A 55,774-nucleotide genomic window follows, 5' to 3' on the forward strand; every position below is an offset into this window, starting at 1 on the left:
GGGGCGACTGGGCCGGCAGGGAGGGAGAGCTCGCCGTCTTCGAGACCGGCGCCTGGCGCTTCTTCGCGCCCTTTGCCGGCCTGACCGTCTGGGTGGAGGACGAGGCCGCGCTCCTCGTCTGGCGGGGCGGCGGCTGGAGCGATGTGGCGCCCCGGCTCGACGAAGAGACGCTGCAGAACCTGCCGCTCCTCGGCGTCGGCGCCGAGGCCGACGCCACCAACCGGCTCGCCGTGCGGAGCGCGGCCGTGCTCTTCACCCATGCCGAGGCGGGCGGCGTCCAGGTGAAGCTCAACAAGGAAGCGGCGGGCGACACCGCCTCCTTCCTCTTCCAGACCGGCTATGGCGGGCGCGCCGAGATCGGCCTCGTCGGCGGCGACGACTTCTCCTTCAAGGTGAGCCCGGACGGGGCGAGCTTTTACGAGGGGATCACGATTACGGCGGCGGACGGGCAGGTGAGCTTCACCCGGGCGCCGAAATTCGCCGCCACCATCAATTACGACCAGTACTGCCCGGCCGATGCCTGGACGGTGATCGGCATGAACGAGGCCGAGCACAACGACCAGCTCGCCTTCGACGCGGCGACGAACCGCTTCACGGCCCCGGCGGCCGGCTTCTACCTCATCGGCGGCAAATACCTCTTCAAGGCGAACGGGACGGAGCCGGGCTCGATTGCCATCGGCTTCGGCCGGAACGGCGCAGACCCCGCCGGCGGGAGCGAAATCTGCCAGGCGCATGGGCCGATCGCGAGCCTCGTCTCCTCGGTCCAGCACCAGCATCTCTTCCGCCTTTCGGCCGGCGAGACGATCGACCTCAGGGCCCGCATGAGCGGCCATGACGGCTACGCGCAGAGCGGCGCCGCCTCGTTCTGGGGCTTTCGCGTCGCCTGACGCTGCCGGCTTTTTTCAAAGAACTTGCAGGAAGGAGCGCGGCCATGATCGCGGCCGAAGATTTGCGGGCGATCGCCGGCCGGAAGGCGCGCGCCGAGATCGTTGCGGGCCTTGCCGCCGGGCTTGCCGAATACGGGGCGGATTTCGGGCTGCAGCGGCCCGAGATTCTGGCGCAGTTCCTCGCCCAGATCGGCCACGAGAGCGGGCGATTTCGGTTTCTGGAGGAGGTCTGGGGACCGACGATGGCGCAGGCGCGTTACGACGCCCGCACCGATCTCGGCAACACGCCCGCCGCGGACGGCGACGGCTATCTTTATCGCGGCCGCGGGCTGATCCAGCTGACGGGCGCGGCCAATGTCGGCGCCTTTTCGGTCTGGGCGCGGGCGCGCTTTGCCGATGCGCCGGACTTTGCGGCCGAGCCGGAAAGGCTCGCCGAATTTCCCTGGGCGCTGCTTTCCGCGCTGTTCTTCTGGCAGGAGAGGCGGCTCGGCAGCCTTGCCGCGAAGGGCGAGCTGACGGCCATCACGCGCGCCGTCAACGGCGGGCTGAACGGGCTTTCCGAGCGGACGAACCTTTATGTGCGCACCGCGCTGACGCTGCTCGGCCAGCCCCTGAAGCGGGGCGCTCTGAAGCGCTTTCAGGAAGAGCACGGCCTCGCCGCCGACGACGTCGCCGGGCCGAAGACGCTCGCCGAACTGCACCGCGCCTTGAAGGCGCTGCCGGATCTTTCGCCGGGCACCGCGGGCGCGGCGGGACCCGTCGGCTTCGGCTGGGATCTCGCCATCCTTGCCGCTCTCACCCTGGCCGCACTTGCCGCGGCCGTCTTCATCTCAGGAGGAGAATTGAAATGACCACCGTCAGCCAGCCTTCCGCCCTGCCGACCAACAAGCTCTCGGCGGCGACGCTTGCCGCCGCGCTCGCCTCGCTCGCCGAGATGATCGTGACGCGGCAGTTCCCGCAGCTTGCCGACCCGACGATCTGGGCGCCGGTGGCGCCGCTGATGGCGTTCATCGTGGGGTATTTTGTGAAGGACCGGCCGAATGTGTGAGGGGGAAGGCTTGCATCCTGGGCGTGGCGGCGCGGCTCGCTCAACTCGCTTTCTGCGTATGAGCGCGGTCTATTGGCGCAATCCTGGATTGCAGGGAGCCGTGGCGCTTGCGGTGTTTCAAGCCCATATGCAACATGCAGGCGAATGGCACAGGCAAAAGTGCCGTTCGCAAGGCGAGGCAAACTCGATGTCGGCGACGACGAAGTTCAGCCAGAAGGATTTTCGACGCGGCGTCGACGACATGTTGACGTTGGGGCCAATCCGCGAGGCGGTCCGCCAGCTCGTTCGCGCAAAGCGCAGGCCGAACGACGCTGGATCGAGCGGCAAGACCGCCTCCCGTCGCAGTGTCGGCCTCTATGGCGAACCGACTTCCCGAAAAACCGGATAGCGCCGACCAGGGCGACGACGAGGCCCGGTCGCGGGACGGCGACCGTTATCTCGCCATCGGAACGCTGCATCTTCACGGCAATGATCTTGCCGAATTGCGCAAGATCGCCAGCGAAAACCCCGCGCTCGCCGAACGGATCATCGAGCAGCGCGATCACGAGGATGCCAGAGCGAATGCGAGCTATCGCTTCGGGGTGGTGTCCTCGCTCATCCTCCTTGCGATGGCCCTTGCGTCCTTCACTTTCATCCTCGTCTGGGCAGGGCTGCTCGCAACGATCGGGCTTGCGCTGGCGACCCTCGCGATCGCTGTGCTGATCCGGGTGGTGCTGACCGGGGAATGGTCCGATACGAGCTGGTTCGGCAAGGTAGTGAAGGCCCTGGCGCGGCTTCTCGGCTCGGCCGATGTCTGAAGAGGGCTCGTGGCCGAGAAACCGTCCCGACCCCTGCCCACCGCCGCCCGCCATCCCGGCCCGCCTTGCCTCCCTTCAAAACTCCTGCCATTCAGCCGGCATTCAGCCCGCGCGCTCTAGAACGGCACCCATGAACCGCTTCGCCCGCATTCCTGCGCTCGCTCTCGCCCTCCTGCCGCTCCTTGCGGCGGGTGCGCAGGCGGCGTGCCTCGGCTCGGGCGAGGCGCGGCAGGTGGTCTCCTCCGGCCAGGCGATGCCGCTCTCGGCGGCGCTGTCGCGGGCGGGCGTTTCCGGCGAGGTCGTCAACGTCCAGCTCTGCGAGGAGGGCGGGCGCTACGTCTACCACGCCTCCGTGCTCGGCTCGGACGGGCGCGTCAGCCAGGTGAGCGTGCCGGCGAACTGAGGAACGGGAAAACCCGAGACGGAAAGGACATCCGCGATGCGGGTTCTGGTGGTGGAGGACGACGAGAATCTGAACCGGCAGATGGTGGCGGCCCTCACCGAGCAGGGCTACGCCGTCGATGCCGCGCTCGACGGCGAGGAGGGCCACTTCCTCGGCGAGAGCGAGCCCTATGATGCCATCATCCTCGATCTCGGCCTGCCGCAGATGGACGGCCTTTCGGTGCTGGAGGCCTGGCGGCGGGAAGGAAAGACGACGCCCGTCCTCATCCTGACGGCGCGCGACCGCTGGTCCGACAAGGTGCAGGGGATCGATGCCGGCGCCGACGACTACGTTGCCAAGCCCTTCCACATGGAGGAGGTGCTGGCGCGCATCCGCGCCCTCGTGCGCCGCGCCGCCGGACACGCCTCCAATGATCTCGTCGCCGGTCCCGTGCGCCTCGACCTGAAGGGCAGCCGCGTCACCGTGGAAGGCAATCCGGTGAAGCTCACCTCGCACGAATACAAGGTGCTGGAATACCTGATGCACCATCGCGGCAAGACGATCTCGCGCACGGAGCTGACGGAGCATCTCTACGACCAGGATTTCGACCGCGATTCCAACACCATAGAGGTCTTCGTCGGGCGGCTGAGGAAGAAGCTGGGCGTCGATCTCATCGAGACGGTGCGCGGCCTCGGCTACCGCATCGATCCGCCGCCAGACGGCCAGGAATGAGGCGGCGAGGATGCTGAAGAAGAGCCCGCCGGAGGCCCGCACGGCCAGACGCAGCGGCTCGCTCAGCCTGCGCCTGGCGATTGTCGCCGCGGCCGGCAGCGCCATCGCGCTGCTTTTGGCCGGCATCCTCTTCGTCTCGCTCTTCCGCGATTCGGTGCAGCGCAACTTCGATTTCCGCCTCATCGCCATCCACAAGGCGCTGGTGGGCGCTGTCGTCGCTTCCGGCGACACGCCGGCCGAGACCGAGATCGCCCTGGGCGAACCGCGCTTTTCGCTGCCGCAATCGGGCTGGTACTGGCAGATCCGCGACATGGAAACGGGCGAGATCGTCACCGCCTCGCCCTCGCTCTTCGGCGACCGGCTCGCCGTCACGGACTTGCCGGCGGCGACGGGGCGCCCGCGCAGGCTCACCTTCACCGGCCCCGCCGGGCGCGGCCTGCGCGCCGTCGAGCGCCAGATCACCCGCGCCGACGGCAAGCGCCTCGCCGTGCTCGTGGCGGGCGACGCAAGGGGGGTCAGCCGCGACATCTCCCGCTTCACCACCATCGTCGTCGTCACGCTGTCGATCTTCGGCGTGCTCCTGGCCGTCGGCGCCGCCTGGATGGTGCGCTTTGGCCTCCGCCCGCTGCGCGACATGCGCGCCGCGCTGCAGGAGGTCCGCAGCGGCGAGCGCACCAGCCTTGCCGGCGAATGGCCGGACGAGATCGCCCCCCTGGCGGAGGATCTCGACGCGCTGATCGCTTCCAACCGCGAGATCGTCGAGCGCGGCCGGCGCCATGTCGGCAACCTCGCCCATGCGCTGAAGACGCCGCTCGCCGTCCTGCAGAACGAGGCGGGCGCCGCCGAAGGTCCGCTGGCCGACAACCCGCTGGCGGACAAGGTGAGAAGCCAGGTCTCGCTGATGCAGGGGCAGATCAACCACCATCTCGACCGCGCCCGCATCGCCGCGCAGACCAACGTCATCGGCGCCCTGACGCAGGTGCAGCCCGTGGTGGAGGCGCTGGCGCGGGTGATGCAGAAGGTGCATGGCGGCGCGCGCGACCTTCAGATCGACGCGCATTGCCCGCCCGGCCTTGTCTTCCGCGGCGAGCGGCAGGATCTGGAAGAGATGATCGGCAACCTCCTCGACAACGCCTGCAAATGGGCGAAGGGCCGGGTGAGCGTGACGGCGCTTCCCGCGCCCGGCGGGGAGGCGCGGCGCGCAAGGCTCGTCATCGCCGACGACGGGCCGGGCCTGTCGCAGGACGAGCGCCGGAAAGTGCTCGCCCGCGGCGCGCGGCTCGACGAGACCAAGCCGGGATCGGGTCTCGGCCTGTCGATCGTGGAGGAGCTGGCGCGCATCTATGGCGGGGCGCTGACGCTGGAGCGCTCGCAGATGGGCGGGCTCGCCGCCATCCTCGATCTGCCGGTCGCCGAGCGCGCGGGATCGTGAACGCGCCGCTTACCCAAATTTCGCCATCCTGCTCTGGAAGGCATTCCTGCAACGTGTCATTGGGGGCTTGCTCCGCCAGCGGAGCATTCTTTGGAAGGAAAGTTTACATGAGATTTGCAGCGACCGGCGCCGTCATCGGCGCCCTCGTTCTGGCCGGCTGCCAGTCTGAGCCCGGGGGTATGGGGCAGCGCGAGGGTCTTGGAACCCTCGGCGGCGCCGTCGTCGGCGGCATCGTCGGCAACCAGTTCGGTTCCGGCTCGGGCCGCGTGGCGGCGACCGCGATCGGCGCGCTCGCCGGCGGCCTCATCGGCAACCGCATCGGCGCGAGCATGGACGACCAGGCCCGCCAGGAGGCGCTCGCGGCCGAGTACCGCGCGCTGGAATACGGCCAGCCGGGACGTCCGGTCGAATGGCGCGCCACCTCGGGCAACTATTATGGCGAGATCGTTCCGGGCCAGACCTACCAGGTCAACTCGGTCGACTGCCGCGACTACGCGCACACGATCTATATCGACGGCACGCCTCAGGTGGCGCGCGGCACCGCGTGCCGCCAGCCGGACGGAACCTGGCGGCCCGTCAGCTGATCTGAGGGCTCCGCCGCCTCTCGCGGCGGGGCCGGTGACGCCGCGGCGCGCCGCCCACCTGGGGTGGGGGGCGCGTCCTTTCAACGCGGCAGGCCGGTATGTGCATTGCCGCCAGGCACTGGGGTGAATACATCTCGCCTGGGATAAGGGCCTGAAGTCACATGCTTCTCTGGTTGGCGATAGCGTTGTTCACCGCCGTGGCGATACTGGCGGTTCTCTTGCCTCTGTCGGCGGGCGCGAAGGACGTCGCCTCCGGCGCCGAAGAGGACGCCGCCGTCTACCGCCGCCAGCTTTCCGAACTCGAACGCGACCGCAAATGGGGCCGCATCGGCGAGACCGAGGCCGAGGCCGCCCGCGCCGAGATCGCGCGCCGGCTGCTCGCCATCGACCGCGAGAAGACGGTCGAGCCCGACCGCAAGGGCGATCTGTGGCGACGCCGGGCGACGGCCGTCCTGGCGCTGGCCGGCATCCCCGTCTTCGCGGTCCTCCTCTACATGCTGCAGGGCTCTCCCGGCATGCCGGACCAGCCGCTCATGGCCCGTCTCGGCGGTCAGCCCGACACCAAGAACATCTCCATGCTCGTGGCGCGGGTGGAGGACCATCTCGCCCGCAACCCGAATGACGGCAAGGGCTGGGAAGTGCTCGCCCCGGTCTATATGCGCCTCGGCCGCGAAGCCGACGCGGCGCGCGCCTATGAGAGCGTCATCCGCATCATGGGCTCCAACACGGCGCGCCAGACCGCCCTCGGCGAGGCTCTGGTGATGGCCGCCGGCGGCGTCGTCACCGACCGCGCCCGCGAGGCCTTCCAGAGCGCGGCGCGGGATGCGGGCGAGGGCGACGAAGGGGCGCCGAAGGCGCGCTTCTATCTCGCGCTCGCCGCCGAGCAGGAAGGCGACACGGCTGGCGCCACGAAACAGCTGCGCGACCTCCTGGAGGGCGCGCCGGCCGATGCCTCCTGGCGCCCGGCGATCCAGGAAACGCTGGCGCGGATGGAAAAGGCCGAGAGCGACACGGCGAGCGCGCTCTTCCAGCCGGCCGAGCCGCAGCTCGGACCGGTCGCCCGCAATTCCCCCGAGACGCCGCCCGCCAATGCTCCGTTTGCCGGAGGCGGGGCGCCTCTCGCCGGAGGCGGGGCCCCGTTTGCCGGAGGGCCGTCGCAGGACCAGATGAACGCCGCCGCCGAGATGGCCCCCGAGGATCGCATGGCGATGATCGAGGGAATGGTGGAAAATCTCGCGAGCCGGTTGCAAGATAAGCCCGACGACGCGGAGGGCTGGCTGAAGCTGGTGCGCTCCTACGCCGTTCTGGGACGAAAGCAGGACGCCGCGGATGCCGCGCGCACCGCCCTGACATCCGTCTCCGACAAGGAAGGGCGGCGCCAGATCGCCCAGCTTGCCGCCGATCTACGCCTGCCGGGCTTGGAGGAGGTCCCGCAATGACCCGCAAACAGCGCCGCCTGACCCTTATCGCCGGAGCCGGCCTCGTCCTGTCGTTCGCCGTTGGCCTCGTCGCCTATGCGATGAACGACCAGATCGTCTTCTTCTACGCGCCGAGCGAAGTCGCCCAGAAGGGCGTCGCGCCCGGTTCGCGCATCCGCCTCGGCGGCCTCGTCGAGGAAGGCTCCGTCAAGCGCGAGAAGGACGGCGAGGTCTTCTTCTCCATCACCGACACCGCGGAAGCCGTCCCGGTGCACTACAAGGGCATCCTTCCCGATCTCTTCCGCGAGGGTCAGGGCGTCGTCGCCGAGGGCCATTTCGATACCTCGGGCGCCTTCGCCGCCGACAGCGTGCTTGCCAAGCACGATGAGAACTACATGCCTCCGCAGGTCGCCGATGCCCTGAAGAAGCAGGGCATGTGGCAGCATATGGGCGATGGGACCCAGACGCAGTGAACGGCTTCTTCTCGCTCGCCGAGCTCGGCCATTACTCGCTCGTCCTCGCCCTTGCCCTGTCGCTGGTTCAAGCGACGGTGCCGCTCTGGGGCGCGGCCAAGCGCGATTCGCGCCTGATCCGGGTCGCCACGGCCACCAGCCTCGCCGGCTTCTTCTACATCGTCTTCGCCTTCGGCGCCCTCGTGGTCGCCTACGTCGTCTCCGACTTCTCCGTCGCCAATGTCTGGGAGAACTCGCATTCGGCCAAGCCCATGCTCTACAAGGTGACGGGCGTGTGGGGGAACCACGAAGGCTCCATGATGCTGTGGGTGCTGATCCTCTCGCTCTTCGGCGCCCTCGTTGCGATCTTCGGCGGCAACCTTCCCGAGACGCTGAAGGCGCGCGTTCTCGCCGTTCAGGCCTGGATCGGTTCCGCCTTCCTGCTCTTCATCCTTCTCACCTCGAACCCGTTCATCCGGCTCGATCCGGCGCCGGCCGAGGGTCAGGACCTCAACCCGATCCTGCAGGATATCGGCCTGGCGGTGCATCCGCCCTTCCTCTATCTCGGCTATGTCGGCTTCTCGATCGCCTTCTCCTTCGCCGCCGCGGCGCTGATCGAGGGCCGCGTCGACGCGGCCTGGGCCCGCTGGGTGCGGCCCTGGACGCTGACGGCCTGGCTCTTCCTGACGCTCGGCATCGCCATGGGCTCCTACTGGGCCTATTACGAGCTCGGCTGGGGCGGCTGGTGGTTCTGGGATCCGGTGGAGAACGCCTCCTTCATGCCCTGGCTGGCGGGCACGGCGCTGCTGCATTCCGCCGTCGTCATGGAAAAGCGCGGCGCCCTGAAGATCTGGACGATCCTCCTCGCCATCCTGACCTTCTCCCTGTCGCTGCTCGGCACCTTCCTGGTGCGCTCGGGCGTGCTCACCTCGGTCCACGCCTTCGCCACCGATCCGACGCGCGGCGTCTTCATCCTGGGCATCCTCGTCCTCTTCATCGGCGGCTCGCTGGCGCTGTTCGCCTGGCGCGCGCCGTCCCTGCGGCAGGGCGGGCTCTTCGCCCCGGTCAGCCGCGAGGGGGCGCTCCTCTACAACAACCTCTTCCTCGTTGCCGCCACGGCGACGGTCTTCGCCGGCACGCTCTATCCGCTGGCGCTGGAGGCGGTGAACGGCGAGAAGATCTCGGTCGGCGCCCCGTTCTACAACCTCACCTTCGCCCCGCTGATGGTGCCGATCCTGATGGCGGTGCCTTTCGGGCCGATGCTCGCCTGGAAGCGCGGCGATCTTCTCGGCGCCGCGCAGAGGCTCGCTTTCGCCATGGTCGCGGCGATCGTCGCCGTGGCGGTGACGCTCGTCCTCACCGGCGCCGAGGGCGCGCTGGCGCCTTTCGGCATCGGCCTCGGCGTCTGGCTGATCGCGGGCGCCCTCAACGAGCTTCTCGACCGCTCCGGCATCACCCGCGGCAACTTCAAGCATGCTCTGCCGCGCTTCTTCGGCCTGCCGCGCGCCGCCTTCGCCACGGCGATCGCCCATGCCGGCCTCGGCGTGACGGTGATCGGCATCATCGCCACCACCGCCTACCAGACGGAGACGATCCGCTCGCTGAAGCCGGGCGAATCGCTGGAGGCCGCCGCCTACACGCTCACCTATCAGGACGTGGTGCCGCGCACCGGGCCGAACTACCGCGAGGAGGTCTTCCGCATCGTCGTGACCCGTGACGGCAAGGCCGTGACGGCCGTCGCCCCGACCAAGCGCTTTTATGCGGCGCGCCAGATGGCGACGACGGAATCGGCGATCAAGACCTTCTGGTTCTCGCAGCTCTACGTGTCGATCGGCGACCTGCACGACGACGGCTCCGTCACCGTCCGCGCCTATTACAAGCCGCTGGTGACGCTGATCTGGCTCGGCACGCTGGTCATGGCCATCGGCGGCGTCGTCTCGCTTTCCGATCGCCGCTTCCGCATCGGCGCGGCAAAGCCGGCGCGCTCCGCCCGCAAGGGCCGCGCGGCGGAGGCCGGCGCATGAGGCGCCTCGCGTTCGCAGCGCTGGCCGCGCTCCTCTTTCTCGCCCTTTCCCCGGCGCTGAAGCCGACGGGGATCGCCGGCACGGCCTTCGCCGTCGAGCCGAGCGAGATGCTGCAGGACCCGAACCTGGAGGCGCGGGCGCGCAAGCTTTCGGAGGGCCTGCGCTGCCTCGTCTGCCAGAACCAGTCGATCGACGATTCCAACGCCGACCTGGCGCGCGACCTGCGCGTGCTGGTGCGCGAGCGCATCAAGGCGGGCGACAGCGACGAGCAGGTGAAGGACTATCTCGTCGACCGCTACGGCGAGTTCGTGCTGCTGCGCCCGGTCTTCGACTGGACGAACCTTCTGCTTTGGGGAACGCCGCTCATCGTCCTCGTCATCGGCGGCATCGTCATGGCGATGCGCTTCCGCCGCACGGCCGCCAGCGCCGAGCCGAAGCTTTCGGCCGAGGAGGAGGCGCGCCTCGCCGACCTTCTGGAGAAGGACGCGGCGAGCTGAGCTTTTCGCGGCGTTTCTGCCCGGATCCGGCAAGCTTACGAACTTTTAATTCCAACGCCACTGCGCGGTAATCCGCCTGCTCCTATTTCTGATGGTGCAGCAGGTGACCCCCCGTTGCCCCCTATGCCCTGCTGCGACCTCCAGTCCGCTCCGCTTCCCCCGGCGGAGCGGACTCCCATGAATTCCCGGGAGAAAGACCAACATGACGAACAATCCGAGCCGTGTTTCCAAGAGCCGAAAGCTCCGGAATGCGCTCCTGGCCAGCGTCCTGACGATGGGCGTGGCCGGTGCGGCCGCTTCCGGCGCCATTCTCACCGACACCAAGCCGGTGCTCGCCGAGCAGGTGCAGGTCGATATCGACGGTCCGCGCGACTTCACCCATCTCGTGCAGCGCGTGAAGCCGGCGGTCGTGTCGGTGCGCGTGAAATCGAAGGTGGATCCGGTGGAGTTCCGCGGCAACTTTTCGATGCCGGACCTCCCCGACGACAATCCCCTCAACGAGTTCTTCAAGCGTTTCGGCCCGCGCGGCTTCGAAAATGACGGCAAGCGCGGCCCGCACGGGCGCGAGCATCCGCGCTTCGGCATGAGCCAGGGCTCCGGCTTCTTCATCTCCGAGGACGGTTACATCGTCACCAACGACCACGTTGTCGACAACGGCTCCGAGGTCACCGTGGTGATGGAGGATGGCAAGGAGCTGACCGCCAAGGTCGTCGGCGTCGACGAGCGCACCGATCTGGCGCTGCTGAAGGTCGACGGAAGCGGCTATTCCTATGTGCCGCTCGCCAAGGAGAAGCCGATGATCGGCCAGTGGGTCGTCGCGGTCGGCAATCCCTTCGGTCTCGGCGGCACGGTCACGGCCGGCATCGTCTCGGCGGACGGCCGCGACATCGGCGCCGGCCCCTATGACGACTTCATCCAGATCGACGCGCCGGTGAACCGCGGCAATTCCGGCGGCCCGACCTTCAACATGAAGGGTGAGGTCGTGGGCGTGAACACGGCGATCTTCTCGCCCTCGGGCGGCAATATCGGCATCGCCTTCGCCATTCCCGCGAGCGTCGTCTCCGGTGTCGTCGACGAGCTCCGCCAGGACGGCTCGGTGACGCGCGGCTGGCTCGGCGTGCAGATCCAGCCGGTGACGCAGGACATCGCCGACGGTCTCGGCATCACCTCCACGGATGGCGCGCTGGTCGCCGATCCGCAGGATGGCGGCCCGGCCAAGGCCGCCGGCATCAAGGCCGGCGACATCATCACCAAGGTCGACGGCAACAAGGTCGACGGTCCGCGCGACCTCGCCAGGATGATCGCCGCCTACGAGCCGGACACCAAGGTCGATCTGACGGTGCTGCGCAACGGCGACGAGAAGCAGGTCACCGTCGAGCTCGGCAAGCTCGGCAAGCAGGTGGCTTCCAGCGAGCGCGGCGACGAGGACAACTCGGCGCAGACGAGCCTGGAAGGCCTCGGCCTTTCCGTCCAGCCGAGCGATGACGGCCGCGGCGTCGTGGTCGTCGGTGTCGAGGCGGGCAGCGCGGCCGAGGAGAAGGGCCTCTCGGAAGGCGACGTCATCCTCTCCGCGGGCGGGCGCGACGTGCGCACCGGCTCCGACCTCGAGGACCAGATCGCCAGCGTCAAGGACAAGGGCCGCAAGGCCGTCCTGATGCAGGTGGAGCGCGACGGCAGCCCCCGTTTCGTCGCCCTGCCGACCGACAAGAGCTGAGCTCGGCCGGGGCCCTTCGGGGCCCCGCCTTCAAGATCGGCGTTCGGCCGGTTAAAGTCGCCCCCACCGCCGGCGTCGGCGAGCGGCGGATCGCCCAGCGGTCCGCCGCTTCGCGTCAAGAAGAGCCCGCAAAGGCTCCTGAAGGAAAATTCCACATGCGCATCCTGGTGATCGAGGACGATCAGGAGACCGCCGCCTACCTCGTCAAGGCGCTGAAGGAGGCCGGCCACATGGCCGACCATGCCGGCGACGGCGATGCGGGCTTTGCGATGGCCTCCGAAGAGACCTACGACGTGCTCGTCGTCGACCGCATGCTGCCGAAGCGCGACGGCCTGTCGGTGATCTCCGAGCTGCGCGCTTCCGGCGACCACACCCCCGTCCTCATCCTTTCCGCCCTCGGTCAGGTCGACGACCGGGTGAAGGGGCTCAGATCCGGCGGTGACGATTATCTCGCCAAGCCCTACGCCTTTTCCGAGCTGCTCGCCCGCATCGAGGTGCTCGCCCGCCGCAACACGCCGAGCGAGGCGGAGACGCGCTACCGCGTCGGCGACCTGGAGCTCGACCGGCTGGCGCGCACGGTGACGCGCGGCGGCGAGACGATCCTGCTGCAGCCGCGCGAATTCCGGCTTCTCGAATACCTGATGAAGAATGCCGGCACGGTGGTGACGAGGACGATGCTCTTGGAAAACGTCTGGGACTACCATTTCGACCCGCAGACGAACGTCATCGACGTCCATATCTCCCGCCTGAGGGGCAAGATCGACAAGAGCTTCGACAGGCAGCTTCTGCAGACCGTGCGCGGGGCCGGCTACGTCATCCGCGACGATGGCTAAACGGTTCCGCTTCAGGCGAGGCGGGGGGACGAACCGGCTGCGGCTCTTCCGCACCACGGCCTTCAAGCTGGCGGCGGTCTATCTGGCGGTCTTTGCCATCTTCGCCGGCTTTCTGATCTTCTACATTGCCAAGAACACCACCCAGCTCCTGACGGCGCAGATTTCCGAGGCCGTCGATTCGGAGGTGGAGGGGCTGGCGCGCCACTACCAGGTGGGCGGCATCACCCGGCTCGCGCGGGTGATCGACCAGCGTAGCCGCCAGCCGGGCGCGAGCCTTTATCTCGTCGTCACGCCGGACGGCAACATCCTCGTCGGCAATGTCGGCGCCGTGCCCTCCGAGGTGCTCCAGAAGGAGGATTCCTCGCTCCGGCCCGTCCCCTACAACCGTCTCGACGAGGAGGGCAGGGCCGGTGAGCATCTGGCGCTGGCGCGGGTCTTCGCGCTGCCGGGCGGCTTCCGCCTTCTCGTCGGCCGCGATGTCGGCGAGCGCCAGCGCTTCGTCTCCATCATCCGCCAGGCGCTCTTCCTCACCGTCGGGCTGATGGTCGTGCTGGGGCTGGCGAGCTGGATCTTCGTCTCGCGGCGCGTTTTGAAGCGCATCGATTCCATCTCCGCCACCAGCCGGCAGATCATGACGGGCGACCTTTCCGGCCGCCTGGAGGTGACCGGAACGGCCGACGAATTCGACCGGCTCGCCCTTTCCCTCAACAACATGCTGGCGCGCATCGAGGCGCTGATGGTCGGCCTGAAGCAGGTCTCCGACAACATCGCCCATGATTTGAAGACGCCGCTGACCCGCATGCGCAGCCGCGTGGAGGAGGCGCTGGCGCGCTCCGACGACATGGCCGGCTGCAAGGACGCGCTCGCCGCGACGCTGGAGGACGCCGACCAGCTCATTCGCACCTTCGACGCGCTCCTGATGATCGCCCGCACCGAGGCGGGCAATTCCGGCCTCGGCTTCGGCCCGATCGACGCGGCCGCCGTCGTCGCCGACATGGTGGAGCTCTACGAGCCGGTGGCGGAGGAGGCGGGCGTTGTCCTCGCCGCCGAGCCGCAGCAGGGCGAGCTCACCTTCATCGGCAACCGCGAGCTCCTCAGCCAGGCGATCGCCAATCTCGTCGACAACGCCATCAAGCACGCCGCCGACGTGCCGCAGCCACGGGTGACGATCGGCCTTGCCCGCGTGCCGGAGGGGCTGGAAGTGGCGGTGTCCGATAACGGGCCGGGCATTCCCGAGGCCGACCGCGCCCGCGTCGTGGAGCGTTTCGTGCGCCTCGACGAGAGCCGTACGCGGCCGGGTTTCGGCCTCGGCCTCTCGCTGGTGGCGGCGGTCGCCAAGCTGCATCGCGGCCATTTGCGGTTGGAAGATGCCGGGCCGGGCCTTAGAGCTGTGCTCGTTTTGCCCGACCAGGAATTGCCCGCCGATGAGCGAGACGACGCTTCGACAACGCCTCCAGCCGCTGCCGCCCTCGCCTGAGGGCGAAAAGGCGCTGGAGAGGCTCGCCCATGCGGCGGCCCGGCAGGAGAAGGCGGATCAGCTGGAGGCGCTCCTCGCCGATGAGGGGCTGAAGGATTTCCTCGCCGCGGCTCTGGGCGACGCGCCCTATCTCCTCGACCTTGCCTCAAAGGACGTTGCGCGTCTTGCCGACATCCTCGCCGCCGCGCCGGAGACGCTCGTCTCGCAGACCATTTCGGCGCTTTCGGCGCTGCAGGATGCCGACGAGAAGGCGCTGATGGCCGAGCTCCGACGCGCCAAGCAGAAGGTGGCGCTCGCCCTCGGCCTGGCCGATCTCGGCGGGGCGGTGGACCTTGAAGGCGTGGTGCGCCCGCTCTCCGACTTCGCCGACGCCGCCCTTCAGGCGAGCCTTGCCCATCTTCTGGCCGAAGCGCGCCGTCAGGGAAAATGGCAGGGCGGCGGGCCGGAGGATTGCGGCCTCGTCGTGCTGGCGATGGGCAAGCAGGGCGCGCGCGAGCTCAACTATTCCTCCGATATCGACCTCATCGTGCTCTTCGAGCCGGCGCGGGCCAAGGTCGCCGAAGGCGTCGAGGTGCAGCCCTTCTGGGTGCGCATCGTGCGCCGTCTCGTCCATATCCTGCAGGAGCGCACCGCCGACGGCTACGTCTTCCGGGTGGATCTGCGCCTGCGCCCCGATCCCGGTGCGACGCCGGTGGCGATCTCCATTCCCGGCGCGCTCTCCTATTACGAGAGCATGGGCCAGAACTGGGAGCGCGCCGCCATGATCAAGGCGCGCCCGGCCGCCGGCGACATCGAGGTCGGCAAAAGCTTCCTTGCCGAGCTCGCCCCCTACATCTGGCGCAAATATCTCGATTTCGCCGCCATCGCCGACATCCATTCCATCAAGCGCCAGGTGCATGCCCATCGCGGCCACGCCACGGTGCGCGCTGCCGGCCACGACCTGAAGCGCGGGCGGGGCGGCATCCGCGACATCGAGCTCTTCGCCCAGACGCAGCAGCTGATCGGCGGCGGGCGCGACGCGGATCTGCGCTGCCTTAGGACCCGCGACACGCTCGGCCAGCTGGCCAGGAAGAACTGGATCCAGCCGGAAGAGGCAAAGACCCTCGACGAGGCCTACACCTTTCTGCGCAAGGTCGAGCATCGCCTGCAGATGGTGCGCGACGAGCAGACCCACACCCTGCCGGAGGATGGCGAGGGCGTCGCCCGCATCGCCCGCCTCTGCGGCTTTGCCGAGCCGAAGGTGTTCGAGCAGGCGTTGCTGGAACGCCTGCATGCCGTCGCCGAGCGCTCGCAGGAACTCTTCGAGGAAGCCCCCTCGCTGTCGGCCGATCTCGGCAATCTCGTCTTCACCGGCGGCGACGACGATCCGGAGACGCTGGAGACCCTGTCGGGCCTCGGATACAGGCAGCCCGCCAGCGTGACGGAGGCAATCCGCGCCTGGCATTTCGGCCGCTACCAGGCGACGCGCTCCACCACGGCGCGCGAACGACTGACGGAGTTCACCCCGGCGCTGCTTGCCGCGCTCGCCGAGACGAGCGACCCGGACCATGCTTTTCGCGCCTTCGATTCCCTCATCCGCAAGCTGCCGGCGGGCGTGCCGCTCTTCTCGCTGCTCGCCGCCAACCCGAAGCTTTTGGAGCTGATCGCGCTCATCCTCGGTGCCTCGCCGCTCCTTGCCGATACGGTCGCCCAGCGCCCGCATGTGATCGACATGCTGACGGAGCCGGATTTCCTCTCCGAGCCGGTGGAGAAGAAGACGCTCGCCGCGCAGCTTGCCGCGAGCTTCGCCGACGCCAAGACCTACGAGGACCGGCTTGACCGGGCACGGCTCTTCGCCCGCGAGATGCGCTTCCTGATCTCCGTCATGGTGCTCGCCGGCACGATGGACGCGCCGGCGGCGGGCGCTGCCTTCGCCGATCTCGCCGAGGTGGTGGCCGAGGGGCTCTTCGGGGCGGTGCGCGCCGAATACGAGAGGCGGCACGGAAAAGTGCCGGGCGGCGAGGTGGCCGTCCTGGCGCTCGGAAGGCTCGGCAGCCGCGAGATGACGGCGACCTCCGATCTCGACCTCATCGTCGTCTACGACCATCCCGAAGAGGCGAAGGAATCGGACGGCAAGAGCCCGCTTGCCGCCAGCCAGTATTTTATCCGCCTGTTGCAGCGCTTCGTCACCGCGCTTTCGGCGCAGACCGCCGAAGGCACCGCCTACGAGGTGGATCTGCGGCTCCGTCCCTCCGGCCGGGCCGGGCCGCTGGCGACGCATCTTTCGGCGTTCTCGCGCTATCAGCGCGAGGAGGCCTGGACCTGGGAGCACATGGCGCTCTGCCGCGCCCGGCCGATCTTCGGCGACGAAGCGCTGATGTCCCGCACGGCGGAGGTGGTGCGCGAGGTGCTGGCGCGCCCGCGCGAGGAGGCCAAGCTGAAATCGGACGTCGTCTCCATGTATGGCCGCTGGCAGGCGGAAAAGGGCGGTGGCGACATCTGGCAGATCAAGACGGTGGCGGGCGGGCTCATCGACCTCGAATTTCTCGCCCAGTATCTCGTCCTTGCGGGCAAGGTGCTGCCGGAGCCGGCGCCGCCCTACCGCGTCTTCGCGTGCGCGGCCGAAGCGGGCGTGGGGGAATCCGGCCTGGCTGGAAAATGGGACGAGCTGTCGGCTTCCTCGCGCTTTCAGGGCGCGCTCCTGCAGGGGCTGCGGCTGATCGGCGAGGAGGCGGCGAAGGCCCCTTCCGAGACCGCCGAGGGAACGAAGCGGCTCATTTTGCGGCTCGCCAACGCCGCGCGCGCCGAAGCGGGCGAGGGCGAGCTTGCCTCCTTCGAGGAGGTGGCGGAGCGGCTCGGCGAGGTGCAGGGGCGGACGCATGCCGCGTTCGAGGAGATGCTTGGGGGAGGGGAGTAGGGAGGCAGTTCGCTCGCGCCCTCGCGAGACGAGGCCTCACCCTCACCCGGCATTCCCTTCGCTGCGCTCGGGACTTGCCGACCTCTCTCTTCAAGGGAGAGGTTTCGCGCCGTGCCTGACGCGCTGCCGGTGTGCACCGCGCTGCGCTGACGTGCTGCTCCGACGGCGGCCGCAGGCCCCAACCCTCTCCCCTCTGAGGGAGAGGGTGGTCGGCGGAGCCGACCGGGTGAGGGGGTCGCCGCAGCGCGCACGGCGCCCTCGAGTGGCCACAGCGCAGAACCCGCTCGCCGACGCCTTCGCGGGGGAGGTTTCACCCTAACCCGTCATTTCCCTTCGCTTCGCTCGGGACTTGCCGACCTCTCCCTTCAAGGGAGAGGTTGGTGCGGTCAGGCGGCCTGCTTCTGCTGGCTGAGCGGCAGGGTGAGGGTGACGCGGGTGCCGACGCCCTCGGTCGATTCGATGCGCATCTCGCCGCCATGGAGGGTGACGAGCGACTGGGTGATGGCGAGGCCGAGGCCGGAGCCCTTGTGGTCGCGGGTGAACTGGCGCTGCACCTGCTCGAAGGGGCGGCCGAGCCGCTCCAGCGCCTTTGCGCCAATGCCGACGCCCGTATCCTCCACTGTCAGGACGGCCTCGCCGCCGCGCCGGCGCGCCACGATCTTCACCGAGCCGCCTTCCGGCGTGAACTTGATGGCGTTGGAGACGACGTTGAGGATCGCCTGCCGCAGCGCCTTGCGATCGGCCTCCAGCGAAAGGTTCTCCTCCGCCTCCTGCGAGAGCGTCAGCTTTGCCTCCGCTGCCTCGTGGCCCATGGTCAAGACGATCTCCTCGGCCAGCGCGCCGAGCTCGATCTCGGTGGTGTCGAGCGTGATGCGGCCCGATTCCAGCCGCGCCATGTCGAGGATGTCGGAGATGACGGAGAGGAGATAGCGGCCGCTGGTCAGGATGTCGGAGCAGTATTCGTCGTATTTCTCGTCGCCGAGCGGACCGAAGGCGCCCGACTGCATCATCTCCGAGAAGCCGATGATGGCGTTGAGCGGCGTGCGCAGCTCGTGGCTGACATTGGCCATGAATTCCGACTTCACGCGGCTGAGCTCTTCGGCGTGCTCCTTCTCCAGGGCGTATTTCTCGGCAAGCTCGACCAGCTCCTGGGTCTGCTTTTCCAGCTGCTGGCGCGAGCGCGACAGGTCGGCGACGGTCGCCGTCAGCGTGCGCTCGTTCTCCATCAGCTGCGCCTCGTGCTGCTTCAGCGCGGTGATGTCGGTGCCGACGGAAACGAAGCCGCCATCCTTGGTGCGGCGCTCGTTGATCTGCAGCCAGCGCCCGTCCTCGATGCGTGCTTCCACGGTGCGCCCGCCGAGCTGCGGGCTTTCCGACGTCGGCAGCAGCGAGGCGAATTGCGGCCGGCGCCCGGAGCCGACCACATCGGCATAGGCCGTGCCGGCGCGCACGAGGTTGTCCGGCAGGCGGTAAAGCTCCTGGTACTTGGAGTTGCACAGGACGAGACGGTTGGAAGCGTCCCACAGCACGAAGGCCTCCGAGATCGCCTCGATGGCGTCGTGCAGACGCAGGTCGGCGGTGCGCGAGGCCTCCGCGGCGAGCTTGGATTCCGTCACGTCGACGGCGATGCCGATCCAGTGCGGCTGACCGTCCGTGTCGCGCACCACCTCGCCATGGGCGCGGATCCAGATCCAGCGCTCGTCCTCGTGGCGCATGCGGAATTCGCGGTCGATCTGCCCGCCATCGGATTCGATGAGGGCGTTGGCGAGCTCGATGAGGTTGCCGTCCTCCGGGTGGATGCGGTCGGCGACATCGCCGGCCGACAGGAGGCCGGTGCGCGTCGGCATGCCGAGGAGGTCGTACATGGAGGGCGACCAGAACATCGCCCCGCGCGACAGGTCCCAGTCCCACAGGCCCGAACGGCCGCGCATCAGCGCCATGTGCACGCGCGCCTGGGTCTCCGAATAGATGCAGTCGGCCTCGTCGGCGCGCACCTTCTGCGCCTGGTAGGCGGCGCCGAGGATGACCATCATCAAGATGATGGCGACATAGACCGTGGCCTCGCGCGAGACGCGCTTGCGCCAGGGTGCATAGGCGGCCGAGAGCGGCTGGTAGATGGCGACCGAGCCGGTGGCCTCGCCGATATGGCGCACCGTGGCGAGAACCTCCTCGCCGATGGGCAGGCGGATGGAGAGGACGCCGGCGCGCGCGCCGAGCGTCGTCAGGGGCTGGCCGGGACCGAGCACGTCGTCGAGGCTCTTGCCGACCGCGTCGTTGCCGTAAGGATCGGCGGCGACGATCTTGCCGAGCGGATCGGCCAGAAGAATGACGCGCCCCTCGCCCGAGGCATCCTCCGGCACGGCGTTGGCGAGGATGCCGTGATAGGTCTCCGACATGGCCGCGGCCGGCATCTGGCTGCGGCTGTCTTCCAGGTTCGTGGCGACGGCGACGGCGATGAGCGCGAGATCGGAGCGCGACTGGTGCTCGATCTGCATGCGCGCTTCGCCGAGGACGGAGATGCGCAGGATGCCGAGAGCGACGATGACGAGCAGGATCAGGAAGGGGACGAGCTTGCCGGTGAGCGGCTCGGCGCGCACCAGGCGGACGTAATCCGGGTGGATGAACAGCCGCGCATGCCCGACCAAAGCCTGGCGATCCAGGCGCCTGATCTGCGGCAAACGACGAACCGCCGACGCGATGGCTTCAGGAGCCCGCGTCATTCCCCACCTCCAGTGATTGGGGGGACCCCGCTCCCCCGAATCAGTTCATTTGAATCCGGGCGAATCGGAATGTCCATCCCTGCCGGCGGCGTGCCGCAGGGGATGGAGCGTTCAGGCGAGGGTGCGCGTGAGGATGTCGGAGACGTCGCGTGAGAGGTTGTCGCGCCCGGCGAGGGATTTCAGCACCGCCTCGGCCTTTTCCCGCCGTTCCGCCTCGAAGAGGCGATAGCTGCGGAAGCAGGTGGCGAGCCGCGAGGCGACCGAGGGATTTTGTCCGTCGAGCTTCACGATCGCATCGGCGAGGAAGCGGTATCCCGCCCCGTCCGGCCTGTGGAAAGCTGTGAGGTTTGCTCCGCCGAAGGCGCGCACCAGCGAATAGACGCGGTTTGGCGTCTTCCACGAGAAGGCGGGGCTCTCCGTGAGGGCGGCGACGACCTCGAGCGTGTCGTGGCCGGGCCGCGTCGCCTGGACGGAAAACCACTTGTCGAGCACCAGCGGGTTGTCGCGGTAGCGCTCGTAGAAGGCGGCGAGCGCCTCCTCGGCGCCGGCAAGGCGGGCATGGACGAGGACGGCGAGGGCGGCGCTGCGCACGGTGAGGTTCTCCGCCTTCGCGAAGGCCTCCGTCAGGAAGGCGCCATCCTCGCCGGCCGCGACGCGGTAGCGCCAGGCGGCATGGGCGAAGGCGCGGCGGCCGGCGTTTTCCGCGTCCGGCGAATAGACCGCCTCCGGCATGGCGCGGCGCGAGGCCGCCTCGATGCGCGCCCCCGAGATCCGGCCGATCTCCGCGGCGAGCGCGTCGCGCGCGTCGTGCAGGGCGTCCGGATCGACGTCGCTGGCGAGGATCTGCGCCATCTCGCCTTCCGACGGCAGGGCGAGGGCGAGAGCGCGGAAGGCCGGGTCGAAGGCCTCGTTCTCGGCAAGCTCGCCGAAGGCGGCGGCAAGGCGCGGATCGAAGCGCGGCACGTCCCCGGCGCGGCGCGCGCGGTAGCCCTCGGCGATGGCGCGGCGGGCAAGGCCCTGCAGCGCCTCCCAGCGGTTGAACGGATCGCCGTCCTGGCGGGCGAGAAAGAAGAGGTCGTCCGCCGAAAGGTCTCCCTCAAGCTGGATCGGGGCGGAAAAGCCGCGCAGCACGGAAGGAACGGCGCGCGCCTTGAGGCCGGTGAAGGTGAGCTCCGCGGCGTCGGCGCCGAGAAGGATGAGGCCGCGCTCCAGCGCCTTGCCCGCATCGGCGAGATCTTCCGCGCCTTCCGTTGACGTGAAGGAGAGATCCTGCCCGTCCGGTCCGACGAGGCCGAAGGCGAGCGGCAGGAGCATCGGCTTCTTCGGCTTCTTGTCCGGCGTTTCCGGCAATTCCTGCTTCAGCGAGAGCGACAGCGTGCCGGCCGCCTCGTCGAAACGATGGCGCATCGTCACCTTCGGCGTGCCTGCCTGATGGTACCAGAGAGAGAACTGCGAAAGGTCCTCGCCGGTCGCCTCGGCGAAGCATTCCACGAAGTCCTCGATGGTGACGGCGCCGCCGTCGTGCCGCTCGAAATAAAGGTCCATGCCGGCCCTAAACCCTTCCTCGCCGAGGAGGGTCTTCAGCATGCGGCAGATCTCGGCGCCCTTGATGTAGACGGTCGCCGTGTAGAAGTTGTTGATCTCGCGGTAGGCGGTCGGGCGCACCGGATGGGCGAGCGGGCCGGCATCCTCCGGGAACTGCGCCTGCCTGAGGCCGATGACGTCGGCGATGCGCTTGACCGGCCGCGAGCGCATGTCGGCGGAGAATTCCTCGTCGCGAAAGACGGTGAGGCCTTCCTTCAGGCAGAGCTGAAACCAGTCGCGGCAGGTGATGCGGTTGCCGGTCCAGTTGTGGAAGTATTCGTGGGCGATGACGCCTTCCACATGGGCATAGTCGCTGTCGGTGCCCGTCTCCGGGTCGACGAGGACGTATTTGTCGTTGAAGACGTTGAGGCCCTTGTTCTCCATCGCGCCCATGTTGAAGTCGGAGACGGCGACGATGTTGAAGACGTCGAGATCGTATTCGCGCCCGAAAACCTCCTCGTCCCAGCGCATGGAGCGCTTCAGCGCGTCCATGGCGTAGCGGCAGCGCTCCTCCTTGCCGTGCTCGCAATAGATGGCGAGGCGCACGCGCCGGCCGGAGGCCGTGACGAAGATGTCGTGGATGGCGCCGAGGTCGCCCGCGACGAGGGCGAAGAGATAGGAGGGCTTGGGGAAGGGGTCGTGCCAGACGGCGTAGTGCCGCCCGGTGCCGGCGAGCGGCCCGCTTTCGGTGAGGTTGCCGTTGGAAAGAAGGACGGGCGCCTCCGCCGCCGGCGCCTCGATGCGCACGGTGTAGACGGAAAGGACGTCGGGCCGGTCGTAGAAATAGGTGATGCGGCGGAAGCCCTCCGCCTCGCACTGGGTCGTGTAGACGCCGGAGGAACGGTAGAGACCCATCAGCGCCGTGTTGTTGTCCGGATCGATCTCCGTCACCGTCTCCAGCCGGAAGGGGCTGGAAGGCGGGTTCGTGATGGTGAGCCGGTCGGGGCTGGCCTCGTATTCCTCGGCGGAAAGGCGCCTGCCGTCGAGCGAGATGGAGACGAGCTTCAGCCCGTCGCCGTCGAGGACGAGGGCCGGGGGCGGGCCATCCTCGGCGCGCCGGCGAAGCTCCAGCCGCGCCGTCACCCGCGTCGCCGTCGGCGCCAGCGAGAAGTCGAGCGCGACGGTGTCGATCGCATAGTCGGTCGGACGGTATTCTTCCAGCCGCACCAGAGCGGCCGCTTCCTTCTGCATCATGGCCTCCTGAGCCCTCGCTTCCGCATGTAGAGGCGAATGGCGGAGAGGGGAAGCGCCGATCCCTGCGCAAAGCCCGATCCCTGCGCAAAGCCCGATCCCTGCGCAAAGAATGCGCATGGCGCCATGCCGCCCTTTCGGCGCGGCGACGCGCGGCCTAGTTTCCCCGCGGCAGAAAACGGACGGGACCATGAGCGAGACGAAAGGGAAGATCATCTCCCGGCGCACGGCCTATGATGGCTGGAACAGGCTGGAAGAGGTGACGGTCGCGAGCGGGACGGGCGAGCATCGGCGCGAGATTATCACACACGGCGATGCGGCAAGTCTTCTGCCCTACGACCCCGAGCGCCGCATGGCGCTTCTGGTGCGCCAGCTGCGGGCGCCGCTGCTGGCGCGGAGCGAAGGCGACGGCTGGGTGCTGGAGGCCTGCGCAGGCATCATCGATCCGGGCGAGACGCCGCGGGAGGCGGCGCTGCGCGAAGGCGAGGAGGAGCTGGGCGTTAGGCTCGGCGGCGCGGAGCACCTGGCGAGCGTCTATCCCGCCCCCGGCTGCCTGGACGAGCTGGCGCATCTCTATCTTGCCGTCTACGAGCCCGCCGACCGTATCGGCGAGGGCGGCGGCAACGATCACGAGGGCGAGGAAATCGAGGTGATCGAGATGCCTCTGGACGATCTCTACCGGCTCATGAGGGAGAGGAAAATCATCGACGCCAAGACGCTGATCATGGCGCAGGCGCTGCTCGCGCGCGGCGCCTAGAGGCAGGCCCGCGAAGGGTCTCCGGCGGCCCATTCAAGTATGCGTGAAACCGAATCCGGTTTTCGGGCGTTATCCATCCCGAACGCCCCTTGAGGGCGCGCAACAAGCAGGAGATTTTGTCATGCTCGGTTGGGCACTGACCTTTCTGGTTATCGCTCTGATTGCGGCTGTTCTTGGTTTCGGCGGCATTGCCGGTACAGCGGTTGGCATCGCCAAGATCATTTTCTTCGTCGCAGTGGTTCTCTTCCTGATCTCGGCCATCACGGGCGCCGTTCGCGGCCGCCGGGTCTAGCTTTTCGGGAAGCACTGACTTCAAGGGCCGCCGGCGTTGCCGGCGGCCTTTTTGCGTTCTGCCTCGCCCCGCGCGGGCTTGACGGTTCCGGCAAAGCGCCCCACGAGGGCCGCATTCGGGTCTAGAAATCACCTGGGGGCGGCAGTCAGGCTGTCACTCCTCCCGCCGCCCGCACCCAACCCGCGGGCCTTCTGCAATTCCTGACCGCCGGACGCCTCCCATGACCGCTTTCCAGCAACGGCTGCGCATCGCCATCCTCTTCGGCGGGCGTTCGGCCGAACACGACGTCTCGATCATGTCGGCGACGAACGTGATGCAGGCTCTGGATCCCGAAAAATACGATCCCCTGCCGGTCTTCGTGACGAAGGATGGAAGGTGGCTGGCGAGCCGCTTCGTCGACGGCGAGCTGGAAAGGCCCTCATCGGGGACGGAGCTTTGTCTGCTGCCGGGCGGCCGGGGCCGCGTCGTCGCCGTGCCGCAGGACGGCGCCCCGCACGAGGCGGCGCCGATCGACATCCTCTTTCCCGTCCTGCACGGGCTCTTCGGCGAGGACGGCACGGTGCAGGGCCTCGCCGAAGTGGCGCGCGTGCCGCTGGTCGGCTGCGACGTCCTCGGCTCGGCGGTGGCGCTCGACAAGGACCTGACGAAGCGGCTGCTGCGGGAGGCGGGCATTGCCGTGGCGCGGTCCCTCACCATCCGCCAGGGCGCGGCGCCATCGTTCGCCGAGGTGAAGGAGGCGCTTGGCCTGCCGCTCTTCGTCAAGCCCGCCCGGCAGGGCTCTTCCGTCGGCGTCAGCAAGGTCGCAAGCGAGGCGGAGTACGACGACGCCCTCGCCGAGGGCTTCCGCCACGACAGCAAGCTGCTCGCCGAGGAGTTCATCAAGGGGCGCGAAGTCGAATGTGCGGTGCTGGAAGACGCCGAGGGCGGCCTGTTCGTCTCGCTTCCCGGCGAGATCGTGCCGGCCACCAGCCACGGCTTCTACAGTTACGACGCCAAATACGTCGACGCCGAGGGCGCCGCCCTCAAGGTGCCGGCGGAGCTGCCGAAGGAGGTCGAGGACAGCATGCGCGAGACCGCGGCGACGGCGTTCCAAGTGACCGGATGCGATGCCATGGCCCGCATCGACTTCTTCCTGAGCGAGGAGAAGGGGCTCCTCCTCAACGAGCTCAACACCATCCCCGGCTTCACCGACATCAGCATGTACTCCAAGGTGATGGCGGCGAGCGGCGTCAGCTATGGCGAGGTCATCGACCGGCTTGTCGCCCACGGTCTGGCGCGGGCGAAGCGCTCGCTCTGAGAACTTTGCCGCCGCAGGATGGATTTTCGGATCAAGTCCGGCAATGACGAGAAAGTCTGGGGCAGACCTCGGACCGTCCGTTCTGGAATAGACGCCGTCAGCCCCGCGCCCTGATGAAATCGACGAAGGCGCGCAGCGGCGCTGGCACGAGGCGCCGGCCAGGGTAATAGAGGAAGGGCCCGGAAAAGCTCTCCCACCATGGCTCCAGTACCGGCTCCAGCGCGCCGCTGGCGAAATACGGGCGCAGCCAGTCCTCGAAGAGAGTGACGATGCCGGTGCCGGCGATGGCCGCGTCGACCAAGAGCTCCGTTCCCCCGCCGAGCTGGACGAGAAGCGGCCCACCCGGATCGATCTCGATCAACTCGCCGTCGCGTTCGAACTCCCACACCGCCATCCTGCCGCTGGCGAAGCGCCCCCTAAGGCAGGCATGGCCAAGCAGATCGCGCGGATGCTCCGGCCGGCCGTTCCGCTCCAGATAGGAGCGGGAGGCGGCGGTGGCGAAGCGCTGGCTGCGCGGGCCGATCGGCACGGCGATCATGTCCTGCTCCAGCCGCTCGTCATAGCGGATGCCGGCGTCGCAGCCGGAGGCGATGACGTCGACGAAGCTCTCCTCGACGAACACCTCCAGCCGGATGTCGGGATAGGCGGCGAGGAAGGGCGGCACGATCGAAGGCAGCACCAGCCGCGCCGCGCTTTCCGGCACGTTGAGCCGCAGGGTGCCGGCAGGCCGGTCGCGATAGACATTGACGACGTCGAGCGCGGCTTCCACCTCGCCAAGCGCCGGGCCGAGACGTGCAAGCAGGCCTTCGCCCGCCTCCGTCGGCGTTACGCTGCGGGTCGTACGGTTGAAGAGCCGGACGCCGAGCACCGCCTCCAGCCGCCGGACCGCCTCGCTGAGGGAGGAGGCGCTCGCACCGCTCTGCCGCGCCGCGCCGCGAAAGCTCTTCTCCCGCGCCACGGCGATGAAGGCCTTCAGGTCTTTCAGGTCGGCGTCCATTGTCTGCTTCTCCGCACAGCCTGTACTGATTGTGCCGGATTATCGAACGGCCGGCCATGCCCTAGCTATCGGCTGCATCAAGGGAGAAAGATCCATGACGAACATTGAACAGGCCGGCACCTTCAGGCTCGGCCACCGCGACGTGAAGCGCATCGGCTACGGTGCGATGCAGCTTGCTGGCCCGCATGTCTTCGGCCCGCCGAAGGATGAGGAGAAGGCGCGCGCCGTCCTCAGCGAGGCGGTGGCGAGCGGCGTCGACCATATCGACACCAGCGATTTCTACGGCCCCTATGTGGTCAACCGCCTGATCCACGAGGCCCTGCACCCCTATCCGGAGGATCTCGTCATCGTGACGAAGATCGGCGCGCGGCGCGACGACAAGGGCGCCTGGCTGCCGGCCTCCACGCCGGATGAGCTCAGGAAGGCGGTGGAAGAAAACCTCGAACATCTGGGCCTTCAGCAGATGGAGGTGGTGAATCTGCGTCTGATGTTCGCCGAGGCGCCGGCCGAGGGCTCCATCGAGGCGCAACTGAAGGCGGTCGTCCGGCTCCAGGAAGAGGGGCTCGTGCGCCATATCGGGCTCAGCAATGCTACGCTTGCGCAGGTGAGACAGGGCCGCGACATGGCCGAGATCGCCTGCGTGCAGAACCACTACAACCTCGCCCACCGGGCCGACGACGCCCTCATCGACGAGCTCGCCGAGGCCGGTATCGCCTATGTGCCTTTCTTCCCGCTCGGCGGGTTTTCGCCGCTGCAATCCTCGGTCCTGACCGAGGTGGCGGAAAGGCTCGGGGCAACGCCGATGCAGGTGGCGCTCGCCTGGCTCCTGAGGCGCTCAAAAAACATCCTCCTCATTCCCGGCACCTCCTCGCCGGAGCATCTGCGGGAAAACCTCGCCGCGGCCGAGCTGGAGCTGCCGCAGGACGCAATGCGGGAGCTGGACGGTATCGGCGCGGCGGCGAAGTAGGGTTTTTGGGCCGGGCGGAGGGTGTGGGCCGAGAGCCCGCGCTTTTCTCTCTCGTCATGTCCGGGCTTGGCCCGGGCATCCATTCCATTCCCGCTGATGGGATCTCACGCCGAGGAATGGATCGCCGGATCAAGCCCGGCGATGAAGAGAACGTGCCTTCCGCTTACTCCGCCGCCTCGGCGGGGACCGCCGCGCGCACCCTGGCGGCGCAGAACTTGAACTCCGGGATCTTGCCGAAGGGATCGAGCTGCGGATTGGTGAGGACGTTCGCCGGCGCCTCGTAGAAGCAGAAGGGGATGAACACCATGCCGGGCGGCACGTCGCGGTCGGCGCGCAGCTTCAGCGCGATGTCGCCGCGGCGCGTCTCCACCACGATGGCGTCGCCCGGGGCGAGCCCCATCCTTTCCGCCTCGCGCGGATTGAGCGAGGCGACGGCGACCGGCTCCAGCGCGTCGAGGGCTCCGGCGCGGCGCGTCATCGCCCCGGTGTGCCAGTGCTCCAGCATGCGGCCCGTCGTCAGCACCATCGGATAGGCCTCGTCCGGCACCTCGTCGGGCGGGGTGAGGTCGGCCGGCACGAGGCGCGCCCGCCCGTCGGGCGTCGGAAAGCCGGAGGTGAAGACGATCTCGTTGCCGGGCGTGTCGTCGCCGTCGGCCGGATAGGTGACGGAGCCCTCGCGCTCCAGCCGCTCCCAGGAGATGTGGTCGAGCGAGCGCATATGCGAGCGCATCTCCTCATAGACCTCCTTCACGCCCGCATAGTTCCAGTCGAGCCCGACGCGCCGCGCCAGCTCCACGATGAGGTCGATGTCCTGGCGCGCCTCGCCGGGCAGTTTGAGGACGGGCCGGCCGATCTGCACCTGGCGGTTGGTGTTGGTGTAGGTGCCGAGCTTTTCCGCATGGGCGGAGGCGGGCAGCACCACGTCGGCATGAAAGGCCGTCTCGGTGAGGAAAATGTCCTGCACGACGAGATGATCGAGCTTTGCCAGCGCCGCGCGGGCATGGCGCTGGTCGGGGTCCGACATCGCCGGGTTCTCGCCCATGATGTACATCGCCCGGATGGTGCCCTCGTGGATGGCGTCGACGATTTCCACGACGGTGAGGCCGCGCACCGGATCGAGGGCGCGGCCCCAGTGATCCTCGTAGTGCCCGCGCACATTCTCGTCCTCCACCGACTTGTAGTCCGGAAAGACCATCGGGATGAGGCCGGCATCGGAGGCGCCCTGCACGTTGTTCTGGCCGCGCAGCGGATGCAGACCCGTGCCCGGCCGTCCGATATGGCCGGTGATGAGCGCGAGCGCGATCAGGCAGCGCGAATTGTCGGTGCCGTGGATATGCTGCGAGATGCCCATGCCCCAGAAGATGATGGAGCGTTCGGCGGTGGCGTAGAGGCGGGCGACCTCGCGGATCTTCTCGGCCGCAACGCCGCAGACGGGCGCCATCGCTTCCGGCGAAAAATCCTTCACCTTCTCCTTCAGCGCCGCAAAGCCGTCGACATGCGCCTGGATGTACTGCTCGTCGTAGAGCTTTTCAGCGACGATGACGTTGAGCATGGCGTTGAGGAGGGCGACGTCCGTGCCCGGCGTGAAGGTCAATGAATGCGAGGCGTGGCGCATCAGCTCCTGGCCGCGCGGGTCGATGACGACGAGCTTGGCGCCCTTCTCCGCCGCCTGCTTCAGATAGGTGGCGGCGACGGGATGGTTCTGCTCCGGCCTGGCGCCGATGACGATGATGCAGTCGGCCTCCCCCGCCGCGGTGAACGGGGCGGAGACGCCGCCGGAGCCGACGCCTTCCATCAGCGCGGCGACCGAGGAGGCGTGGCAGAGCCGCGTGCAATGGTCGACGTTGTTGGTGCCGAAACCCTGGCGGATGAGCTTCTGGAAGAGATAGGCCTCCTCGTTGGAGCCCTTGGCCGAGCCGAAGCCGGCGATCGCCTTGCCGCCGTCCTCGGCGTGGATGCGCTTCAGGCCCGCGGCGGCCCGCTCCATCGCCTCTTCCCACGTCGCCTCGCGGAAGACCTCCCACGGATTGGCGGGGTCGAGCATCATGTCGCCGCGCTTCGGCGCATCCTCGCGGCGCACCAGCGGCTTTGTCAGCCGGTGCGGATGGCGGATGTAGTCGTAGCCGAAGCGGCCCTTGACGCAGAGCCGGTTCTCGTTGGCCGGGCCGCCGCGCCCGTCGACCTGCACGATGGTCTCGTCCTTGACCGCCACGCGCGTCTGGCAGCCGACGCCGCAATAGGGACAGACGCTGTCGACGATGCGGTCCGGCACGATTTTCCGCGCCCGCGCATCCCCGTCCATCATCGATTTCTCGAAGAGCGCGCCGGTCGGGCAGGCCTGCACGCATTCCCCGCAGGTGACGCAGGTCGAAGCGCCCATCGGATCGTCGAAATCGAAGACCGGGCGCTCCAGATGGCCCCGGAAACCCATGCCGATGACGTCGTTCACCTGCACCTCGCGGCAGGCGCGGACGCACAGGTTGCATTCGATGCAGGCGTCGAGATTGACGGCGATGGCGACGTTCGAGGCGTCGTGGAGAAGGGCGCGGTCGAGATGGCCGTCGCCATGGACGATGTCGTCGGCCTCGTACCCGAAGGCGCCCTGGCGGCCGGCCTCGGCATTTTCCACGCCGCCGTCGGCGCGCGAGAATTTCGACGGCAGGCGCGCGCCCGAAGCGCCGATCTCCTCCGCCCAGCGCCAGAACTTCGCTTCCGGGTCCGGGTGTCCTTGACGCGGCGGCTGGTCGGAAAGGAGGAGCTCGAAGACCATGCGCCGGGCGCGCTCCGCCCGCTCGCCGGCGCTCTTCACCACCATGCCCTCGGAGGGCTTGCGGATGCATGAGGCGGCGAGCACGCGCTCGCCCTCGATCTCCACCATGCAGGCGCGGCAATTGCCGTCCGGGCGGTAGCCCGGCTCGTCGAGATGGCACAGATGCGGAATGCGCGTGCCGAGCCGCTTGGCCGCCTGCCAGATGGTCTCGCCCGGCTGGGCGGTGACTTCTTTGCCGTCGAGGGTGAAGGTGATGTCGCTCAAGACCGCAGCTCCTTTATCCCGTCGAGGAGAAGCCGGCCGCCGAGGAGGCCGAAGATCGACCCGAACAGGCCCTCGATGACGCGCGCGAAGCGGGCATAGCCGCGCAGGGCGGGCCCGGTGGAGAAGAGGAAGGCGTAGGCACCGTAGATGAGCGCGGCGGTGACGAAGGCAAGCGGCCCGAAGCCGAGGACCTGAAGCGGGGTGAGGCCGGAGCCGAAGAGGAAGGTGCCGACGGCGATCCACATCAGCGCCGCCTTGGGGTTGGTGAGGACCACCAGAAATCCGCGCCGCCAGGCGGCGCCCGCATCAAGGCGGACCGCCTGCACGCGCACCGAGCCGGCAGCGCCTGTGAAGGCCGCCCTGAGCGCCTTGATGCCGAGATAGAGGAGATAGGAGCCGCCGACGACCTTCATCGCGGTCAGGAAGGCGGGATAGAGGGCGAGCACGGCGGCGAGACCGAAGGCGACGGCGGCCGACCAGAGAAGGACGCCCGAGGCGACGCCGAGGACGGTGAGGAGGGCGGCGCGGCGGCCCTGGCCGAGGGCGACGCCGGCGACGGCGAGCATGTTGGGGCCCGGCGCGGCCTGCGCGAAGAGGACGCCGGCGAGCGTGACGAGATAGGCGTGGAGCATCACATCTCCTCCCGGAAATAGGTGAGAAGGTGGTTGAGCGGGTTCGGCGCCGCCTGGCCGAGCCCGCAGATGGAAGCATCGCGCATCACAGCCTCCAGGTCGCGCAGAACCTCCTCGTCGAGCGGCCCGTCGGTGAGGAGATGGACGAGCTTTTCCGTGCCGGAGCGGCAGGGCGTGCACTGGCCGCAGCTTTCGTGGCGGAAGAAGCGCATCAGGTTGAGCGTCGCGGCGCGAATGTCGTCCTCCTGCGAAAGGACGACGACGGCATGCGAGCCGATGAAGCCGCGGGCGCTCTCGAACTGGCCGAAATCCATCGGCGTGTCGGCCATCGAGGCGGGAAAGATGCCGCCCGAGGCGCCGCCCGGCAGGAAGGCCTTGAGGCTGTGGCCTTCCGCCATGCCGCCGCAATATTCCGCAATCAGTTCGGCGAGCGTGATGCCGGCGGGCGCCACCTTGACGCCGGGTTCGGCGACGCGCCCGGAAACGGAATAGGAGCGCACCCCCTTGGCGCCGTTGCGGCCCTGTTCGGCGAACCAGGCGGCGCCGTTTTCCACGATGTCGCGCACCCACCACAGCGTTTCCACATTGTGGTTGAGGGTGGGCCGGGCAAAGACGCCGCGCTCGGCGATATAGGGCGGGCGGTGCCGGGGCAGGCCGCGCTTGCCCTCGATCGATTCCAGCATCGCCGATTCCTCGCCACACACATAGGCGCCGGCGCCGCGGCGCAGCTCGATGAAGCCGGGCGGGGCAATGCCGGCTTCCTCGAGGGCCGCGATCTCGCGGCGGAGGATTTCCAGCACTCCCGGATATTCGTCGCGCATGTAGAGGTAGAGCCGTTCCGCCTCCACGGCCCAGGCGCCGATCAGGGCACCCTCCAGCATCCGGTGCGGATCGGTCTCCAGATAATGCCGGTCCTTGAAGGTGCCGGGCTCGCCCTCGTCGCCATTGACGGTCATCAGCCGGGGGCCTTCGAAGGAGCGGACGATCTCCCATTTCTTGCCGGCCGGAAAGCCGGCCCCGCCCATGCCGCGCAGCCCGGCCTCGCCGAGCGCATCGGCGATCTCGCCCGGGCTCTTTTCCCCGGCGCGGCACGCGGCGAGAAGGCGGTAGCCGCCCCCGGCGCGGTATTCCTGCAGCGGGACATAGTCGGCGATTTCCGCCGAAAGGTCGCCGGAGGCGGCGACGGCGGCGAGCTTTTCGAGGCTCGCATTTCCGACCGCGCGCTTGCCGGCCATGGCGGCCGGCGCCTCCGCGCAGCGGCCCATGCAGGGGGCGCGCACGACCCGGATTTCGGACGAGGCGAGGCCGGCTTCCGCCTGTTCGATCAGCGCTTCGGCGCCGGCAAGCATGCAGGTGATGGAATCGCAGATGCGGATCGTCACCGGCGGCGGAGCGGCCTCGCCCTCCTTCACGATGTCGAAGTGGTGATAAAAGCTCGCCACCTCGAAGACCTCGGCCATCGACAGGCGCATGAGATGGGCGAGCGCCCTCAGATGCGGCGCCGCAAGATGGCCGAAGCCGTCCTGGATGAGATGCAGGTATTCGATGAGATGGTCGCGCCTGAGCGTGCGGCCGGCCAGCAGCGCGGCGATTTCGGCAAGCGCTGCCTCATCGACTTGGCGACCCTTCGGCTCGGCGAATTTCCGGCGCTTCTTGCCGCGCGGCGCATCCATCCCTTGTTCCTTCTCGGCCGCTTCGGTTTCGAGCGCGCGACCGTTTGTCCTGTTGTAGCGTTCGCCGCCCCCTGGGGCCAAGGTGGGGCGGGCGAGTTCGCAGGGCTGTCCCTGATGCGTCGCGTTTCGACGCACGAGCGATGATTGGCCTGCTATGGGATGGCCGCTAGAAGGCGGGCGAACGATTCCAGGAGAACCATATGGCCGAGGCCGCGACAGCGCGCATCATCGACGGAAAGACGACCGCCGCGGAGGTGATCGGCAGGGTGAGGGAGGGCCGCGAGGCGCTTCAGGCCGAGACGGGCGTCAAGCCCGGCCTTGCCGTCGTCATCGTCGGCGAGGACCCGGCAAGCCAGGTCTATGTGCGCAACAAGGGGCTGAAAGCGGAGGAATGCGGCTTCCTCTCCGAGACCTACCGCCTGCCGGAAGAGACCGGCGAGGAAGAGCTTCTGGCGCTCATTGCCCGCCTAAACGCCGAGCCGAAGATCCACGGCATCCTCGCCCAGTTGCCGCTGCCCAAGCACATTTCGGAAAAGGCGGTGATCAACGCCATCTCGCCGGACAAGGACGTCGACGGCCTCTCGCCGGTCAATATCGGCCGGCTCGTCTCCGGCGCGCGCTCCGACGCGCTCGTCTCCTGCACGCCGGCGGGCTGCCTCGTCATGGCGAAAAAAGCGCTGGGCGACGATCTTTCGGGGCTGAATGCCGTCGTCGTCGGCCGCTCCAACATCGTCGGCAAGCCGGTGGCGCATCTGCTGCTCGCCGAAAACTGCACGGTGACGATCGCCCATTCTAGGACCCGCGACCTTGCCGAGGTCTGCCGCCGGGCGGACATTCTCGTCGCCGCCGTCGGGCGCGAGCGGATGATCACCGGCGACTGGGTGAAGAAGGGCGCCACCGTCATCGATGTCGGCATCAACCGCATTCCGGCGCCGGAGCGCGGCGAGGGCAAGACGCGGCTCGTCGGCGACGTCGATTTCGACAGCGCCGCGAAGGTGGCGGGCGCCATCACGCCGGTGCCGGGCGGCGTCGGCCTGATGACCATCGCCATGCTGATGGCCAACACGCTGATCGCCGCCTCGCGCGCGGCGGGAAAGCCGGAGATCGGCGAGGCGGTGCTGAAGAGGTGAGCAGCACCCCCGGAGGCGCCCCCGGAGGCGATGGCGAAGGCGAGAAGGACGAGGAAGAGCTCGCCTCGAACGTCGTCGGCATCTACCGCCGCCACGCGCGCGCCTTCGACGCGCAGAGAAGCCGCGCCCTTTTCGAGCGCGGCTGGCTGGAGCGGTTTTTCGTTGCCCTGCCGGAGGCGCGCGACGTGCTCGACCTCGGCTGCGGCATGGGCGAGCCGATCGCCGGCTACCTGATCGAGAAGGGCTGCCGGCTGACCGGCCTCGACACCTCGCCGGCGCTGCTGGCGCTGGCGCGGGAGCGCTTTCCGCACGCCGAGTGGATCCAGGGCGACATGCGAGAACTGGCGCTTGCACGGCGCTTTGCCGGCATTCTCGCCTGGGGGAGCTTCTTCTTCCTGACGCCGGGCGCGCAGCGCAAGATGTTTGCCCGCTTCGCCGGCCATCTTCGCCCGGGCGGGGCGCTTCTCTTCACCGCCGGACCGGAGGCCGGCGCGCGGATCGGCACGTTCGAGGGCGAAAAACTCTACCATGCGAGCCTTGCGCCCGAGGAATACCGCGACCTGCTTGCCGAAAACGGCTTCGAGGTCGTCCGCTACGTGCCGGAAGATCCTGAATGCGGCGGCTACACGGTCTGGCTGGCGCGACTGGCGAGCTGACCAGGCAAGGCGGGATTCCCCTCCCCCTTGCGGGGAGGGGTTAGGAGAGGGGCGTCTCCGCGCTCTCGTCGACGCGGGAGCGACCCCCCTCCCTGTCCCTCCCCCCGCAAGCGGGGGAGGGGACGAACTGGCTTCTGCCTTCGCGCCGCGTCCGCCTCTCTCTTGCCGTACGCGCCCCAGAAACCTCTTCTACTTAAAGACGCTGGCGGGTCGTTCGGCGCCCGCCTAGCTTGCGCGCATGACGGATTTTTCGCCGGGACGCGCGAACAGCAAGGGTCTTTCGGGCGGCCGGCTCGACACAGCCTCCTACCACCGCAACCATCTGCCGCTCCGCGCCGTGCTGGCGCCCTATCTGGAAGGGCGCACGGGACATGTGCTGGAGATCGGCGCCGGCTCCGGCCAGCATGCGCTGGGCTTTGCCCGCGCCTTTCCGGATCTCGCCTTCTGGCCCTCCGATCCCGACCCCGCGCACAGGAAGAGCATCGCCGCCTGGGCGGAGACCGAAAGGCTCGCCAATCTGCGCGCGCCTTTCTCGCTCGACGTGCGCGAGCCCTGGCGGCTGAACGCCCCCGGCCATCCGCCGGCGGCGCTGCAGGCGGTGATCGCCATCAACGTCCTGCACATTGCGCCCTGGGACGTTTCCGAGGCGCTGATCGCCGGGGCGGCGAAAAACCTCGTGCCGAACGGGTTTCTGTTCGTCTACGGCCCTTTTGCGCGGGACGGGGCGATGAGCGAGGGCAACGCCGCCTTCGACGAGAGCCTGAAGCGGGCGAACCCGGTATGGGGCGTCCGGGATATCTCGGAGCTGGAGAGGCTGGCCGGGGACGCCGGCATGCGGCTCGAAGCCGTGAAGGACATGCCGGCGGGGAACAATGTGCTGGTGTTCGGGAATTCACGTGAACGAAGAGCGCATTGGCCTTCTAAGGCTTTGCCCCGTTAGGCTGATTGATCGTTTGGAATTTGGCAAGTCAGAAGGTCAACCCGAGGCAATTTAACGCTTCTTTAACCATATGATTCCGTTATCTTTCTCCCAAGGAGAGAGCGATGCCAGACGCGACGTACAATCTGAACGGAGGCCTTAAGCCAACGCTCAAGCGCTTTGCTGATCTGGATGGGCCGGACTTCTTTCCTACTCCCCCTTGGGCGACCTTTGCGCTTGTGGACAATGAAGCGTTTAAAGGAGACTTGTGGGAGTGCGCCTGTGGCGACGGGGCGATGTCTCGTGTCTTGGAAGACGCAAATCCGTCTACTTTCAGCTCCGATCTCTATCGGCGGGGGTACGGCGAGCCAGGAATCGATTTTCTCGACCCGGCACGGACCGCAGACAACATCGTCACCAACCCTCCCTACAACTGCGCGGAAGGTTTTGTCGCAAGCGGCCTAAAGCACGCGCGCCGGAAGTTTGCATTGCTTCTACGCCTTGCATTCCTTGAGGGTGCGAACCGCCAGCGCACAATCTTCTCCCGCTGTCCGCCCTCTCGAGTTTGGGTTTTTAGCGAACGCATCACATTCTACCCGTCGGGCGTGGAGCGGAAGGGTTCTGGTACCACTGCCTATGCTTGGTTCGTTTGGGACAAAGACGCTTCGACAGGGACCGAACTAAAGTGGTTCCCGCCAGGCTACAAGGCTCGCTACTCCGTAGGTACCTGATCTAAGAAGGCAAGGCCTTCGTCAGTGATGCGGATTGACTCGCTCGCTGAATGATAAGTCGCATAGCCCTTAGTGAACATGCTCGTTTGCGACTCTCGATGCGAGACAAGGTTGCGAACTTTCTGGCTGAAGTAAGTGTCGTGGCGACCCTCAAGGATCTCTGCGTCTCGGCCCTCAGGCGCAAATTCTTCAGTGAGGACGTCGATAAGGTCGCTTGTCCTAATCTCACCATTTGGCGCTGCTGCAGCTGCACGCAACGCCGGAATGACCAAATCTCGCTCACGAACCCTAGCTACCATCGCCCCAGCCTCCACTTCAAAAATGGAGAACAGCAAATTCAATTATATTCGTCAATGATACATATTGAGCTGAAATACAATAAGAGTATATATTAATAGATTGGGTGCCAAAGGGCTTTCTCTATGAGCCTACTCACAGAGCGGATGTTCCCGTTCGTGGCTAGCTCTTACATCCCCATCCGTCCCGTAGCCCCGCTCTCCAGCTCCAAAAGGTCTCCCACCTTTCTCCCCTTCGCTCCAGCATGAGAAAATTGCGCTCCGCCGTATAGGCCGCGGCGCGGCTGGGGAGGGGGATGGAGGCGGATCGGGTGGTCTTTCAGCGGCGCCTCGCCGAGGCGGGCGAGGGCGGAGAGGGAGAGCGCCCAGGCTTTCGGCGGCGGATGGGTGATGCCGGAGACGACGAGTTGGTGCAGCGCCCTCTTCTTCGCCACGAGCGTGCCGCGGGTGGCGAGATGGATCTCGCCGGAGACGACCGTGAGAGCGACGCCGGGCCTTTCGTGGGTGGCGGACAGGAGGCGCAAGAAAAGCTCTTCCATCCTTCGCGGTGGGTGCGGCTCTGCCACTGTTCGCGCGGTTCGTCTTTCTCGGCGGCGGGCGCAACGCGCATCGGCGCCTCGTCACGCCAGCAAATCCCTTGCCGTGCGCCAGAAGATGCGCGTGCCGATGGCGATGAGGTCGTCCGGGAAATCGTAGTCGGGATTGTGGAGCGCGGGATGATCCTCGCCCGCGCCGAGAAAGAGGAGCGCGGCCCTGGCGCCGGTGCCGAAGCGGCCGAAATCTTCTGAAGCCCGCATCGGCGCGCCGGGAAAGTGCCGGATCTTTTCGGCATCGAGCGCGTGGCGGAGATGCGCCACCGCTTCGGGATGGTTCTCGCAATGGTGGAAGACGTCGGCGTAGGCGATCTCGTGCGAAAGCCCGGCGGCGGTCGCCTCGTCCGCCACCCGCTTTTCGGCGCGGGCGACGAGGTCGGCCATCGTCCCGTCGCGCAGGGTGCGCAAGGTCGCCCAGATCTCGGCATGGCCGGGCGAAATGCCGAAGGCGCGCTCGCCCATTTCCGCATGGGTGACGGTGACGAGGGAAAAATCGTCCGACAATTCCAGGGCCTCATCGTGCGGGGCGCCGAGTCCCGTCAGCGCCGGCAGGAGGCGGGCGAGGGCGGTGACCGGCGAGATGCCGGTGGCGGGCATGGAGGCATGGGCGGTCTTGCCGGTGAGGGAGACGCGCATGCCGCGCGAGGCGCAGGCGGAAGGGCCATCCTTCAGGGCCACCTCGCCGAGCTTCAGCCCCGGGAAATTGTGCAGGGCGAAGGCGAAATCGGGCGCGATCTGCGCATAGCGCGGATCGGCGAGGATGGCGGCGGCGCCGGCGCCGGTCTCCTCGGCGGGCTGGAAGAGGAGGATGGCGCGGCCGCGCTTCGGGCGCTTTCGGGAAAGGAGGCGGGCGAGGCCGGCCAGGATCGCCATGTGCCCGTCATGGCCGCAAAGATGCCCCTTGCCGGGAACGGCGGAGCGATGCGGCGCGGCCGAGATTTCGGCGATCGGCAGGGCGTCGAGCTCGCAGCGGAACATCACCGTCGGGCCGGGCTCGGCGCCGGCATAGAGAAAGGCGAGGCCGTGGCCGCCGAGACCTTCGAGGACATTGTCCGGCGAAGTCCCGGACAGGAAGGATTTCACCGTTGCGGCGGTCCTTTCCTCCTCGCCGGAGATTTCCGGCGCGGCGTGGAGGGCGCGGCGGAAGCCGGTCAGCTCTTCGATGTCGGAATTGGTCAGCATGGCCTTTCCTCGCTCATCCGAAGACGAGCTTCCACAGGAGCGGCAGCAGCAGCGCCGTGGCGAGCGCGTTGAGGCCCATGGCAAGGCCGGCAAAGGCGCCGGCGACCTCGCTCACCTGCAGGGCGCGCGCCGTGCCGATGCCGTGCGAGGCGGTGCCCATGGCAAGGCCGCGGGCGCGCATGTCGCGGATCCTGAGGAGATTGAGGAGCGGGGGCCCGAGCGCCGCGCCGATGATGCCCGTCAGGATGACGAGAACGGCCGTCAGCGAGGGCAGCCCGCCGAGCTCCTTGGAAATGCCCATGGCGACGGGCGCCGTCACCGATTTCGGCGCGATGGAGACGACGACCTCCGTGCTTGCCCCGAGCGCCCAGGCGATGCCGATGGCGCTTGCCGCGGCCGTCAGCGAGCCGAGGAGGAGGGCGGCGCCGATCGCCGCGCCGGAGCGGCGGATATGGCGGAGCTGGCGATAGAGCGGGATGGCGAGCGCGACGGTGGCCGGGCCGAGGAGGAAATGCACGAACTGCGCGCCCTCGAAATAGGTCTGGTAGCTCGTGCCGGTGACGAGAAGGATGCCGACGAGCAGGAGGACGGCGATCATCACCGGGTTGAGGAGCGGATTCATGCCGGCGCGCCGGTAGAGGAAGGCGCCGATCTGGTAGGCGATCAGCGTCAGCGTCAGGGCGAGCAGCGGGCTCGCCGCCAGGTAGACCCAGATCTCGTGCAGGCTACTGGGAACCATCGTCGCCCCGCATGCGGGTGAAGAGGACCATCGCGGCCGCCGTGACGGCGATGGTGAGGAGCGTGGAGGCGACGAGCGCCACGGAGATCGGCACCGCCTCCGTGCCGATCAGGGCGAAATGCACGATCACCCCGACGCCCGCTGGCACGAAGAGCAGCGAAAGATGCGAAAGGAGCGCATCGGCGACCATGGCGAGCCCGTCCGGCACGTTGCCGCGGATAGTGAGGCCGGCGAAGAGAATGAGCATGCCGACGACCGGGCCGGGTACGGGCAGGCCGGTGGCGGCGACGAAGAGCTCGCCGAGGAGCTGACAGGAAAGGATGAGGGTGAGGTAGAAGAGCATCGGAACTTCCGCGATCGCCGGGGCATTTGCCATGGGAGTTGTGGGGGGTTTAGGGCACCGGCCGAGGCGATGTCACGCGCCGTGCCGCAGGAGTGGAGAAAGACATGAAGATTGCAGCGAGCCTTCTGGCCGGCGCGCCGCTCGCCCTCGCCCTCTGGGTCCTGCCGGCGAGCGCCTTCGCCGAGAAGGTGCTTGGCGAGACGTCGCATGTCGGCGGGCTGAAGAACGTCACGGCGGTGCTGCAGGATACGCCCGACCCCTCGCCGGCGACGCTTCTGGTGCGCGGCATCGTGACGGCGCCCGATCCCTGCCATGTCGCCACCGCCGAGGCGGTCGGCGAGGCCGACAGCGAAACGGGCGGCGCGGGCGCGGTGCTGAAGGTCAAGGTGGTGACGGCGCGCGGCTCGGAGGAGCAGGTCTGCGCCCAGGAGCTGACCGACATGCCCTTCAAGTTCAGCCAGGAAGTGGGCCTTCGCGAATACGAGCAGGTGGAAGTCTCCTCGGGGGCGGAGAGCGAGCGGGTCCATATCGGCGTGGCGGAGTAGGCGGGTTCAGCGCCGCTCCGGTGGTTTCGGCTTTTTGCGGAAGCGATCGAGCTCTTCCCCGAGATCGCCGCTGCGGTAGATCGCCTGCTGGCTCCACAGCCACCACATCTGCCTTTCGCTCTCCGCGCTCGCCGGCAACTCGAAGCCGAGTTGTTCGGCAAGCTCGCGGCGGAAGAGGTCGAAGGCGGCCTTCACGTATTCGCCGTACTGGACGAGGGCGTCCCGCGCCATGAAATAGGCGAGCGGCACCAGAGCGAGGGCAAGGCCGAGAAGCCAGACATCCGGCCATGCCCGCTGCCACAGGGCGAGGCCGAGATAGAGCAGCCCGACGCCGGCGGCCGACCACAGCAGATTGAGGCAGAAGTCGAGCTGCGCCTTCGCCTCGTCGAGCCGCGCGAGGAATTCCGGCGGCATCACGGCCTGGAGGCGGGACCAGGCCGGGATCGCATCGAAGCCGTAGAGGTCTCGCGAATGCACCTCGATGGCGCGATAGGCGTTGCCGAAGCGCGTCGCCAGCACGTCGTCCTCCTGGCTCGGAAAACGGGCGACGAAGCCGCGCGCGATACCGCCTTTCTCGTCGGCCTCGGCACGCGCCTGCCAGTCGCGGAAAGCGCCCTTGAGGGCCGCCTTGCGGAAAGGGAACGGGTAGGGCGCATAGCCTTCGGTGAAGCGGGTCAATGGCCGATTCAGCGCCAGTAGCAGGATGGCGACAAGCCAGACGATCGCCGCGACGATGGTCGCGCCGAGGAAATCATCGACCGTCTTCACTTCCATCGCGGCCGGGAGCCTGCCGAAGGCGTCGAGGCAGAGATAGACTCCTCCCATCAGCAGCGCGGCCGGCAGGAAGAAGCCGATGAAGAAATTCTTGTCGATGAGGTCGGGAAGCTTGCCGAACATGGGTTGCTCGCCTCGCGCCGGCTAGTTGGTGGAGCTTGCGCCCTTGCGCTTCTTTTTCTTCTTCGGAGGCGGGATGGTCGGATCGCCGGCGAGCGCCGCCCGCATGCGCTCCGACGGAATCAGCCCGACGGTCCTTGAGGCGGGGACCCGCAGCAACTCGCCGGTGCGCGGATTGCGGCCGGTCCGGGCCGCCCGCGACTTCACCGTGAAGGTTCCGAAGTTCTGGATGCGCACGGTCTCGCCGGCGCGCAGGGCATCGTGAATCTGCCCGAGAAGGGCATCGACGACATCGCCGGCAATTGTGGGGGCGAGGCCGGTCCTTTGCGAGACCTGCGCGATCAGGTCTTTCTTGTTCATCTGAGCGTCTCCCCGGCCGGCAAAAGGCATTTTTCGGAGATGATTGCAGAAAATCGCCGATATCGCCAGAAGAGGGGTGCCGTTATTCTTGCGCAGACGCGCATCCGGCGTGTCTTCGCCGCGGCGGAGACTTGTCGGCCGGGTGCGGCCGGGCGCATCGGGCCACAGGCCGGGCCGGCTTCATGCCGCACATGGAGAGCGCCATGTCGCCGCTCGGCCATGAGAGGCACGCCGCGCCCGATATGAGCGGGTAACGGATAGCCGTCCGTGAGCCGGAGCGGGAGAGGGCGATGAGAGACAAGGCGCGCGTGGTCGTGGTCGGAGGTGGCGTCGTCGGCGTCGCAACGCTCTACCATCTGGCGAAGAAGGGCTGGTCGGACGTGGCGCTCATCGAGCGGCGCGAGCTGACTTCCGGCTCCACCTGGCACGCGGCGGGTCTGCTGCCGCTCTTCAACATGAGCTACTCGGTCGGCCAGATCCACAAATACTCGGTGCGCTTCTATCAGGAGCTGGCCGAGGAGACCGGCATGGATACCGGCTTCAGAAAGGTCTCCAATGTGCGGCTGGCGCGCACCAAGGACCGCTGGGACGAGTATATGTACTATGCCGGCGTTGCCCGCACGATCGGCATCGACGTCAAGGTGCTGCGGCCCGAGGAGATCTCGCAGATCTGGCCCTATGTGGAGACCGAGGGCCTGCTCGGCGCCATCCAGCACACCGAGGACGGCTACATCCAGCCTGCCGACCTGACGCAGGCGCTCGCCCGCGGGGCGCGCAATCTCGGCGCGGAGATCAACCGCAACACCACGGTTCTGGCGCTGGAGCAGCAGGCGGACGACAGCTGGATCGTCAAGACCGACAAGGGCGACATCAACGCCGAGCACGTCGTCTCCGCCACCGGCAATTTCGTGCGCAAGACCGGCGAGATGGTCGGCCTCGACATTCCGGTGATCCCGGTCGAGCACCAGTACATCGTCACCGAGGCGGTGCCGGAGATCCAGGAATTCCGCAAGAAGGGCGGGGCGGAGCTCTGTGTGCTCAGGGAATCCGACAGCTCCTGGTACATGCGCGAGGAGGCCGGCGGGCTCCTGCTGGGCCCCTACGAGATCGGCGCGCCGGTCTGCTACGTCGACGGCCCCGACAAGGATTCAGAATACGAGCTCTTCCAGGAGGATCTCGACCGGCTGATGCCGCATATCGAGACGGCGATCACGCGCGTTCCCTATTTCGGCGAGGTCGGCATCAAGAAGGTCTACAACGGTGCCATCGCCTATACGCCGGACGGCTCGCCGATGGTGGGCCCGGCCTGGGAGCTGAAGAATTTCTGGCTGAACGAGGGCCATTCCTTCGGCGTCACGGCGGCCGGCGGCGCCGGCTGGCAGCTCGCCGAATGGATCGTGGAGGGCGAGCCTTCGATCGACATGATGGGCGTCGATCCGCGCCGTTTCGGCCCCTATGCGAGCCGCGGCTACCTGAAGGCGAAGAACGAGGAAGCCTACGCCAACGTCTTCACGCTGCACTATCCCGACGAGGAGCGCGCCGCGGCGCGGCCCCTCAAGCGGGCGCCCTGCTACGACCGCATGGCCGCGCTCGGCGCCGTCTTCGGCTCCGTCTACGGCTGGGAGCGACCGAACTGGTTCGCCCCGCTGGATTACGAGGTGCCGGAGGAGGACCTCGACGTCGACGACACGCTGACGGCCGACAACCACCCGCCGGCCGACCAGACGGGGCGGATCCGCGAGCGCTGGTCCTTCCGCCGCTCCAACTATTTTCCCTTCGTCGGCGAGGAGGTGAAGGCGGTGACCGCCGGCGCCGGCCTTCTCGACATGTCGGCCTTCGCCAAGATGGAGGTTTCCGGCCCCGGCGCGCGGGCCTGGCTCGACGCCATCTTCGCCAACCGCATCCCGAAAAAGCGCGGGCGCATCGCGCTCTGCCATCTGTTGACGCCGACGGGCGGCGTGCGCTCCGAATTCACCGTCTACGAATGGGCGAAGGACCGCTTCTATCTGGTCTCGGCCGGCGCCTTCGAACGGCACGACCACGACGTGCTCTTCAAGCTCTGCCCGCTCGACGGCTCGGTGCGGCTGAGGCCGATCACCACGCAGTATGGCGTCCTGGTGCTCGCCGGCCCGCGCTCGCGCGAGCTTCTCCAGAAGCTGACGGATTCAGATCTTTCCAACGAGGCCTTTCCCTGGCTTTCCGGCCAGTTCGTCAATGTCGGCATCGCCCAGGCGCATGCGCTCCGCGTCAATTTCGTCGGCGAGCTCGGCTGGGAGCTGCACCACCCGATCGAGATGCAGAACACCATCTTCGATCTCCTGATCCGCGAGGGGGCGGCGTTCGGCCTGAAGCCCTTCGGCATCAGGGCGATGGATTCCATGCGGCTGGAGAAGAGCTACCGCCTCATCCCGCGAGAGCTCTCCATCGAATATTCGGCCTATGAGAGCGGCCTCGACCGCTTCGTGCATCCGAACAAGGGCGAATTCCTCGGCCGCGACGCGCTGGTGGCGCGCCACGGCGAGGGCGACAAATGGAAGTTCGTCACGCTTGAAGTCGACGGCATCACCGACGCCGATCCGCGCGGCAACGAGGCGATCTTCTCGCCCGGCGCCGACGAGCTCATCGGCCGGGCGACCTCGGGCGGCTTTGGCTGGCGGCTCGGCAAATCGGTGGCGCTCGCCATGGTGAAGCCGGAGCATGGCGGCGAGGGGACCGAGATGGATATCGCCATCCTCGGCGAGAAGAAGCGCGGCCGGGTGATCGCGGAGAGCCCCTTCGATCCGGAAAACGCACGGCTGCGGGCGTAGCGCAGAGGCGGCGCACTAGCCTTCAAAGGGCTTCAGCGTCCAGCGGCCACTTTCCGCCTGCAGGATGAGGCGGCGGCCGAGCTGGAAGTTGAAGCTCTGCTGCTGGCTGCCGTCGTTGAAGCTGACGAGCACGGTGCCCTGGCAGGCGGTGCAGACGATGCGCGTGACGCTGCCCTGCGCGACCTCCTCCACCCGCCAGCTGCGCGCGCCCGGATCGTACCAGGCAAGGCCGAGCTTCTGCGCGGCGAGGCTGAAGATGCTGATCTCGCTCTCGCCCACCCGGGCGCTGATGAAGCTTGCCCATTGCGGGGTGGTGAATTCGCGCGGCAGGGCGGCGGAATAGCCCGGAAGCTGGCTCACCGTCTCCGTATTGGGGAACTGGACGTTGAATTCCTGCCTGAGACCCGGCCCCAGCGGCACGCGTGGCTGGGTGACGCCCTGGTTGTAGATCTGCGGCCCCTCCTGCGCGGCGGCAGGGCCGGCAAACGCGGCAAGGAAAAGGAGGCCGGCCGATGCGAGACGGCGGCGCATCATCGCTCTCCGGCGGCCGGGCGCACCCGCTCGGCGCGCGCATGTTCGCCCGGCGCCCCTTGCCGCTCCAGGGCGATCCGCTCCCGCTCCAGCCTGTCGCGCTCTTCCTCGCGCGTTTGCGAGCGGCCGAGAATATAGCCGACGATGGTGCCGAAGAGGCCGAAGGCCGGGGCGATCTGCTCGTTGTTGTAGCCGGCGGTGATCAGCACCATCGTCCCGATGATGACGAGGATGATCGTCAGCGCCCGCGTCACGTGCTCGACCTTGCCGCCATCGGTCTGTTTCAGGATCCAGATCGCCATGGCGAGGAAGATGAGGCCGGCGGCGAGGATGCACAGCGTCAGCCAGAACTCGTAGGGCGTCTTGGTGCCGAAGAAGTCGAAGAGGCGCGAGGCGGGCGTGACCGCCGATCCGCCGGCGGGTGCCGGATTGCTGAGAACGGGCGGGGCGGGTGGCTGCTCCGGCACCTGCTGGGCAAGCGCCAAGCCGGGCGCGAGGAGGAAAGTGGCGAGGAAGGCCTGGAGACGGGCGAAATGCATGCCGAGCTCCCGAGTTCAACCAGAACTTTCGGAGCCTCACGCTAGGTCATGCAAAAAGGCGTCACAAGATAAATCGGCGTGAGCGCCATTTCTGCCCGGCCGATGCGGGCGAGATACTTGGAGATGATACGCTGTTGCTTGCCGGCGCCGATGCGGGGGCGCCGCGGCGCGCAGGGCGCCTCGCCGCCGTTGGCCGGAGGAGACGAAAAACCGGTTTGCCGCCGTTCCCCGCGCGCGATAGAGACGCGCCCATGACCTTCCCCACCGCACGGACGCCGCCCGGAGATTGCCACGTTATGGAAGAGGTGCGGAGCGAGATCGACCGGCTGGACCGGATTCTCGTCACGCTCCTGGCCGAGCGTCAGCGCTATATCGAGGCGGCCGGGCGCATCAAGCCGCGCGCCCAGGAGGTTCGCCTGCCGTGGCGGATCGAGGAGGTGGTCGCAAAGGTCCTGGCGGAGGCGGAAGAGCAGGGGCTCTCACAGCGCATCGCAGAGCCCGTCTGGCGCGAGCTGATCGAGCGCTGCATCGACCACGAAGAGGAAATCTGGGCGCTGCGGCACGCCGATGCCGAAAAGGCCGGATAGCGGCATCAATCGGCCCTGCCGGCCCGGAAACTGTCTTCCATGCGTTCGATCATCGGCGCGTAGAAGGGCTTGCGCGCCTTCGGGAACTCCATGCCGAAGCCAGAGATGACGCCGCCGCGGAAGAAGTATTTCTCGTAGAAGATGGTATCGCCGCGAAAGCCGGAGAGAACGAGCCAGGAATTTCCCCGCGGGCTGTAGGTGACGTTGCGATAGCCCTTGCCGCCGGTGAGCCGTGCTTCCAGGGAGGCCGGCGTCTCGTCCATCGTGTTGTGGAAGGAATAGACCTCCATCGCCGCGTCGGCGGCGTTGAAGCGCCGCCCGTCGCCGTTTTCCGGCGGCGGCGTTGGCGTGAAGACGGAGGCCGGGAAGTCGACCCGCGTGCCGTAGCGCGCATTCACATAGGTCTGCCAGCCTCCTGCGGCCGGCACGAAATCGTCGGCGAGCGCCGGCACAGCCATGAGCGAAAGGGCGATCGCGATGAGCGCTCCCGCGCGCGCGAGCAGTGCTTTGGGACCTTTGGCCATTCTTCTCCTCCGTCCTGTCCTTCTCGGCGAACGCGCCGCGGCGCCCTTACGTTGCATGCCGCGTGGAGGCGGCCGCCAAGGCGCATCCGGCAAATGTGATTGGACAGGCGCGGCGGAAGCGCGAAGCTTTCCCCATGCGGCGGTCTGGCGCTCCGAGCCTCCTTTCTGCGCTTCTTGCGCCGCTCCTTCTTTTTGCCGCCGCCAGCCGCGCCGGGGCCGAAGAGGTCACGGTCGATCTGGAACTCGTCCTCGCCGTCGACGTCTCCTGGTCGATGGACCCGGAGGAGCAGGCCTTCCAGCGCGCCGGCTACGAGAACGCCTTTCGCGATCCGGCGGTGATCGAGGCGATCCGCTCCGGCGGATGGGGCCGCATCGCCGTCACCTATGTCGAATGGGCGGGCGACCAGCTGCAGCAGGTCATCGTTCCCTGGACGCTGGTGGAGGACGAGGCGAGCGCGGCCGCATTCGCCGACCGGCTCGGCGCGACGACGAGCGGCAGGCTGCGCCGCACCTCGATTTCGGGCGCCCTCGGCTTTGCCGAAAGGAGCTTCGAGGATAACGGCTTTGCCGGGCTCCGCCGCGTCGTCGACGTCTCCGGCGACGGGGCCAACAACCAGGGCCTGCCGGTGACGGTGGAGCGCGACCGTCTCGTTGCCTCCGGCATCATCGTCAACGGCCTTCCGGTGATGCTGAAAGGTCCCGATCCCGGCGGCTTCATGTCGATCCCCAACCTCGATATCTACTACGAGGATTGCGTCATCGGCGGCACCGGCGCCTTCGCCCTGCCGGTGAAGCATGTCGCCGAATTCGCCACGGCGATCCGCCAGAAGCTGCTTCTGGAGATCGCCGAATACGCGCCCGCGGTGAACCCGCTTGTCAGGGCGCAGGGCGAGCCGCGCGTCGACTGCATGGTCGGCGAGAAGATGTGGATGCGCTGGCGCCGCCTCAACGACGATTTCTGATCGCTGCCCGTACGGCTTCGCCGCCCGCGCGAGGCGGACGGCGGAGTTCTTTTGGTGCGCCCTTGAGGGCGGCGCCCCTCAGGCCGGCGCGATGTTCTGGTTGGCGCGGAAGATGTTGTCGGGATCCACGCTGCGCTTGATCTCGGCGAGCCTTTGATAGTTGGGCCCGTAGGCCTTCTCGATCCTGTCCGCCTCGTCCTCCGGCATGAAGTTCACATAGGCGCTGCCGAGCGCATGCGGGGCGGCTGCCCGGAAAAGGTCTCGCGCCCAGCCGATGCAGGCGGAATCGTCTTCCGCCTCGCGCCAGCGGGTATGCACGTTCATGACGAAATGCGCCTGGCGCTGCGGATAGGCGGTGGCATCCGCGGGAATGCGGCTCATCGCGCCGCCGACATGGGCGAGGAACACCTCGCATTCGGGGCTGGGAAGCTGTCGCACCGCCTCCAGCAGCGTGTCGATGAGCTCGGGGTCGAGCCGCTCGAAATCGTGCGTCTTCCAGTAATTGCGGGCGCCCGGCGTCAGAAGCGGATCGAAGGCCGCCTGCCAGCCCACGAAGGGATGCGGGGAGACGACATCGACGATCGGTGTTCCGAGCCCGCGCAATGCCGCCGTCGCCTTCTCGCCTTCCTCCATGTCGCCGGTCCAGATCATGGCGAGGATCAGGACTTCGCGGCCGTGCCATTCCGGCGGAATGAAGGGGAGCGGCGGGGCCTTGCGCATCACCGCCCAGCAGGTGAGCTCGTCGGCGGCTTCGGCGAGCAGAGGCTGGTAGCGCGTGAGGATGTCCCTGGCGTCCTCGAAGGGATGCACGACGAGGCCGGAGAGCACCTGCGGCCCGACCGGATGCAGACGGAACTCGAAATTCGTGACCACGCCAAAATTGCCCCCGCCGCCGCGAAGCGCCCAGAAGAGATCGGGGTTTTCGTGCCGGCTCGCGCGCACAAGACGCCCGTCGGCAAGGACGACGTCGGCCGAGATCAGGTTGTCGATGGTCATGCCGAATTTGCGCGTCAGCCAGCCGAAGCCACCGCCGAGCGTCAGGCCGGCGATGCCGGTGGTGGAGTTGATGCCGGTCGGCACGGCGAGCCCGAAGGCCTGCGTCTCGCGGTCCACATCGGCGAGCGTGGCGCCCGGCCCGACATCGGCGCAGCGGTTCTGCTCGACCACCCGCACCCAGCGCATCGGCGAGAGGTCGATCTGCAGGCCGCCGTCGCAGACGGCGCTGCCGGCGATGTTGTGTCCGCCGCCGCGTATGGCGAGCGCAAGGCCATGCCGGCGCGCAAAGTCGACGGCCTGGATGACGTCGGAGGCCCCCGCGCAGCGCACGACGAGACCGGGCCGGCGATCGATCATCGCGTTCCAGATGGTGCGTGCCTCCTCGTATCCGTCGTCGTCCGGCAGGCAGGCGGAGCCGCGCAGAGCTGCCCGGAGTGTCTCGAGCTCCTGCGGCGGAATGGCGGGGTCGCCGCTTGTGGCAAAGCTGATCTCGTTCATTCTGCTTCTCCCTGTGCGACCCGAAAGCTGCCGGACGTGGCTGCCGGCCTCTCGGCGTCGTCTCAAGCAGATCGGAGCGCTGAAGAAAGAACAAGTTCAGGAAATGGACCGCTATTCGTTGATGCCGAAATTGTTTTACAATCGCCCTCCAGCGCGAAAACAGGGAGATGGCTATGAGCGGCAGCCAAAGCTACGGTCAGTTCTGCCCGGTCGCCATGGCGACGGAGATCGTCTGCACCCGCTGGACGCCGCTGATCCTGCGGGAACTTCTCGCTGGCAGCCGGCGGTTCAACGATCTTCGCAAGGGTCTCCCGCGCATGTCTCCGACGCTTCTGTCAAAGCGGCTGAAGGACCTGGAAACCGCCGGAATCGTCGAGCGCATTCGCGGCGATGACGGCGGCTGGCACTATGGCCTGACCTCCGCCGGCGAGGAACTGAAGCCGGTCGTCTTCGGGCTCGGCGTCTGGGGCCAGCGCTGGGTGGAGGCGCAGACTTCCCTCAAGAACCTCGATCCCTCCCTCCTCATGTGGGACATGCGGCGCAACCTCGATCCGACGCCCATGCCGGCGGGGAGGGCGGTGATACAGATTCTGTATCCCGAGCTTCCGAGGGCGCGGCGCTCCTGGTGGCTGATCGTGGAGGGGCAGGAGGTGGATCTGTGCTCGGTCGATCCGGGCTTCGAGGTCGACCTGCATGTCGTTTCGGACCTGCGCACCATGACGTCGATCTGGATGGGCATCAGCACGGTGAGCGCGGAGACCGCCTCGGGTGGGCTGAAGCTCGTCGGCGACGTCGCCCTGCGGGATTCCATGCAGCAATGGCTCGGCCTCAGCCCGTTCGCGGGCGAGGAAAAGCGCGTCGGCGCCTGAGGCGGGATTCAGGCGAGCAGCCGCTCGCGTCCCTGTCGCTCCTGCTGCGGCGATCTTCCGTAGAGCTCGCGGTAGCATTTGGAAAAATGCGAGGCGGAGACGAAGCCGCAGGCGACCGCCACTTCCACGATCGGCACGTCGGACTGGATGAGCAGGTGCCGCGCCCGGTCGAGCCGGATTTCCAGATAGTAGCGCGCCGGCGAGCGGCCGAGATTGCGCCGGAAGAGACGCTCGATCTGTCGGCGGGAAAGACCCGCATAGCGGGCGATGTCGAGCAGCGAGAGCGGCTCGGCGATATTGGCTTCCATCAGTTCGATGATGAAGAGGAGCTTGGAGTTCTGCAGGCCGAGCCGGGCCCTGAGCGGCAGGCGCTGGCGGTCCTGCGAGGAGCGCATGCGGTCGGTCAGCGCCTGTTCGCAGACCTTGGTGACGGTGGCGTCGTCGAGATCCTCGCCGATGCGGTGGAGCATCATGTCGAGCGCCGCCGTGCCGCCGGCGCAGGTGTAGATCGAGCCGTCCACCTCGAAGAGGTCGGCATAGACCTCCGCTTCCGGAAAGCGCTCCGAAAAGGCCGGCAGCGATTCCCAGTGGATGGCGCAGCGCTTGCCGTCGAGCAGGCCGGCATCCGCGAGCACCCAGGCGCCGGTGTCGAGCGCGCCGACCCCGGCACCCTGGCGGTAGAGCGTGCCGAGCCAGGTGTTGAGCTCGCGCGAATGAAAGCGCTCCACGCCGAGCGAGCCGCAGACGAAGACGAAATCGGGCCGCTCGCCGGTGCGCGCCCGCTCCTTGGCTTCCTTCAACGCCATGTCGGGCAGGACGGATATGCCGTTGGAGGCGCGGGCCGGCTCGCCATCGAGCGAGACGAGGCTCCAGCGATAGCAGTCGCGCCCGCCCATGCGATTGGCGATCCGGAGCGGCTCCACGGCCATGGAGAAGGCGAGCATGGTGAAGTTCGGCAGGAGCACAAAGGAGTAGTGCTTCACCCTGGCGGGGGAAGTGACGGCCTTCTGGGGCTTCTCCCTCACATCCTGCAAGCGCGTCTCCAGTCCCCGTTTCGGTTCCTGCTTCCGCCGTGTCGCAAACGGGCCATTTGGCACGATTCAAAGACGCTAGTTGTTCTCACGGTCCGACACAATGCCGACGAGAGCTCTCTTGCGGGCAGGCGTGCCCGGGGCGATGACGCACGAAGCAAGACAAAAACAGGGGAGGACCATGGCGGAGCCCAAAAGCGACATCGAGATTGCGCGCGCCGCGCTGAAGAAGCCGATCTGGGAGATAGGTGAGGGGCTCGGCATCCCCGGCGAGTTCCTGGAGCCCTACGGCAGCGACAAGGCCAAGATCTCCGGCGCCTATATCGAGAGCCTGAAGGACCGCCCGGACGGCAAGCTCATTCTCGTCACGGCGATCAACCCGACGCCGGCGGGCGAGGGCAAGACGACGACCACCGTCGGGCTCGGCGACGGGCTGAACCGGATCGGCAGGAAGACGGCGATCTGCTTGCGCGAGCCCTCGCTCGGCCCGTGCTTCGGGGTGAAGGGCGGGGCGGCCGGCGGCGGCTATGCGCAGGTCGTGCCGATGGAGGACATCAACCTCCATTTCACCGGCGATTTCCACGCCATCACCTCCGCCCACAATCTCCTGTCGGCGATGATCGACAACCACATCTACTGGGGCAACGAGCTCGGCCTCGACCAGCGCCGCATCACCTGGCGACGGGTGATGGACATGAACGACCGGGCGCTGCGCCATGTCGTCGTCTCGCTCGGCGGCGTCGCCAACGGCTTTCCGCGCGAGGGCGGCTTCGACATCACCGTCGCCTCCGAGGTGATGGCGATCCTGTGTCTTTCGAAGGACCTGAAGGATCTGGAGCGCCGGCTCGGCGACATCATCGTCGGCTACAGGCGCGACCGCACGGCCGTGACGGCGCGGGACCTGAAGGCCGATGGGGCGATGGCGGTGCTGCTGCAGCAGGCGATGAAGCCGAACCTCGTCCAGACGCTGGAGAACAATCCGGCCTTCGTCCATGGCGGGCCCTTCGCCAACATCGCCCATGGCTGCAATTCGGTGGTGGCGACGAAAACGGCGCTGAAGCTCGCCGACTACGTAGTCACCGAAGCCGGTTTCGGGGCTGATCTCGGCGCCGAGAAATTCTTCGACATCAAGTGCCGCAAGGCCGGGCTGAAGCCCGCGGCGGTGGTCGTCGTCGCCACCATCCGGGCGCTGAAGATGAACGGGGGCGTCGCCAAGGACGAGCTGTCACGCGAGAACGTCGCGGCCGTGGAGAAGGGCTGCGCCAATCTCGGCCGGCATGTGGAGAACGTGAAGCAGTTCGGCGTGCCGGCCGTGGTTGCCATCAACCATTTCACGGCCGACACCGAGGCCGAGATCAGGGCGGTTCAGGACTATGTCGCCTCGCTCGGCGCGAAGGCGATCCTCGCCCGCCACTGGGCCGAGGGTTCGGCCGGCGTCACCGAGCTTGCCGAGGAAGTCGCGCGCATCGCCGATTCCGGCACGGCGCAGTTCTCCCCGCTCTATGGGGACGACATGCCCCTGTTCGAGAAGATCGACACGGTGGTCAAGCGCATCTACCGCGGCTCGGAGGCGATTGCCGACAAGACGGTGCGCGACGAACTGCGCAAATGGGAAGCGGACGGTTTCGGCAAGCTGCCGGTCTGCATGGCGAAGACGCAGTATTCCTTCTCCACCGACCCGAACCTTCGGGGCGCGCCGACCGGCCACACCGTGCCGGTGCGCGAAGTGCGGCTTTCCGCCGGCGCGGGCTTTGTCGTCGCCATCTGCGGAGAGATCATGACCATGCCGGGCCTGCCCAAGGTGCCGTCGTCGGAGAAGATCCGCCTGAACGACGAGGGGTTGATCGAAGGCTTGTTCTGACGCTGCGATCGGTTCTACTTGGCCGAACGACAAGTTCGGCAGATGACCGGAACGCAAACAGGGCAGGAGACGGCATGGCGGAAACGGCGAAGATCGCGCTCGTCACGGGCGGGGGCACGGGCATCGGGCGAGCGGCGGCGGAAGCGCTTCTCGGCGCCGGCTGGAAGGTGGTCGTCACCGGCCGCCATCAGGAGACGCTCGACGAGACGCTGAAAGGGGCGCAGGCGGGCGCGGAGAACGGTCTGGCGATCGTCGCCGACGTCGCCGACCCGGATGCGGTCGACGCGCTCTTTGCAGAGACCGAGAAGCGCTTCGGCCGGCTCGACCTTCTCTTCAACAACGCCGGTACCGGTTCGCCGGCCACGACGATCGACGAGATTCCGGTGGAGACCTTCAAGCGGGTGATCGACGTCAACGTGACCGGCGCGTTCCTGTGCGCCCGCGCCGCCTTTGCGCTGATGCGCCGGCAGAAGCCGCAGGGCGGGCGCATCATCAACAACGGCTCCATCTCCGCCCATGCGCCGCGCGTCGGCTCCGTGCCCTACACGACCTCAAAGCATGCCGTCTCGGGACTGACCAAGGCGCTGGCGCTCGACGGGCGGCCCTTTCAGATCGCCTGCGGCCAGATCGACATCGGCAATGCGGCGACGGCGCTGGCCGAGAAGATGACCAGGGGCGTGCCGCAGGCGAGCGGTCATGTCATGGCCGAGCCGGTGATGGCGCCCGAGGAGGTCGGAGCGGCGGTGCTGCACATGGCCTCGCTGCCGCTCTCCACCAACATTCTTTCCATGACCATCATGGCGACGAACATGCCGTTCGTGGGCAGGGGCTGAGGCCTACTCCATCGCCACGTTCGGCCCGCCCGCCCGCGCCGGCTTGCGCATGAAGAGGAGCAGGGGGATGACCGCCAGCGTGATGATCATCATCAGCTTGAAGTCGTCGATATAGCCGATCATCGCCGCCTGGCGCTGGACCTCCTGGCTGAGGACGGCAAGCGCCGTCTCCTGGCTGACGCCGAGCGACTTGGCCGCGTCGGAGACCATCGGATTGAAGGGGGTGATCCGCTCTACCAGCTCGGCGTGGTTGATCTGCAGGTTGTGGGCGAGCACGGTCGTGACGATCGAGATGCCGACCGACGAGCCGATGTTCCTCAGGAGGCTGAACAGGCTCGTTCCGTCGGTGCGGTAGCGCGGCGCCAGCGTCGCGAATGCGACGGTCGACAGGGGCACCATGACGAAGCCGAGGCCGAGGCCCTGCACGACGCCGCTCATGATGATGAGCGAATTGTCCATCTGCGGCGTGAAGCAGGTCATCTGGTAGAGGGACAGCGCCGCCAGCGACAGGCCGACGAAGATGAGGAGCCTCGGATCGAAGCGCTGCACCAGCCGGCCGACGAGGATCATGGAGATCATCGTGCCGACGCCGCGCGGCGCCATGACGAAGCCCGTCGTCACCACCGGATAGCCCATGATGTTCTGCAGCATCGGCGGCAGCAGCGCGAGCGCGGCCAGCAGGATCATGCCGATCATGAAGATCATGATCAGGCCGATGACGAGGTTGCGGTCCTTGAAGATCCGCAGGTCGAGGAAGGGATGTTCCACGCTTTTGGCGTGGATGATGAAGGCCCACAGCCCCGAGACGGTGAGGCCGAGCTCGATCCAGACCTCCTTGGAAGCGAACCATTCCACCTGCTCGCCGCGGTCGAGCAGCATCTGCAGGGAGCCGATCGCGAGCGCCAGGAGCGCGAAGCCGAGAAAGTCGAAGCCGCGCGTGCGCTGCTTCGCCTTCGGCAGAAACAGGACCATGCCGATGAGGGCGATGATGCCGATCGGCAGATTGACGAAGAAGACCCAGCGCCAGTTGAAGGTGTCCGTCAGCCAGCCGCCGAGCGTGGGGCCGATGATCGGGCCGATCATGATGCCCGCGCCCCAGATCGCCATTGCCTGGCCGTGCTTCTCGCGCGGATTGATGTCGAGGAGGACCGACTGGGAGAGGGGGACGAGGGCGGCGCCGCAGATGCCCTGCAGGATGCGGAAGATCACCATCATCTCCAGGCCCGTGGACATGCCGCAGAGCATGGAGGTGGCGGTGAAGCCGACGACAGATCCGATAAAGAGCTCGCGCGTGCCGAAGCGCTCGGCGAGCCAGCCGGTGACCGGCGTCATGATCGCGGCGGCGACGATATAGGAGGTGAGGACCCAGGTGACCTGGTCCTGCGTCGCCCCGAGGCTGCCGCGCATCGAGGGCAGCGCCACGTTTGCGATCGTCGTGTCGAGGATCTGCATGATCGTCGCCAGCATGATGAACACCGTCACCATGGGGCGATTGATCGCCTGCGGCGCCTCGCCGGCCGCCGGGCTTGCTGCGGCGTCGGACATTGTCGCTACTTCGTGCTCGGCGCGATCGTCAGCGCGGCCTCATGCGAGGCGGCATTGGCCGGCGTCGCCGGGAAGTCGAAACCGAGCGCGGCAAGGCCTTTTTCCAGCAGGCCCGGCATCTCGGGCGTGCGGCCGGTATCGACCTTGGCCGAAACGCTCATGCCGGTGCGCAGGGGCACGTCCTTCGGCAGATTGTCGATCTTGATGCGGACCGGGATGCGCTGGACGACCTTCACCCAGTTGCCCGTGGCGTTCTGGGCCGGCAGCAGGGAGAATTCCGCGCCCGTACCCGCCCCGACGCTCTGCACGGAGCCCTTCAGCGGGTGGTCCGGATAGGTGTCGACGTCGATCTCCACCGGCTGGCCGACGCGCAGCCAGGTGATCTCGGTTTCCTTGTAGTTCGCCTCCACCCAGGAATCGTCGGTCTGCACGAGGCTGACGACCGAGGTGCCCGGCGTCACGTACTGGCCGAGCTGCAGCCGGTCCGTCTGGCTGATGATGCCGTTGGACGGGGAGGTGATCGTGGTGTGGGCGAGGTCGAGCTTCGCCTTGGCCAGGCTCGCCAGCGCCTGCATCACTTCCGGATGGTCGTCGGTCGCGATGTCGGGATTGCCGGAGAGGGAGGCTCGGGCGCTGATCACGCCCTGTTCGGCTGCACCCGCGGCGGCCTCGGCTTGCTGGAGGTCAAGCCGGGCCTTGTCGAGCGCCGATTGGGCGACGACACCGCGTTGCTGCAGGGCCTGCTGCCTGTTGAAATTGTCCTGAGCGAAGACAAGGGCCTTTTCGGCCGATTCCTTGTCGTTGAGGCTCTTGGCGTAGGCGGCCTTGAGGCGCGCCACGTCGAGGCGGGCCGCCGCGACGGAGGCCTGCGCCTGCTCGACGGCGACCTGATAGGCGCTGCCGTCGATGCGAAAGAGGAGGTCGCCCTTGTTGACGTGCTCGTTCTCGCGCGCGCCGAGTTCGACGATGCGGCCGGAGATTTCCGGAGCGATGATCACCTTGTCCTGCTGGACATAGGCGTCCTCGGTGGAGACGTAGCGGCCGGACGTCACCCAGAAATAGCCCCCGACCAGAACCAGAAGCACCGGCAGCGCGAGCATCAGCGCGATGCGCTTGCGGCGCGGCTTCGGCTTCGCGGCAACGGGCACCGGCGCCTCGATCTCGCGCTGCGTCTCCAGCGCTTCCAGAATCTCGGCGGCGCCGACTTCCTGTTCTTCGGCTGCGGTTTCCTCGCCTGTCTCCTCGAAGGGATCGGGCGCATCGCGCCGGTCGGCCGGGCTGGGAATGAGCTCGCGCTCACGCAAATTCATGTTCTCGCTCATCGATCAGGCTTTCACGGCTTCCCTGTCCGCCCCGGTTTCGGAGGCCGGGCGTTCGGAGAGGTTACGGACCAAGTGTTCAAGGCCGGTTAGCAGCGCGGCACGTTCTTTCTCTCCGAGGCCGGCCTGCGCCTCCTCGAAGATCGAGTGCGCCAGCGCGCGCATTT

Annotated in this window: 52 protein-coding genes (1 of these 52 cut by a window edge); 32 read left to right on the top strand and 20 right to left on the bottom strand. The window is 67.7% G+C overall.

What is annotated here, in order from left to right; genetic code table 11:
* From CLD20_RS11695 to CLD20_RS11775, 17 genes are all read left to right on the top strand, one after another.
* Window positions 1-887 (top strand): DUF2793 domain-containing protein (locus CLD20_RS11695; protein WP_224406822.1); only part of this gene is annotated, 887 nt, incomplete at its 5' end.
* A 44-nt stretch (window positions 888-931) separates the two neighbouring features.
* Window positions 932-1,738 carry a glycoside hydrolase family 19 protein gene (locus CLD20_RS11700; RefSeq protein WP_224406823.1) on the top strand — a complete coding sequence of 269 codons (807 nt, stop codon included), beginning with the start codon at window positions 932-934 and terminating at the stop codon, window positions 1,736-1,738.
* A complete protein-coding gene (locus CLD20_RS11705) occupies window positions 1,735-1,935 on the top strand; it encodes a hypothetical protein (RefSeq protein ID WP_224406824.1) in 201 nt (66 codons plus the stop codon). Before CLD20_RS11700 ends, CLD20_RS11705 begins: the two co-directional genes overlap by 4 nt.
* Window positions 1,936-1,993: 58 nt before the next feature.
* Window positions 1,994-2,323 carry a hypothetical protein gene (locus tag CLD20_RS11710; RefSeq protein ID WP_224406825.1) on the top strand — a complete coding sequence of 110 codons (330 nt, stop codon included), beginning with the start codon at window positions 1,994-1,996 and terminating at the stop codon, window positions 2,321-2,323.
* Window positions 2,292-2,732, top strand: a complete 441-nt coding sequence (locus tag CLD20_RS11715; RefSeq protein WP_224406826.1) for a hypothetical protein — start codon at window positions 2,292-2,294, stop codon at window positions 2,730-2,732. The genes CLD20_RS11710 and CLD20_RS11715 overlap by 32 nt, the downstream gene beginning before the upstream one ends.
* A gap of 130 nt (window positions 2,733-2,862) precedes the next feature.
* Window positions 2,863-3,135: a PepSY domain-containing protein gene (locus CLD20_RS11720; RefSeq protein WP_224406827.1), complete on the top strand. Its 273-nt coding sequence runs from the start codon at window positions 2,863-2,865 to the stop codon at window positions 3,133-3,135.
* 36 nt (window positions 3,136-3,171) lie between these two features.
* Window positions 3,172-3,846: a response regulator transcription factor gene (locus CLD20_RS11725; protein ID WP_224406828.1), complete on the top strand. Its 675-nt coding sequence runs from the start codon at window positions 3,172-3,174 to the stop codon at window positions 3,844-3,846.
* Window positions 3,847-3,856: 10 nt separating this feature from the next.
* Entirely contained in the window at window positions 3,857-5,278 is a 1,422-nt protein-coding gene (locus tag CLD20_RS11730; protein ID WP_224406829.1) for an ATP-binding protein, read from the top strand.
* 107 nt (window positions 5,279-5,385) lie between these two features.
* On the top strand, window positions 5,386-5,862 hold the full coding sequence (locus tag CLD20_RS11735; protein WP_224406830.1) for a glycine zipper 2TM domain-containing protein: 477 nt from the start codon (window positions 5,386-5,388) through the stop codon (window positions 5,860-5,862).
* Window positions 5,863-6,023: 161 nt separating this feature from the next.
* Window positions 6,024-7,301: a c-type cytochrome biogenesis protein CcmI gene (gene ccmI, locus CLD20_RS11740; RefSeq protein ID WP_224406831.1), complete on the top strand. Its 1,278-nt coding sequence runs from the start codon at window positions 6,024-6,026 to the stop codon at window positions 7,299-7,301.
* Window positions 7,298-7,753: a cytochrome c maturation protein CcmE gene (gene ccmE / locus CLD20_RS11745; protein WP_224406832.1), complete on the top strand. Its 456-nt coding sequence runs from the start codon at window positions 7,298-7,300 to the stop codon at window positions 7,751-7,753. The genes ccmI and ccmE overlap by 4 nt, the downstream gene beginning before the upstream one ends.
* Entirely contained in the window at window positions 7,750-9,756 is a 2,007-nt protein-coding gene (locus CLD20_RS11750; protein ID WP_224406833.1) for a heme lyase CcmF/NrfE family subunit, read from the top strand. The genes ccmE and CLD20_RS11750 overlap by 4 nt, the downstream gene beginning before the upstream one ends.
* Window positions 9,753-10,253 (top strand): cytochrome c-type biogenesis protein, encoded by a 501-nt coding sequence (locus CLD20_RS11755; protein ID WP_224406834.1) that lies wholly within the window; start codon window positions 9,753-9,755, stop codon window positions 10,251-10,253. The genes CLD20_RS11750 and CLD20_RS11755 overlap by 4 nt, the downstream gene beginning before the upstream one ends.
* A 202-nt stretch (window positions 10,254-10,455) precedes the next feature.
* The gene (locus CLD20_RS11760) at window positions 10,456-11,967 is read left to right on the top strand and encodes a Do family serine endopeptidase (RefSeq protein ID WP_224406835.1); all 1,512 of its coding nucleotides are present in this window, start codon (window positions 10,456-10,458) and stop codon (window positions 11,965-11,967) included.
* A gap of 155 nt (window positions 11,968-12,122) precedes the next feature.
* The gene (locus CLD20_RS11765) at window positions 12,123-12,800 is read left to right on the top strand and encodes a response regulator transcription factor (protein WP_224406836.1); all 678 of its coding nucleotides are present in this window, start codon (window positions 12,123-12,125) and stop codon (window positions 12,798-12,800) included.
* The gene (locus tag CLD20_RS11770; RefSeq protein WP_224406837.1) at window positions 12,793-14,277 is read left to right on the top strand and encodes an ATP-binding protein; all 1,485 of its coding nucleotides are present in this window, start codon (window positions 12,793-12,795) and stop codon (window positions 14,275-14,277) included. The genes CLD20_RS11765 and CLD20_RS11770 overlap by 8 nt, the downstream gene beginning before the upstream one ends.
* Window positions 14,225-17,173, top strand: a complete 2,949-nt coding sequence (locus CLD20_RS11775) for a bifunctional [glutamine synthetase] adenylyltransferase/[glutamine synthetase]-adenylyl-L-tyrosine phosphorylase (RefSeq protein WP_224406838.1) — start codon at window positions 14,225-14,227, stop codon at window positions 17,171-17,173. Before CLD20_RS11770 ends, CLD20_RS11775 begins: the two co-directional genes overlap by 53 nt.
* 386 nt (window positions 17,174-17,559) lie before the next feature.
* Here CLD20_RS11775 and CLD20_RS11780 read toward each other — a convergent pair whose 3' ends face one another.
* Together CLD20_RS11780 and pepN are read right to left on the bottom strand one after the other, a co-directional pair.
* Entirely contained in the window at window positions 17,560-19,851 is a 2,292-nt protein-coding gene (locus tag CLD20_RS11780; RefSeq protein ID WP_224406839.1) for a PAS domain-containing sensor histidine kinase, read from the bottom strand.
* A gap of 153 nt (window positions 19,852-20,004) precedes the next feature.
* On the bottom strand, window positions 20,005-22,668 hold the full coding sequence (gene pepN / locus CLD20_RS11785; RefSeq protein WP_224406840.1) for an aminopeptidase N: 2,664 nt from the start codon (window positions 22,666-22,668) through the stop codon (window positions 20,005-20,007).
* Between the two features lie 190 nt (window positions 22,669-22,858).
* Between pepN and CLD20_RS11790 the strand changes: the two genes are divergently transcribed.
* From CLD20_RS11790 to CLD20_RS11800, 3 genes are all read left to right on the top strand, one after another.
* Window positions 22,859-23,425: an NUDIX hydrolase gene (locus CLD20_RS11790; protein WP_224406841.1), complete on the top strand. Its 567-nt coding sequence runs from the start codon at window positions 22,859-22,861 to the stop codon at window positions 23,423-23,425.
* Window positions 23,426-23,546: 121 nt separating this feature from the next.
* Complete coding sequence (locus CLD20_RS11795) at window positions 23,547-23,717, top strand: DUF1328 domain-containing protein (RefSeq protein ID WP_224406842.1); 171 nt, start codon at window positions 23,547-23,549, stop codon at window positions 23,715-23,717.
* Window positions 23,718-23,937: 220 nt separating this feature from the next.
* Window positions 23,938-25,014, top strand: a complete 1,077-nt coding sequence (locus tag CLD20_RS11800; protein WP_224406843.1) for a D-alanine--D-alanine ligase family protein — start codon at window positions 23,938-23,940, stop codon at window positions 25,012-25,014.
* Between the two features lie 97 nt (window positions 25,015-25,111).
* Here the strand turns inward: CLD20_RS11800 and CLD20_RS11805 are convergent, their stop codons facing one another.
* Window positions 25,112-26,011 carry a LysR family transcriptional regulator gene (locus CLD20_RS11805; protein WP_224406844.1) on the bottom strand — a complete coding sequence of 300 codons (900 nt, stop codon included), beginning with the start codon at window positions 26,009-26,011 and terminating at the stop codon, window positions 25,112-25,114.
* 94 nt (window positions 26,012-26,105) lie between these two features.
* On the opposite strand from CLD20_RS11805, the gene CLD20_RS11810 reads away from it, so the two are divergent.
* Window positions 26,106-26,978, top strand: coding sequence for an aldo/keto reductase family oxidoreductase (locus tag CLD20_RS11810; protein WP_224406845.1), 873 nt, complete (start codon window positions 26,106-26,108; stop codon window positions 26,976-26,978).
* A 163-nt stretch (window positions 26,979-27,141) separates the two neighbouring features.
* Here the strand turns inward: CLD20_RS11810 and fdhF are convergent, their stop codons facing one another.
* From fdhF to CLD20_RS11825, 3 genes are read right to left on the bottom strand one after another with little or no spacing between them, the layout of a single operon-like run.
* Window positions 27,142-30,012: a formate dehydrogenase subunit alpha gene (gene fdhF, locus CLD20_RS11815; RefSeq protein ID WP_224406846.1), complete on the bottom strand. Its 2,871-nt coding sequence runs from the start codon at window positions 30,010-30,012 to the stop codon at window positions 27,142-27,144.
* On the bottom strand, window positions 30,009-30,644 hold the full coding sequence (locus CLD20_RS11820; RefSeq protein WP_224406847.1) for a LysE family translocator: 636 nt from the start codon (window positions 30,642-30,644) through the stop codon (window positions 30,009-30,011). The genes fdhF and CLD20_RS11820 overlap by 4 nt, the downstream gene beginning before the upstream one ends.
* The gene (locus CLD20_RS11825; protein WP_224406848.1) at window positions 30,644-32,317 is read right to left on the bottom strand and encodes an NAD(P)H-dependent oxidoreductase subunit E; all 1,674 of its coding nucleotides are present in this window, start codon (window positions 32,315-32,317) and stop codon (window positions 30,644-30,646) included. The genes CLD20_RS11820 and CLD20_RS11825 overlap by 1 nt, the downstream gene beginning before the upstream one ends.
* A gap of 200 nt (window positions 32,318-32,517) precedes the next feature.
* On the opposite strand from CLD20_RS11825, the gene CLD20_RS11830 reads away from it, so the two are divergent.
* The 4 genes from CLD20_RS11830 to CLD20_RS11845 all read left to right on the top strand — a co-directional run bounded on the left by CLD20_RS11830 (window position 32,518) and on the right by CLD20_RS11845 (window position 35,753).
* On the top strand, window positions 32,518-33,447 hold the full coding sequence (locus tag CLD20_RS11830; protein WP_224406849.1) for a bifunctional methylenetetrahydrofolate dehydrogenase/methenyltetrahydrofolate cyclohydrolase: 930 nt from the start codon (window positions 32,518-32,520) through the stop codon (window positions 33,445-33,447).
* Window positions 33,444-34,103, top strand: coding sequence for a class I SAM-dependent methyltransferase (locus CLD20_RS11835; RefSeq protein WP_224406850.1), 660 nt, complete (start codon window positions 33,444-33,446; stop codon window positions 34,101-34,103). Before CLD20_RS11830 ends, CLD20_RS11835 begins: the two co-directional genes overlap by 4 nt.
* A 238-nt stretch (window positions 34,104-34,341) precedes the next feature.
* Window positions 34,342-35,043 carry a DUF938 domain-containing protein gene (locus CLD20_RS11840; RefSeq protein WP_224406851.1) on the top strand — a complete coding sequence of 234 codons (702 nt, stop codon included), beginning with the start codon at window positions 34,342-34,344 and terminating at the stop codon, window positions 35,041-35,043.
* 104 nt (window positions 35,044-35,147) lie between these two features.
* The gene (locus CLD20_RS11845) at window positions 35,148-35,753 is read left to right on the top strand and encodes a hypothetical protein (RefSeq protein WP_224406852.1); all 606 of its coding nucleotides are present in this window, start codon (window positions 35,148-35,150) and stop codon (window positions 35,751-35,753) included.
* Between the two features lie 466 nt (window positions 35,754-36,219).
* On the opposite strand, the gene CLD20_RS11850 is transcribed toward CLD20_RS11845, so the two are convergent.
* The 4 genes from CLD20_RS11850 to CLD20_RS11865 all read right to left on the bottom strand — a co-directional run bounded on the left by CLD20_RS11850 (window position 36,220) and on the right by CLD20_RS11865 (window position 38,906).
* Window positions 36,220-36,573, bottom strand: coding sequence for a hypothetical protein (locus CLD20_RS11850; RefSeq protein ID WP_224406853.1), 354 nt, complete (start codon window positions 36,571-36,573; stop codon window positions 36,220-36,222).
* 96 nt (window positions 36,574-36,669) lie between these two features.
* Window positions 36,670-37,824 carry an amidohydrolase gene (locus CLD20_RS11855; protein WP_224406854.1) on the bottom strand — a complete coding sequence of 385 codons (1,155 nt, stop codon included), beginning with the start codon at window positions 37,822-37,824 and terminating at the stop codon, window positions 36,670-36,672.
* A 13-nt stretch (window positions 37,825-37,837) separates the two neighbouring features.
* A complete protein-coding gene (locus CLD20_RS11860; protein WP_224406855.1) occupies window positions 37,838-38,563 on the bottom strand; it encodes an LrgB family protein in 726 nt (241 codons plus the stop codon).
* A complete protein-coding gene (locus tag CLD20_RS11865) occupies window positions 38,550-38,906 on the bottom strand; it encodes a CidA/LrgA family protein (protein ID WP_224406856.1) in 357 nt (118 codons plus the stop codon). The genes CLD20_RS11860 and CLD20_RS11865 overlap by 14 nt, the downstream gene beginning before the upstream one ends.
* A gap of 104 nt (window positions 38,907-39,010) precedes the next feature.
* Between CLD20_RS11865 and CLD20_RS11870 the strand changes: the two genes are divergently transcribed.
* The gene (locus CLD20_RS11870; protein ID WP_224406857.1) at window positions 39,011-39,451 is read left to right on the top strand and encodes a hypothetical protein; all 441 of its coding nucleotides are present in this window, start codon (window positions 39,011-39,013) and stop codon (window positions 39,449-39,451) included.
* A 6-nt stretch (window positions 39,452-39,457) separates the two neighbouring features.
* Here CLD20_RS11870 and CLD20_RS11875 read toward each other — a convergent pair whose 3' ends face one another.
* Window positions 39,458-40,348: a hypothetical protein gene (locus tag CLD20_RS11875; RefSeq protein WP_224406858.1), complete on the bottom strand. Its 891-nt coding sequence runs from the start codon at window positions 40,346-40,348 to the stop codon at window positions 39,458-39,460.
* 21 nt (window positions 40,349-40,369) lie between these two features.
* Window positions 40,370-40,705, bottom strand: a complete 336-nt coding sequence (locus CLD20_RS11880) for an HU family DNA-binding protein (RefSeq protein ID WP_224406859.1) — start codon at window positions 40,703-40,705, stop codon at window positions 40,370-40,372.
* 290 nt (window positions 40,706-40,995) lie between these two features.
* On the opposite strand from CLD20_RS11880, the gene CLD20_RS11885 reads away from it, so the two are divergent.
* On the top strand, window positions 40,996-43,512 hold the full coding sequence (locus CLD20_RS11885) for an FAD-dependent oxidoreductase (RefSeq protein WP_224406860.1): 2,517 nt from the start codon (window positions 40,996-40,998) through the stop codon (window positions 43,510-43,512).
* A gap of 15 nt (window positions 43,513-43,527) precedes the next feature.
* Here the strand turns inward: CLD20_RS11885 and CLD20_RS11890 are convergent, their stop codons facing one another.
* Together CLD20_RS11890 and CLD20_RS11895 are read right to left on the bottom strand one after the other, a co-directional pair.
* Window positions 43,528-44,043: a hypothetical protein gene (locus CLD20_RS11890; protein ID WP_224406861.1), complete on the bottom strand. Its 516-nt coding sequence runs from the start codon at window positions 44,041-44,043 to the stop codon at window positions 43,528-43,530.
* Entirely contained in the window at window positions 44,043-44,582 is a 540-nt protein-coding gene (locus CLD20_RS11895; RefSeq protein WP_224406862.1) for a hypothetical protein, read from the bottom strand. Before CLD20_RS11895 ends, CLD20_RS11890 begins: the two co-directional genes overlap by 1 nt.
* Window positions 44,583-44,878: 296 nt before the next feature.
* Between CLD20_RS11895 and CLD20_RS11900 the strand changes: the two genes are divergently transcribed.
* Entirely contained in the window at window positions 44,879-45,169 is a 291-nt protein-coding gene (locus tag CLD20_RS11900; protein ID WP_224406863.1) for a chorismate mutase, read from the top strand.
* Between the two features lie 5 nt (window positions 45,170-45,174).
* Here the strand turns inward: CLD20_RS11900 and CLD20_RS11905 are convergent, their stop codons facing one another.
* Window positions 45,175-45,693 carry a hypothetical protein gene (locus CLD20_RS11905; RefSeq protein ID WP_224406864.1) on the bottom strand — a complete coding sequence of 173 codons (519 nt, stop codon included), beginning with the start codon at window positions 45,691-45,693 and terminating at the stop codon, window positions 45,175-45,177.
* 134 nt (window positions 45,694-45,827) lie between these two features.
* Between CLD20_RS11905 and CLD20_RS11910 the strand changes: the two genes are divergently transcribed.
* Window positions 45,828-46,655 carry a DUF1194 domain-containing protein gene (locus tag CLD20_RS11910; RefSeq protein WP_224406865.1) on the top strand — a complete coding sequence of 276 codons (828 nt, stop codon included), beginning with the start codon at window positions 45,828-45,830 and terminating at the stop codon, window positions 46,653-46,655.
* A gap of 78 nt (window positions 46,656-46,733) precedes the next feature.
* Here the strand turns inward: CLD20_RS11910 and CLD20_RS11915 are convergent, their stop codons facing one another.
* Window positions 46,734-48,149, bottom strand: coding sequence for an FAD-binding oxidoreductase (locus CLD20_RS11915; protein ID WP_224406866.1), 1,416 nt, complete (start codon window positions 48,147-48,149; stop codon window positions 46,734-46,736).
* Between the two features lie 173 nt (window positions 48,150-48,322).
* On the opposite strand from CLD20_RS11915, the gene CLD20_RS11920 reads away from it, so the two are divergent.
* Window positions 48,323-49,018: a helix-turn-helix domain-containing protein gene (locus CLD20_RS11920; RefSeq protein ID WP_224406867.1), complete on the top strand. Its 696-nt coding sequence runs from the start codon at window positions 48,323-48,325 to the stop codon at window positions 49,016-49,018.
* A gap of 8 nt (window positions 49,019-49,026) precedes the next feature.
* Here the strand turns inward: CLD20_RS11920 and CLD20_RS11925 are convergent, their stop codons facing one another.
* Window positions 49,027-49,962, bottom strand: coding sequence for a GlxA family transcriptional regulator (locus CLD20_RS11925; RefSeq protein ID WP_224407166.1), 936 nt, complete (start codon window positions 49,960-49,962; stop codon window positions 49,027-49,029).
* Between the two features lie 268 nt (window positions 49,963-50,230).
* Here CLD20_RS11925 and CLD20_RS11930 point away from each other — a divergent pair, with 268 nt between their 5' ends.
* Window positions 50,231-51,910 (top strand): formate--tetrahydrofolate ligase, encoded by a 1,680-nt coding sequence (locus CLD20_RS11930; protein WP_224406868.1) that lies wholly within the window; start codon window positions 50,231-50,233, stop codon window positions 51,908-51,910.
* A 74-nt stretch (window positions 51,911-51,984) separates the two neighbouring features.
* Window positions 51,985-52,743, top strand: a complete 759-nt coding sequence (locus CLD20_RS11935) for an SDR family oxidoreductase (RefSeq protein WP_224406869.1) — start codon at window positions 51,985-51,987, stop codon at window positions 52,741-52,743.
* A gap of 3 nt (window positions 52,744-52,746) precedes the next feature.
* Here CLD20_RS11935 and CLD20_RS11940 read toward each other — a convergent pair whose 3' ends face one another.
* The 3 genes in view from CLD20_RS11940 to CLD20_RS11950 are tightly spaced (at most 5 nt apart) and all read right to left on the bottom strand, a layout consistent with a single transcriptional unit that may run on beyond the window.
* A complete protein-coding gene (locus CLD20_RS11940; RefSeq protein WP_224406870.1) occupies window positions 52,747-54,288 on the bottom strand; it encodes a DHA2 family efflux MFS transporter permease subunit in 1,542 nt (513 codons plus the stop codon).
* A gap of 5 nt (window positions 54,289-54,293) precedes the next feature.
* On the bottom strand, window positions 54,294-55,610 hold the full coding sequence (locus CLD20_RS11945) for an HlyD family secretion protein (protein WP_224406871.1): 1,317 nt from the start codon (window positions 55,608-55,610) through the stop codon (window positions 54,294-54,296).
* Window positions 55,611-55,613: 3 nt separating this feature from the next.
* A protein-coding gene (locus tag CLD20_RS11950; RefSeq protein WP_224406872.1) for a MarR family winged helix-turn-helix transcriptional regulator crosses the window boundary here: on the bottom strand, window positions 55,614-55,774 show its 3' end. Its footprint extends 307 nt past the window's final position; 161 of the gene's 468 nt are visible here — the last part of the coding sequence; its start codon lies off the right edge, out of view; its stop codon occupies window positions 55,614-55,616.

The sequence above is a fragment of the Afifella sp. IM 167 genome, from assembly GCF_020144925.1.
In the GTDB taxonomy this organism is placed as follows: domain Bacteria; phylum Pseudomonadota; class Alphaproteobacteria; order Rhizobiales; family Afifellaceae; genus Afifella.

Coding starts and splice junctions, on each gene's coding strand:
- CLD20_RS11700 (WP_224406823.1), top strand. CDS start 932: ATGATCGCGGCCGAAGATTTGCGGGCGATCGCCGGCCGGAAGGCGCGC.
- CLD20_RS11705 (WP_224406824.1), top strand. CDS start 1,735: ATGACCACCGTCAGCCAGCCTTCCGCCCTGCCGACCAACAAGCTCTCG.
- CLD20_RS11710 (WP_224406825.1), top strand. CDS start 1,994: ATGAGCGCGGTCTATTGGCGCAATCCTGGATTGCAGGGAGCCGTGGCG.
- CLD20_RS11715 (WP_224406826.1), top strand. CDS start 2,292: ATGGCGAACCGACTTCCCGAAAAACCGGATAGCGCCGACCAGGGCGAC.
- CLD20_RS11720 (WP_224406827.1), top strand. CDS start 2,863: ATGAACCGCTTCGCCCGCATTCCTGCGCTCGCTCTCGCCCTCCTGCCG.
- CLD20_RS11725 (WP_224406828.1), top strand. CDS start 3,172: ATGCGGGTTCTGGTGGTGGAGGACGACGAGAATCTGAACCGGCAGATG.
- CLD20_RS11730 (WP_224406829.1), top strand. CDS start 3,857: ATGCTGAAGAAGAGCCCGCCGGAGGCCCGCACGGCCAGACGCAGCGGC.
- CLD20_RS11735 (WP_224406830.1), top strand. CDS start 5,386: ATGAGATTTGCAGCGACCGGCGCCGTCATCGGCGCCCTCGTTCTGGCC.
- ccmI (WP_224406831.1), top strand. CDS start 6,024: ATGCTTCTCTGGTTGGCGATAGCGTTGTTCACCGCCGTGGCGATACTG.
- ccmE (WP_224406832.1), top strand. CDS start 7,298: ATGACCCGCAAACAGCGCCGCCTGACCCTTATCGCCGGAGCCGGCCTC.
- CLD20_RS11755 (WP_224406834.1), top strand. CDS start 9,753: ATGAGGCGCCTCGCGTTCGCAGCGCTGGCCGCGCTCCTCTTTCTCGCC.
- CLD20_RS11760 (WP_224406835.1), top strand. CDS start 10,456: ATGACGAACAATCCGAGCCGTGTTTCCAAGAGCCGAAAGCTCCGGAAT.
- CLD20_RS11765 (WP_224406836.1), top strand. CDS start 12,123: ATGCGCATCCTGGTGATCGAGGACGATCAGGAGACCGCCGCCTACCTC.
- CLD20_RS11770 (WP_224406837.1), top strand. CDS start 12,793: ATGGCTAAACGGTTCCGCTTCAGGCGAGGCGGGGGGACGAACCGGCTG.
- CLD20_RS11775 (WP_224406838.1), top strand. CDS start 14,225: ATGAGCGAGACGACGCTTCGACAACGCCTCCAGCCGCTGCCGCCCTCG.
- pepN (WP_224406840.1), bottom strand. CDS start 22,668: ATGCAGAAGGAAGCGGCCGCTCTGGTGCGGCTGGAAGAATACCGTCCG.
- CLD20_RS11790 (WP_224406841.1), top strand. CDS start 22,859: ATGAGCGAGACGAAAGGGAAGATCATCTCCCGGCGCACGGCCTATGAT.
- CLD20_RS11795 (WP_224406842.1), top strand. CDS start 23,547: ATGCTCGGTTGGGCACTGACCTTTCTGGTTATCGCTCTGATTGCGGCT.
- CLD20_RS11800 (WP_224406843.1), top strand. CDS start 23,938: ATGACCGCTTTCCAGCAACGGCTGCGCATCGCCATCCTCTTCGGCGGG.
- CLD20_RS11805 (WP_224406844.1), bottom strand. CDS start 26,011: ATGGACGCCGACCTGAAAGACCTGAAGGCCTTCATCGCCGTGGCGCGG.
- CLD20_RS11810 (WP_224406845.1), top strand. CDS start 26,106: ATGACGAACATTGAACAGGCCGGCACCTTCAGGCTCGGCCACCGCGAC.
- CLD20_RS11820 (WP_224406847.1), bottom strand. CDS start 30,644: ATGCTCCACGCCTATCTCGTCACGCTCGCCGGCGTCCTCTTCGCGCAG.
- CLD20_RS11825 (WP_224406848.1), bottom strand. CDS start 32,317: ATGGATGCGCCGCGCGGCAAGAAGCGCCGGAAATTCGCCGAGCCGAAG.
- CLD20_RS11830 (WP_224406849.1), top strand. CDS start 32,518: ATGGCCGAGGCCGCGACAGCGCGCATCATCGACGGAAAGACGACCGCC.
- CLD20_RS11840 (WP_224406851.1), top strand. CDS start 34,342: ATGACGGATTTTTCGCCGGGACGCGCGAACAGCAAGGGTCTTTCGGGC.
- CLD20_RS11845 (WP_224406852.1), top strand. CDS start 35,148: ATGCCAGACGCGACGTACAATCTGAACGGAGGCCTTAAGCCAACGCTC.
- CLD20_RS11855 (WP_224406854.1), bottom strand. CDS start 37,824: ATGCTGACCAATTCCGACATCGAAGAGCTGACCGGCTTCCGCCGCGCC.
- CLD20_RS11860 (WP_224406855.1), bottom strand. CDS start 38,563: ATGGTTCCCAGTAGCCTGCACGAGATCTGGGTCTACCTGGCGGCGAGC.
- CLD20_RS11865 (WP_224406856.1), bottom strand. CDS start 38,906: ATGCTCTTCTACCTCACCCTCATCCTTTCCTGTCAGCTCCTCGGCGAG.
- CLD20_RS11870 (WP_224406857.1), top strand. CDS start 39,011: ATGAAGATTGCAGCGAGCCTTCTGGCCGGCGCGCCGCTCGCCCTCGCC.
- CLD20_RS11875 (WP_224406858.1), bottom strand. CDS start 40,348: ATGTTCGGCAAGCTTCCCGACCTCATCGACAAGAATTTCTTCATCGGC.
- CLD20_RS11880 (WP_224406859.1), bottom strand. CDS start 40,705: ATGAACAAGAAAGACCTGATCGCGCAGGTCTCGCAAAGGACCGGCCTC.
- CLD20_RS11885 (WP_224406860.1), top strand. CDS start 40,996: ATGAGAGACAAGGCGCGCGTGGTCGTGGTCGGAGGTGGCGTCGTCGGC.
- CLD20_RS11890 (WP_224406861.1), bottom strand. CDS start 44,043: ATGCGCCGCCGTCTCGCATCGGCCGGCCTCCTTTTCCTTGCCGCGTTT.
- CLD20_RS11895 (WP_224406862.1), bottom strand. CDS start 44,582: ATGCATTTCGCCCGTCTCCAGGCCTTCCTCGCCACTTTCCTCCTCGCG.
- CLD20_RS11900 (WP_224406863.1), top strand. CDS start 44,879: ATGGAAGAGGTGCGGAGCGAGATCGACCGGCTGGACCGGATTCTCGTC.
- CLD20_RS11905 (WP_224406864.1), bottom strand. CDS start 45,693: ATGGCCAAAGGTCCCAAAGCACTGCTCGCGCGCGCGGGAGCGCTCATC.
- CLD20_RS11910 (WP_224406865.1), top strand. CDS start 45,828: ATGCGGCGGTCTGGCGCTCCGAGCCTCCTTTCTGCGCTTCTTGCGCCG.
- CLD20_RS11915 (WP_224406866.1), bottom strand. CDS start 48,149: ATGAACGAGATCAGCTTTGCCACAAGCGGCGACCCCGCCATTCCGCCG.
- CLD20_RS11920 (WP_224406867.1), top strand. CDS start 48,323: ATGAGCGGCAGCCAAAGCTACGGTCAGTTCTGCCCGGTCGCCATGGCG.
- CLD20_RS11925 (WP_224407166.1), bottom strand. CDS start 49,962: ATGCTCGCCTTCTCCATGGCCGTGGAGCCGCTCCGGATCGCCAATCGC.
- CLD20_RS11930 (WP_224406868.1), top strand. CDS start 50,231: ATGGCGGAGCCCAAAAGCGACATCGAGATTGCGCGCGCCGCGCTGAAG.
- CLD20_RS11935 (WP_224406869.1), top strand. CDS start 51,985: ATGGCGGAAACGGCGAAGATCGCGCTCGTCACGGGCGGGGGCACGGGC.
- CLD20_RS11940 (WP_224406870.1), bottom strand. CDS start 54,288: ATGTCCGACGCCGCAGCAAGCCCGGCGGCCGGCGAGGCGCCGCAGGCG.
- CLD20_RS11945 (WP_224406871.1), bottom strand. CDS start 55,610: ATGAGCGAGAACATGAATTTGCGTGAGCGCGAGCTCATTCCCAGCCCG.